Annotated in this window: 51 protein-coding genes (1 of these 51 only partly in view); 21 read left to right on the top strand and 30 right to left on the bottom strand. The window is 66.8% G+C overall.

Annotated elements, in window-relative coordinates; translation table 11 throughout:
• Positions 1–165: 165 nt before the first annotated feature.
• Both ABLE91_RS07290 and ABLE91_RS07285 read left to right on the top strand, forming a co-directional pair.
• Positions 166–2727: a glycosyltransferase gene (locus ABLE91_RS07290; RefSeq protein WP_348929936.1), complete on the top strand. Its 2562-nt coding sequence runs from the start codon at positions 166–168 to the stop codon at positions 2725–2727.
• 73 nt (positions 2728–2800) lie between these two features.
• Positions 2801–3775 carry a hypothetical protein gene (locus tag ABLE91_RS07285; protein ID WP_348929934.1) on the top strand — a complete coding sequence of 325 codons (975 nt, stop codon included), beginning with the start codon at positions 2801–2803 and terminating at the stop codon, positions 3773–3775.
• Between the two features lie 45 nt (positions 3776–3820).
• On the opposite strand, the gene ABLE91_RS07280 is transcribed toward ABLE91_RS07285, so the two are convergent.
• The 3 genes from ABLE91_RS07280 to ABLE91_RS07270 all read right to left on the bottom strand — a co-directional run bounded on the left by ABLE91_RS07280 (position 3821) and on the right by ABLE91_RS07270 (position 9266).
• Positions 3821–7015 (bottom strand): efflux RND transporter permease subunit, encoded by a 3195-nt coding sequence (locus ABLE91_RS07280; RefSeq protein ID WP_348929933.1) that lies wholly within the window; start codon positions 7013–7015, stop codon positions 3821–3823.
• 119 nt (positions 7016–7134) lie between these two features.
• Positions 7135–8409 carry an efflux RND transporter periplasmic adaptor subunit gene (locus tag ABLE91_RS07275; RefSeq protein WP_348929932.1) on the bottom strand — a complete coding sequence of 425 codons (1275 nt, stop codon included), beginning with the start codon at positions 8407–8409 and terminating at the stop codon, positions 7135–7137.
• 17 nt (positions 8410–8426) lie between these two features.
• On the bottom strand, positions 8427–9266 hold the full coding sequence (locus ABLE91_RS07270) for an alpha/beta hydrolase fold domain-containing protein (protein WP_348929930.1): 840 nt from the start codon (positions 9264–9266) through the stop codon (positions 8427–8429).
• Positions 9267–9420: 154 nt separating this feature from the next.
• Here ABLE91_RS07270 and ABLE91_RS07265 point away from each other — a divergent pair, with 154 nt between their 5' ends.
• Together ABLE91_RS07265 and ABLE91_RS07260 are read left to right on the top strand one after the other, a co-directional pair.
• Positions 9421–10359 (top strand): LysR family transcriptional regulator, encoded by a 939-nt coding sequence (locus tag ABLE91_RS07265; protein ID WP_348929929.1) that lies wholly within the window; start codon positions 9421–9423, stop codon positions 10357–10359.
• 164 nt (positions 10360–10523) lie between these two features.
• The gene (locus tag ABLE91_RS07260) at positions 10524–11717 is read left to right on the top strand and encodes a patatin-like phospholipase family protein (protein WP_348929928.1); all 1194 of its coding nucleotides are present in this window, start codon (positions 10524–10526) and stop codon (positions 11715–11717) included.
• Between the two features lie 91 nt (positions 11718–11808).
• On the opposite strand, the gene ABLE91_RS07255 is transcribed toward ABLE91_RS07260, so the two are convergent.
• Entirely contained in the window at positions 11809–12078 is a 270-nt protein-coding gene (locus ABLE91_RS07255) for a BQ00720 family protein (RefSeq protein ID WP_348929927.1), read from the bottom strand.
• A 49-nt stretch (positions 12079–12127) separates the two neighbouring features.
• Positions 12128–12556, bottom strand: a complete 429-nt coding sequence (locus ABLE91_RS07250) for an Hsp20 family protein (protein ID WP_348929926.1) — start codon at positions 12554–12556, stop codon at positions 12128–12130.
• Between the two features lie 101 nt (positions 12557–12657).
• On the opposite strand from ABLE91_RS07250, the gene ABLE91_RS07245 reads away from it, so the two are divergent.
• Complete coding sequence (locus ABLE91_RS07245) at positions 12658–12855, top strand: hypothetical protein (RefSeq protein WP_348929924.1); 198 nt, start codon at positions 12658–12660, stop codon at positions 12853–12855.
• Positions 12856–12886: 31 nt separating this feature from the next.
• Here the strand turns inward: ABLE91_RS07245 and ABLE91_RS07240 are convergent, their stop codons facing one another.
• From ABLE91_RS07240 to ABLE91_RS07210, 7 genes are all read right to left on the bottom strand, one after another.
• On the bottom strand, positions 12887–14539 hold the full coding sequence (locus ABLE91_RS07240) for an FMN-binding glutamate synthase family protein (protein ID WP_348929922.1): 1653 nt from the start codon (positions 14537–14539) through the stop codon (positions 12887–12889).
• Between the two features lie 118 nt (positions 14540–14657).
• Positions 14658–15587 carry a sugar phosphate isomerase/epimerase family protein gene (locus ABLE91_RS07235; protein WP_348929920.1) on the bottom strand — a complete coding sequence of 310 codons (930 nt, stop codon included), beginning with the start codon at positions 15585–15587 and terminating at the stop codon, positions 14658–14660.
• Between the two features lie 247 nt (positions 15588–15834).
• Positions 15835–16227, bottom strand: coding sequence for a response regulator (locus ABLE91_RS07230; RefSeq protein WP_348929918.1), 393 nt, complete (start codon positions 16225–16227; stop codon positions 15835–15837).
• Complete coding sequence (locus tag ABLE91_RS07225; protein ID WP_348929916.1) at positions 16224–18785, bottom strand: ATP-binding protein; 2562 nt, start codon at positions 18783–18785, stop codon at positions 16224–16226. Before ABLE91_RS07225 ends, ABLE91_RS07230 begins: the two co-directional genes overlap by 4 nt.
• A gap of 72 nt (positions 18786–18857) precedes the next feature.
• Positions 18858–19625, bottom strand: a complete 768-nt coding sequence (locus ABLE91_RS07220) for a glutamine amidotransferase (protein WP_348929915.1) — start codon at positions 19623–19625, stop codon at positions 18858–18860.
• Entirely contained in the window at positions 19606–20088 is a 483-nt protein-coding gene (locus tag ABLE91_RS07215; protein WP_348929913.1) for a tellurite resistance TerB family protein, read from the bottom strand. The genes ABLE91_RS07220 and ABLE91_RS07215 overlap by 20 nt, the downstream gene beginning before the upstream one ends.
• A 124-nt stretch (positions 20089–20212) precedes the next feature.
• Entirely contained in the window at positions 20213–20482 is a 270-nt protein-coding gene (locus ABLE91_RS07210; RefSeq protein ID WP_348929911.1) for a hypothetical protein, read from the bottom strand.
• Positions 20483–20798: 316 nt separating this feature from the next.
• Here ABLE91_RS07210 and ABLE91_RS07205 point away from each other — a divergent pair, with 316 nt between their 5' ends.
• The 3 genes from ABLE91_RS07205 (at position 20799) to ABLE91_RS07195 (ending at position 25205) form a co-directional block, all read left to right on the top strand.
• Positions 20799–21347 carry a PRC-barrel domain-containing protein gene (locus tag ABLE91_RS07205; protein WP_348929909.1) on the top strand — a complete coding sequence of 183 codons (549 nt, stop codon included), beginning with the start codon at positions 20799–20801 and terminating at the stop codon, positions 21345–21347.
• A 188-nt stretch (positions 21348–21535) separates the two neighbouring features.
• Positions 21536–24343, top strand: coding sequence for a response regulator (locus ABLE91_RS07200; RefSeq protein WP_348929908.1), 2808 nt, complete (start codon positions 21536–21538; stop codon positions 24341–24343).
• Positions 24344–24524: 181 nt separating this feature from the next.
• Positions 24525–25205 (top strand): cysteine hydrolase family protein, encoded by a 681-nt coding sequence (locus ABLE91_RS07195; protein ID WP_348929906.1) that lies wholly within the window; start codon positions 24525–24527, stop codon positions 25203–25205.
• Between the two features lie 130 nt (positions 25206–25335).
• Here the strand turns inward: ABLE91_RS07195 and ABLE91_RS07190 are convergent, their stop codons facing one another.
• The 3 genes from ABLE91_RS07190 to ABLE91_RS07180 form a co-directional block, all read right to left on the bottom strand.
• Complete coding sequence (locus ABLE91_RS07190) at positions 25336–25671, bottom strand: hypothetical protein (RefSeq protein WP_348929904.1); 336 nt, start codon at positions 25669–25671, stop codon at positions 25336–25338.
• 13 nt (positions 25672–25684) lie between these two features.
• A complete protein-coding gene (locus ABLE91_RS07185; protein WP_348929902.1) occupies positions 25685–25993 on the bottom strand; it encodes a hypothetical protein in 309 nt (102 codons plus the stop codon).
• A 111-nt stretch (positions 25994–26104) separates the two neighbouring features.
• Complete coding sequence (locus ABLE91_RS07180; RefSeq protein WP_348929900.1) at positions 26105–26878, bottom strand: response regulator; 774 nt, start codon at positions 26876–26878, stop codon at positions 26105–26107.
• Positions 26879–27162: 284 nt separating this feature from the next.
• Between ABLE91_RS07180 and ABLE91_RS07175 the strand changes: the two genes are divergently transcribed.
• The 3 genes from ABLE91_RS07175 (at position 27163) to ABLE91_RS07165 (ending at position 30070) form a co-directional block, all read left to right on the top strand.
• A complete protein-coding gene (locus tag ABLE91_RS07175; RefSeq protein ID WP_348929898.1) occupies positions 27163–28890 on the top strand; it encodes a sensor histidine kinase in 1728 nt (575 codons plus the stop codon).
• A gap of 111 nt (positions 28891–29001) precedes the next feature.
• On the top strand, positions 29002–29268 hold the full coding sequence (locus tag ABLE91_RS07170) for a con-10 family general stress protein (RefSeq protein WP_348929896.1): 267 nt from the start codon (positions 29002–29004) through the stop codon (positions 29266–29268).
• Between the two features lie 217 nt (positions 29269–29485).
• Positions 29486–30070 (top strand): sigma-70 family RNA polymerase sigma factor, encoded by a 585-nt coding sequence (locus ABLE91_RS07165; protein ID WP_348929894.1) that lies wholly within the window; start codon positions 29486–29488, stop codon positions 30068–30070.
• A gap of 200 nt (positions 30071–30270) precedes the next feature.
• On the opposite strand, the gene ABLE91_RS07160 is transcribed toward ABLE91_RS07165, so the two are convergent.
• Together ABLE91_RS07160 and ABLE91_RS07155 are read right to left on the bottom strand one after the other, a co-directional pair.
• On the bottom strand, positions 30271–30540 hold the full coding sequence (locus ABLE91_RS07160) for a NepR family anti-sigma factor (RefSeq protein WP_348929892.1): 270 nt from the start codon (positions 30538–30540) through the stop codon (positions 30271–30273).
• Positions 30541–30685: 145 nt separating this feature from the next.
• Positions 30686–30982 (bottom strand): hypothetical protein, encoded by a 297-nt coding sequence (locus tag ABLE91_RS07155; RefSeq protein WP_348929890.1) that lies wholly within the window; start codon positions 30980–30982, stop codon positions 30686–30688.
• 404 nt (positions 30983–31386) lie between these two features.
• Between ABLE91_RS07155 and ABLE91_RS07150 the strand changes: the two genes are divergently transcribed.
• Together ABLE91_RS07150 and ABLE91_RS07145 are read left to right on the top strand one after the other, a co-directional pair.
• Positions 31387–31566 (top strand): DUF1328 domain-containing protein, encoded by a 180-nt coding sequence (locus tag ABLE91_RS07150; protein WP_348929889.1) that lies wholly within the window; start codon positions 31387–31389, stop codon positions 31564–31566.
• Positions 31567–31693: 127 nt separating this feature from the next.
• Positions 31694–32746 carry a transglutaminase family protein gene (locus ABLE91_RS07145; RefSeq protein WP_348929888.1) on the top strand — a complete coding sequence of 351 codons (1053 nt, stop codon included), beginning with the start codon at positions 31694–31696 and terminating at the stop codon, positions 32744–32746.
• Positions 32747–32936: 190 nt separating this feature from the next.
• Here ABLE91_RS07145 and ABLE91_RS07140 read toward each other — a convergent pair whose 3' ends face one another.
• Together ABLE91_RS07140 and ABLE91_RS07135 are read right to left on the bottom strand one after the other, a co-directional pair.
• Positions 32937–33206, bottom strand: a complete 270-nt coding sequence (locus tag ABLE91_RS07140) for a YMGG-like glycine zipper-containing protein (RefSeq protein WP_348929887.1) — start codon at positions 33204–33206, stop codon at positions 32937–32939.
• Between the two features lie 62 nt (positions 33207–33268).
• A complete protein-coding gene (locus ABLE91_RS07135) occupies positions 33269–33709 on the bottom strand; it encodes a hypothetical protein (RefSeq protein WP_348929886.1) in 441 nt (146 codons plus the stop codon).
• A gap of 291 nt (positions 33710–34000) precedes the next feature.
• Between ABLE91_RS07135 and otsB the strand changes: the two genes are divergently transcribed.
• Entirely contained in the window at positions 34001–34762 is a 762-nt protein-coding gene (gene otsB, locus ABLE91_RS07130; protein ID WP_348929884.1) for a trehalose-phosphatase, read from the top strand.
• Positions 34763–34764: 2 nt separating this feature from the next.
• A complete protein-coding gene (gene otsA / locus ABLE91_RS07125; RefSeq protein WP_348929883.1) occupies positions 34765–36255 on the top strand; it encodes an alpha,alpha-trehalose-phosphate synthase (UDP-forming) in 1491 nt (496 codons plus the stop codon).
• On the opposite strand, the gene ABLE91_RS07120 is transcribed toward otsA, so the two are convergent.
• From ABLE91_RS07120 to ABLE91_RS07095, 6 genes are all read right to left on the bottom strand, one after another.
• Positions 36246–36692: an RrF2 family transcriptional regulator gene (locus tag ABLE91_RS07120; RefSeq protein ID WP_348929881.1), complete on the bottom strand. Its 447-nt coding sequence runs from the start codon at positions 36690–36692 to the stop codon at positions 36246–36248. The two genes, otsA and ABLE91_RS07120, sit on opposite strands and share 10 nt — an antisense overlap.
• Before the next feature lie 69 nt (positions 36693–36761).
• A complete protein-coding gene (locus ABLE91_RS07115) occupies positions 36762–37937 on the bottom strand; it encodes an amidase (protein WP_348929879.1) in 1176 nt (391 codons plus the stop codon).
• 173 nt (positions 37938–38110) lie between these two features.
• Entirely contained in the window at positions 38111–39343 is a 1233-nt protein-coding gene (locus ABLE91_RS07110; protein ID WP_348929877.1) for an amidohydrolase family protein, read from the bottom strand.
• A 20-nt stretch (positions 39344–39363) separates the two neighbouring features.
• Complete coding sequence (locus ABLE91_RS07105) at positions 39364–41814, bottom strand: branched-chain amino acid ABC transporter ATP-binding protein/permease (protein WP_348929876.1); 2451 nt, start codon at positions 41812–41814, stop codon at positions 39364–39366.
• A 1-nt stretch (position 41815) separates the two neighbouring features.
• Positions 41816–42688: a branched-chain amino acid ABC transporter permease gene (locus ABLE91_RS07100; RefSeq protein WP_510181914.1), complete on the bottom strand. Its 873-nt coding sequence runs from the start codon at positions 42686–42688 to the stop codon at positions 41816–41818.
• 174 nt (positions 42689–42862) lie between these two features.
• Complete coding sequence (locus tag ABLE91_RS07095; protein ID WP_348929874.1) at positions 42863–44053, bottom strand: ABC transporter substrate-binding protein; 1191 nt, start codon at positions 44051–44053, stop codon at positions 42863–42865.
• A gap of 396 nt (positions 44054–44449) precedes the next feature.
• Between ABLE91_RS07095 and ABLE91_RS07090 the strand changes: the two genes are divergently transcribed.
• Both ABLE91_RS07090 and ABLE91_RS07085 read left to right on the top strand, forming a co-directional pair.
• Positions 44450–45148: a GntR family transcriptional regulator gene (locus tag ABLE91_RS07090; RefSeq protein ID WP_348929872.1), complete on the top strand. Its 699-nt coding sequence runs from the start codon at positions 44450–44452 to the stop codon at positions 45146–45148.
• A gap of 49 nt (positions 45149–45197) precedes the next feature.
• A complete protein-coding gene (locus ABLE91_RS07085; RefSeq protein ID WP_348929871.1) occupies positions 45198–45530 on the top strand; it encodes an antibiotic biosynthesis monooxygenase family protein in 333 nt (110 codons plus the stop codon).
• Positions 45531–45718: 188 nt separating this feature from the next.
• Here ABLE91_RS07085 and ABLE91_RS07080 read toward each other — a convergent pair whose 3' ends face one another.
• The 4 genes from ABLE91_RS07080 to ABLE91_RS07065 all read right to left on the bottom strand — a co-directional run bounded on the left by ABLE91_RS07080 (position 45719) and on the right by ABLE91_RS07065 (position 51310).
• Entirely contained in the window at positions 45719–47467 is a 1749-nt protein-coding gene (locus tag ABLE91_RS07080) for a methyl-accepting chemotaxis protein (protein WP_348929869.1), read from the bottom strand.
• A 90-nt stretch (positions 47468–47557) separates the two neighbouring features.
• The gene (locus ABLE91_RS07075) at positions 47558–49036 is read right to left on the bottom strand and encodes a mannitol dehydrogenase family protein (protein WP_348929867.1); all 1479 of its coding nucleotides are present in this window, start codon (positions 49034–49036) and stop codon (positions 47558–47560) included.
• Between the two features lie 14 nt (positions 49037–49050).
• Positions 49051–50487 carry a glucuronate isomerase gene (uxaC, locus tag ABLE91_RS07070; RefSeq protein WP_348929865.1) on the bottom strand — a complete coding sequence of 479 codons (1437 nt, stop codon included), beginning with the start codon at positions 50485–50487 and terminating at the stop codon, positions 49051–49053.
• 4 nt (positions 50488–50491) lie between these two features.
• On the bottom strand, positions 50492–51310 hold the full coding sequence (locus tag ABLE91_RS07065) for a GntR family transcriptional regulator (RefSeq protein WP_348929863.1): 819 nt from the start codon (positions 51308–51310) through the stop codon (positions 50492–50494).
• Positions 51311–51434: 124 nt separating this feature from the next.
• On the opposite strand from ABLE91_RS07065, the gene ABLE91_RS07060 reads away from it, so the two are divergent.
• Positions 51435–52970, top strand: coding sequence for a D-arabinonate dehydratase (locus tag ABLE91_RS07060; protein ID WP_348929862.1), 1536 nt, complete (start codon positions 51435–51437; stop codon positions 52968–52970).
• 347 nt (positions 52971–53317) lie between these two features.
• On the opposite strand, the gene ABLE91_RS07055 is transcribed toward ABLE91_RS07060, so the two are convergent.
• Positions 53318–53989, bottom strand: coding sequence for a GntR family transcriptional regulator (locus ABLE91_RS07055; RefSeq protein WP_348929860.1), 672 nt, complete (start codon positions 53987–53989; stop codon positions 53318–53320).
• 172 nt (positions 53990–54161) lie between these two features.
• On the opposite strand from ABLE91_RS07055, the gene ABLE91_RS07050 reads away from it, so the two are divergent.
• The 3 genes in view from ABLE91_RS07050 to ABLE91_RS07040 are tightly spaced (at most 59 nt apart) and all read left to right on the top strand, a layout consistent with a single transcriptional unit that may run on beyond the window.
• On the top strand, positions 54162–55142 hold the full coding sequence (locus tag ABLE91_RS07050; protein WP_348929858.1) for a TRAP transporter substrate-binding protein: 981 nt from the start codon (positions 54162–54164) through the stop codon (positions 55140–55142).
• Between the two features lie 59 nt (positions 55143–55201).
• On the top strand, positions 55202–55765 hold the full coding sequence (locus ABLE91_RS07045) for a TRAP transporter small permease (RefSeq protein WP_348929856.1): 564 nt from the start codon (positions 55202–55204) through the stop codon (positions 55763–55765).
• Between the two features lie 17 nt (positions 55766–55782).
• Positions 55783–56534, top strand: the 5' portion of a protein-coding gene (locus ABLE91_RS07040) for a TRAP transporter large permease (protein ID WP_348929852.1). The gene runs 529 nt beyond the window's last position; 752 of the gene's 1281 nt are visible here — the first part of the coding sequence; the start codon lies at positions 55783–55785; its stop codon lies beyond the right edge, outside the window.

Here is a 56534-nt window from a genome sequence, read left to right as displayed (position 1 = left end):
GCTCCCGGCTTTAACCCCCTTGCAAGATCATGAAGAATGCCCGCTTCGGCGGGCATTCTTTTGTGCTATGCGACACATAAGGGCGGCGTTCAGCGAAAATTCCACCAGGGCGTGTAAGCGCACGGAATGGCAAGCGTCGACGCGGGATTGAGCAGCGAAAGTCCGATGGTCCGCAAACAGATGCAGAGCTCGGGGGAAGATGTCGACGTGCAGCGCAGCGAGGACGCCGACCTGCAACGGCGGATTGATGCGCTGGAGCAGGAGCTAGAGGCGTTGAAAGCCGAGGCCGTCGAGCTTCGCCGCAAGGCGATGCCCGATGGGTCGGCGCAGCGAAGCAAGCTGGAACTTGATTCCCTGTTCCGTCGCCTCGATGCCGTATCAGCCGAAGCGGCCATGGAGCGCGCGCGGCGCAGGCAGCTGGGACGCCTGGGCGAGTTGCGCCTGTTGTCGGCGCGGCGCGGCTTGCGCGGGCTTCTGGGAAAAGTCATGCGCAGCGTGAGCAAGGACGAGCTGGCGGCGCGATGCCGCCTGCTTGCGCATGCCGGCCTGTTCGACCGCCGCTTCTACCGGAAGGAGTATGCTGGTTCGGTCGGCGGCAAGGTCGAGCCGGTGGTGGATTATCTGCTGCGTGGCGGATATGAGGGCCGCCGGCCCAATGCCCTGTTCGATTCCGCCTATTATCTCGACCAGAACGACGACGTGCGGCGAAACGGGGACAATCCGCTCCTGCACTACATCATGATGGGAGAGGCGGAGGGGCGTCAGCCGAATCCCTCCTTCGACCCGATCGAATACCGGGACCGTCATCCGGACCTGCCGGCCTGGGTTTCCCCGCTTGGAGATCATCTGCGCCGCCGTTCAGGCCAGTCGCACGGACCGTTGAAGGGCGTCCTGAGCCGTTTGCTCTGGCAATGGCGTGCCGACCGGCTGCGCCGGTGGCGCGCGCGCTATCAGCGCGCCGTCATCCGCAAGGCGCACGGACAAGTGGGTATCGCCTTCCAGCCAGACGTCGGTATAAAAGGCCGCTCGGCGCCCCGTGCCGGAAGGTACGAGCTTCGCAGCCCGGGGGTGGGCTACACCTATGTGCCGCCATGCCCGCCCGCCGACCTGGACGAGCAAGTGGCAGCCATGGGGGCAAAGCCACGCTTCTCCATCATTGTTCCCCTCTACAACACGCCGGCCGACCTCCTCGATCGCCTCACCGCCTCGGTGGAGGGGCAATGGTATCCCCATTGGGAATTGATCCTGGTGGACGATTGCAGCCCGCGCTCTGAGGTCCGGGAGGCGGTGAAGGCGCTCCGGAATCCGAAGATCGTCTCCATCTTTCTTGACGAAAATCGCGGCATATCGGGCGCGACCAATGCGGGCATCGCGCGCGCCACAGGCGATTTTCTCGTCTTCCTCGACCACGATGACGAGCTGACGGAGGACTGCCTCTTCGAGCTGGCGTCGTGCATCGAGCGGGATGATCCGGACTTTATCTACAGCGACGAGGACAAGATCACTGCGGACGGGGGTTTCGCCGATCCGTTCTTCAAGCCGGACTGGTCGCCTGACACGCTGATGAGCATGATGTACACATGCCACGTCTCATGCGTGCGGCGATCCCTCGCCGAGGAGGTCGGTCCGCTCCAGTCGAAGTATGACGGGTCGCAGGACTGGGACTTCATCCTGCGCGTTACCGAGCAAGCGAAGAAGATCGCCCACATCCCAAAGATCCTCTACCACTGGCGGATCATTCCAGGCTCCGCCGCTGCGGAGTTCGATGCCAAGCCGCAGGCGCTCGTCGCGGCGGAAGCATTGCGGCTGGAGGCACTTAAGCGCCGCGGCGTCGACGGCACGGTGGAGAGCGTGGCGGGGGTGGCCGCCTATTCTCGCGTGCGCTATTTCGTTCGGGGGGAGCCCCTCGTCTCGCTGATCATTCCGTCCAAGAACAATGAGACCGTGCTCGGCACATGCATCGCCTCGGTGGAGCAACTGACCGGGTACCGGAATTTCGAGATCGTCGTCGTCGACAATGGGTCCAGTAAGCCTGAGACCCTTGCCTATTTGGAGACGCTTGCGGCCAAGGATCACGCGCGGGTGGTTCGGCACGATATGCCGTTCAATTTCTCCGAACTCTGCAATGTGGGCGCGCGGGCGTCGCGCGGCGACATCCTGCTGTTCCTGAACGACGACACAGAGGTGATCTCGCCGGAGTGGCTGGAGCGCATGGCCGGCTTCGCTCAGCTCGGCCATGTGGGCGCAGTCGGTGCAAAGCTGCTCTATCCGGACAGCCGGCGTGTGCAGCATGCGGGCGTGGTCTGCATCGCTTCCGGCCCCAGCCATGCCTTCCTTGGGGCGGACGGGCAAGAGCCCTGCTATTTCAGCCGCAACCTCATGGACTGCAACTGGATCGCGGTCACCGGCGCATGCCTCATGGTCGAGCGGCGGAAGTTCGAGCAGATCGGCGGCTTCGATGAGACCTTCCCTGTCGCCTACAACGACGTGGACCTTTGCTTCCGGCTGCTGGAAGCCGGGTACTTCAACGTGGTGTGCCCGGCGGCGGAATTGCTGCACTACGAATCCTTCAGCCGCGGCATAGACCATATCGACAAGGCGAAGATGGAGCGTTTGCGAGCGGACAAGCACCGCCTCGATATGGCGCACCCCCAGTTCTTCATGAGGGATCCCTTCTTCAACCCCAACCTGCATCCCAACGATGTCAACTTTACTGTCCCGTCCTGAGATGAACGCCTTGCAGATATCAGAACCTTCCGCGGCGTTCAGAACTGTCGGCCATGACCAATCGGGGCCGGCGGTGGCGGCTTTTCTCAGGTGGGTGGGCACACAGGCGCAGGCGGATAAGATCGACCTCGTCCTGTTCGTATCGGCCGGAGAGAGCCTTCCCACCCGCGCGGCCACTGCGCTCAACCTTTCCGGTTTTCCGCGCGTCGGTACCCTCCAGGTCTCCCGCAGTATCCTCCTGCTGGCGGCGACGAACTATCGGAACTTCGACGAGCAGATGGAGGCATTGACGTCCGGCTTCGTCGGCCTGCGGCTGCATGATTTCCTTCAGCGCCTCGACGTCCCGCCGCCCGCCGGCCATGTGCTTGAGGATCTTGGTTTCGGCGAGAAGATCATCCTGACCGCTGCGCAGGCGCAACCGCTCCGGCGCTTCCTCCTGGCCTATCGCTGGGAAATCCTGAAAAGCGCCGCGCGCGCCCGTCGGGGGCTGTTTCTGCAGTTGCAGCAACTGCGCGTCGCGCCGGGCACGCGGCTGGCGGTGGTCGATATGGGCTTCGACAGCAAGATCCCCAGCGCCCTCTCAACGGCGCTTGAGGGCATGTTCGATGTGGATTTGTGCTTCTATAACCTCTTTTCGCCAGTAGGCGCGTCGCCCAAGCATGAAGTGGTGCCGGTGCGGGCCATGCTGGGGCAGAGTACCGGGCCGGAGATGGCGGCCAACCGCGCGCTGGTGGAAATGCTGATCAACCCCGCGGGCGGAGAGCTGGTCGGCTATGAGGATCGCGGAGCCGGCATGGCTGCCGTGCTCTTCTCTCCCCCTGCGCCGAACCGGCAGCAGGTCGCGCATCTGATCGACGGGGCGGAGGCATTCTGCCGGCAGGCGCAAGGCAGGGCCGGCGGCGCAGACCCGGTGGCGGCGTTCCAGCCCTTCATGGATTTCGTGAAGAACACGAACGATCCGGTGCGGCAGGCCATCGCCGCCGTTTTGGCATCGGACGCCGCGCCTGAGGCGCCGCACGTCCGCAGACGGGTCGTTCCCCTCTCGTAGAACTTAAGCCCGGGCAGGCCGCCGGTCCGCCCGGGCAATGTCACCTCAATGCGCGTCAGCGGGAGCCGGGTGCGTCGTCGGCGCGGTGTGTTCGCCGTGCTGCGTCAGCGGCTTGTTGCCCGAGAGTCGGCGCAGCAGCACGTAGAAGACCGGCGTCAGGAAGATGCCGAAGAAGGTTACGCCGATCATGCCGGCGAACACCGCGACACCCATGGCGTGGCGCATCTCCGCGCCGGCGCCGATGGAGGTCACCAGGGGCACCACGCCCATGATGAAGGCGAGCGAAGTCATCAGGATCGGCCGCAGCCGCAGCCGGCTCGCCTCCAGCGCCGCCTCGTAAGGGGTGCGCCCGGTGAATTCCAATTCGCGGGCGAACTCCACAATGAGGATGGCGTTCTTGGCCGAGAGGCCCACCAGCACCACGAGGCCGATCTGGGTGAAGACGTTGTTGTCTCCATTCGAGAGCCACACGCCGGTCATGGCGGCGAGCAGGCCCATGGGCACGATCATGATGATGGAGAGCGGCAGCACCAGGCTCTCATACTGGGCAGCCAGCACCAGGAAGACCAGGAAGATGGCGAGCGGGAACACCCACACCGCCGAATTGCCGGCCAGGATGTCCTGGTAGGTCAGTTCGGTCCATTCGAAGCCGATGCCCTTGGGCAGGGTCTCGGCCGCGATGCGCTCCACCGCCTTCTGCGCCTCGCCGGAGGAATAGCCGGGCGCCGCCCCGCCATTCACATCCGCCGTGAGGAAGCCGTTATAGCGCATGGCGCGTTCCGGCCCGGCGACGGACTTCACCTTCAGCAGGGCGGACAGCGGCACCATCTCGCCGGTCTTGGAGCGCACCTTCAAGGAGCCCACGTCCTCGGCGCGGGCGCGGAACGGGGCGTCGGCCTGGACGCGCACCGTGTAGGTGCGGCCGAACTTGTTGAAGTCGTTCACATAGACCGAGCCGAGATAGATCTGCATGGTGTCGAACACGTCGGTCACCGCGACGCCTAACTGGCGCGCCTTGGTGCGGTCGATGTCGGCATAGAGCTGGGGTACGTTCACCTGATAGGACGAGAACAGGCCGGCCAGTTCCGGTGCCTGCCCCGCCTTGGCGAGGAAGGCGCGGGTGGCCTCGTTCAGCGCCTCGTAGCCGAAGCCGGCGCGGTCCTCGATCTGCAGCTTGAAGCCGCCGATGGTGCCGAGGCCCTGGACCGGGGGCGGCGGGAACATGGCCACCATGGCCTCCTCGATCACGCCGAACTTCTGGTTGAGCTGCATGGCGATGGCGCCGCCGGCGAGGTCCGGCCGGGTGCGCTCCTCGAACGGCTTCAATGTCACGAAGACGATGCCGGAGTTGGAGGAATTGGTGAAGCCGTTGATGGAGAGGCCGGGGAAGGCGATGGCACTCTCGATGCCCTCCTGCTTCATGGCGATGTCGCTCATGCGGCGGATCACCTCCTCGGTGCGGTCGAGGGTGGCGCCATCGGGCAGCTGGGCAAAGCCCACCAGATACTGCTTGTCTTGCGCTGGCACGAAGCCGGGAGGCACGGTGCGGAACAGCACGCCGGTGACGGCCAGAAGGCCCACATAGAGGATCACCATGATGGCCTTGCGGCCGACGGCGAACTTCACGCCCGCCCCATAGGCCGCCGCGCCCCGCCCGAAGGCGGCGTTGAAGCCGCGGAACAGCCAGCCGAGCGAAAAGTCCATGATGCGGGTGAGCCGGTCCTTCGGCGCGTCGTGGCCCTTCAGGAGGAGGGCGGCGAGCGCTGGCGAGAGGGTCAGCGAGTTGATGGCCGAGATCACCGTCGAGATGGCGATGGTGAGGGCGAACTGCTTATAGAACTGGCCGGTGAGGCCGGAGATGAAGGCCAGCGGCACGAACACCGCCACCAGAACGAGGGCGATGGCGATGATGGGGCCGGACACCTCCTGCATGGCCTTGTAAGTGGCCGCGCGGGCGGAAAGCCCCTCCTCGATATTGCGCTCCACATTCTCCACCACGACGATGGCATCATCCACCACGATGCCGATGGCGAGCACGAGGCCGAACAGGGTCAGCGCGTTGATGGAGAAGCCGAGCACGTACATCACCGCGAAAGTGCCGACGATGGAGACGGGCACGGCGAGCAGCGGGATGATGGAGGCGCGCCAGGTCTGGAGGAACAGGATGACCACTAGCACCACCAGCAGGACGGCTTCCAGCAGGGTATGGATCACCGCATCGATGGAGGCGCGCACGAACTGGGTGGTGTCGTAGACGATCTCGTAGTCCACGCCCTCGGGCATGTTCTCCTTGATCTCGCTCATCACCTTGCGGACCTCGTCGGCGATGCGGATGGCGTTGGAGCCGGGCGCCTGGAACACGGGCACCGCGACCGCCGACTTGTTGTTGAGCAGCGAGCGCAGGGCATAGTCGGCAGCGCCGAGCTCGATGCGCGCCACGTCCTTCAGGCGCACCACTTCGCCATTGGCGCCGGTCTTCACCACGATGTCGGCGAACTCCTCCTCGTTCTGGAGGCGGCCCTGCGCGTTGACGGAGAGCTGGAGGTCGATGCCGGGCATGGAGGGCGAGGCGCCCACCACGCCAGCGGCGGCCTGGACGTTCTGGGCGCGGATCTCGTTCACCACGTCCGCGGCGGAGAGGCCGTGCTCGGCCACCTTTTGCGGGTCGAGCCAGACCCGCATGGAATAGTCGCCCGAGCCGAACAGCTGCACGTCGCCCACGCCGTTGATGCGCGCCAGCCGGTCCTTCACGTTGAGGACCGCATAATTGCGCAGATAGGTCATGTCGTAGCGGTCATTGGGCGAGAGCAGATGCACCACCAGCATCAGGTCCGGCGAGGACTTGATGGTGGTGATGCCGAGCTGGCGGGTGGCCTCAGGCAGGCGGGGCTCGGCCTGGGAGACGCGGTTCTGCACCAGCTGCTGGGCCTTGTCCGGGTCCATGCCGAGGCGGAAGGTGACGGTCAGCGTCATCAGGCCGTCGGTGGTGGCCTGGCTGGACATGTAGAGCATGCCCTCGACGCCGTTGATCTGCTCCTCGATGGGCGTCGCCACGGTCTCGGCGATCACCTTGGGGTTGGCGCCGGGATACTGCGCGCGCACCACCACCTGGGGCGGCACCACTTCGGGATATTCCGAGATGGGCATGACGCGCAGCGCGATGAGGCCGGCAAGGAAGATCAGGGTCGATAGGACGCCCGCGAAGATGGGGCGGTCGATGAAGAACTTGGAGATGTTCATGGCATCCTCCCCTCGCGGGGCGTGGTGAAATCAAACGCCGATCGTCCGCGCGGCACGGGCCGCCGGTTCACGAGGCGCAATGAAGGAAGGCCGCCTCCCGAGGGGAGGCGGCCGGAATGTCAGCGCTGGGCGACGTCGCCCTTGTCGGCGGCGGCGGTGCGGGTGGTCAGGTCCATGGCCACAGTCTGGGGGGCGACGGTTACGCCCGGCTTGATGCGGTGCAGGCCGTTCACGACGATCCGCTCGCCCGCCTTCAGGCCGGAGGTGACGATGCGCAGGCCGTTCACCGAGGCGCCCAAGGTCACCTCGCGATAGGCCGCCTTGTTGTCGTCGCCCACCACCATGACGAACTTCTTGTCCTGGTCGGTGCCCACCGCCCGCTCGGTCACAAGGAGGGCGGTGCCGGCGCCGGGCCGGCCCATGCGCAGGCGCACGAACTGGCCGGGGATGAGGCGCCCGTCCACATTGTCGAACACGGCGCGCACGCGGACCGTGCCGGTGCGCGGGTCCACCTGGTTGTCGATGAGCTGGAGGTGGCCCTGATAGGTCTTGCCCTCCGACATGTCCTCGTCGATGGCGGTGGTCATCTGCACCGGGATCTTCTCCACGGGGAACGTCTTGCCGGGGCTGATGGCAAGGCTGCGCAGCGCCCGCGTGACCACCTGCTCGTCGGCATTGAACGCGGCATACACCGGGTCCACCGAGACCAGGGTGGTGAGCGGCACCGAGCCGGGGCCGGCGGTGATGAGGTTGCCCACCGTGATCTCGCGCTTGCCGACGCGGCCGGAGACCGGGGCGCGAACCTCGGTATAAGAGAGGTTCAGCTGGGCGGTCTGGAGGGACGCCTGCGCGGCCTTCAGGTTCGCGATGGCTTCCTTGCTGGCATTCACCCGCTCGTCGAGATCACGCTGGGAGACGGTGCGGCTGTCGAACAGCCGCTGGCCGCGTTCCAGGTCCGCCTTGGAGAGCGCGACGCGCGCTTCGGCGGCGGCCACCTGGGCCTCGTTGCGGTCCACCTCGGCCTGGAAGGGCGCGGGGTCGACGGTGATGAGGAGTTCGCCTTCCTTGACGAGGTCGCCCTCGCGGAAATGCACCTTCTGGATGGCCCCGGAGACGCGCGCGCGCACCTCCACCCGCTCGACCGCTTCAAGGCGGCCGGAGAATTCATCGAAGATGGGCGCGTCGCGCTGCTCCACCGTGGCGACCGAGACCGGCACGGCGGCAGGAGCGGCAGCCTGGGCCGCGGGATCGGCCGCGCGTGCCTCCATGAGAGGCAGCACGAACGGGGTCGCCAGCCCCGCCCCCACGATGAGGGCGGCGATGGCCGGCACCAGCAGCCGGCGGCGCTTGGAAGGGGTGCGGTCGGAATTGGAAGAAGAAGTCTCGGCGGTCATGGCGGTCGTCCTTGCGATCAGATGTGTGCTTGCGTCGCCGGGCGCTTGGCGGGCCCGGTTCGGGTTTGGTCGAAAAAGGTCTGGATCACGGGGCTGAGGGCGGCGATGCAGTCGCGCTCCTGGCTCTCGCAATAGTCGATGGAACAGGGCCAGCCGGTGGGGGCGGGCACCACGTGCTCGTGTGCGGCGACACCGGCCGCGCGCAGGCGGCGGGCGTAGGACAAAGCCTCGTCACGCAGCGGATCGTCATCGGAGGTGATGATGAGTGCCGGGGCGAGACCCGCGAGGCGGGTCGCCGTCGAGGGCGAAGCATAAGGGTGGCTCGCCTTGTCGGCGGAGCCGAGATAGGCGTGCCAGCCTTCCGCCCATTTGCAGCCGGCAGGGCCCGCATCCGCCATCCGCAGCGAGCGGGTGGCGAGGCAGGGGTCCAGCATGGGGGAGATGAGGATCTGGCCGGCGAGCGGCGGGGCCTGTTGGTCACGCGCCATCATGGCGAGGGCGGCGGCAAGGTTGCCACCCGCTTCCGCGCCGGCCACATAGATCTTGGAAGATTTGGCGGCGAGACGCGCGCGGGCTTCGAAGCTCCACAGCAGCGCCTCGTAGACAGCCTTGAGGGGATAGGGGAAGGGATAGCCCTCGCCGAACGGATAGTCGGCGGAGACCACCACCGCGCCGGCTTCGACCAACATGCCGGCAACCTCGGCCCCGCTTTCCAGCGAGCCGCCGGTGAAGGCGCCGCCATGAAGCTGAAGCACGATGGGCGCCGCGCGGGAGGCGCTCTTCGCGCCATAGACCCGCACCGGCATTCCGCCGGCCTGCGCCCCTTGCACCCGCTCTTCGGTCCAAACCGTGGTCATTTCGCACCTGCTTGCCTTGGCCGTCAGACACGCGGCCTTGTGCAGTGCGGTGAACCTAGTCCTGGCTTGGTCGCGAATAAATAATCGAAACGTGACTTCATTGTTTCTGTATGGAAATAATGGGCGGTCAGAACGGGCGGGAAAGGGGCCGGAAATGGACCAGCTTGCTGCGATGCGGGCGTTCGTTCGGGTGGTGGAGGCCGGCACCTTCACCCGCGCGGCCGACCTGCTGGAAATCCCCAAGCCTACGCTCACCAAGCAGGTGCAGGCGCTGGAGGCGCATCTGCGCACCAAGCTGCTCAACCGCACCACGCGCCGGGTGACGGTGACGCCGGACGGCGCCGCTTACTACGAGCGGGCGTTGGCGCTGCTCAACGACCTCGAAGAGCTGGACGGCTCCATGACGCTCTCGCAGGCGAGCCCGCGCGGGCGCCTGCGTGTCGACATCAGCACCTCGCTCGCCTCGCTGATCCTCATCCCTGCGCTTCCCGACTTCTTCGCCCGCTACCCCGACATCCAGCTCGACCTCGGCGTGACCGACCGCTCGGTGGACCTCGTGGGAGAAAGCGTGGATTGCGTGGTGCGCGGCGGGGATCTGGTCGATCCCTCCCTCGTGGCGCGGCGCATCGGCGATATCCACATGATCACCTGCGCCTCGCCGGCCTATCTCAAGCGCTATGGCGAGCCGGTGCATCCGCGCGACCTGGAGGAGGATTTCCCGACGGTGCGCTATTTCAACGCCCGCACGGGCAGATTTCTGCCTCTGGAATTCATCCGCGACGGCGAAACCCTGGAGTCCGCCGGGCGCTACATGATCGCGGTGAACGAGGGCAATGCCTATGTGCAGGCGGGGCTCTCCGGCCTTGGCGTGCTTCAGGCACCGACCTTCATGGTGCAGGAGCATATCGGCGCGGGCGATCTGGTGCCGGTCCTGACCTCCTGGACCACCGATCCCTTCCCGGTCTTCGTGGTGTTCCCGCCCAACCGGCATCTGTCCAACCGCCTGCGCGTGTTCGTCGATTGGGTGGCGGACCTGTTCGCGGACAATGACCTCATCCAGCGGCGCTCCCGGCTGGCGGCGCGCGGCGGCTGACGTTTCCCAGCAGGCCCCGGAGCCGGGGATATCCTCCCCTAAGCTGAAACTGGACGTTGCAATGATGGTGTCAGGATAGAGAGCTACATCTCCCGCGACGGACGCAGGCGTTGGCGGGAACCATGGCGCGCATTCTATTATTCGTATTTGCAGCAATTGGTTTCGTGACGGTCCTGTTAGGGACGGCCACCTTCGTGATGCTGCCGGAGCCCGCCAAGGCGCCGAGCCACCCGATCGAGCGCCCATTCGGAAGCCACGTGCTGAAGACCGCGGTGGAATGGAGCGAGGATCCTCCGGCGGAGCTTATCGCGGCGAGCAAGCTGGAGGTTCCGGGCGATCGTCCGCTTCGGGTGCTGATGATCTCCATGGGCGGCGAATATGCCGCCTATGGGGCCGGCATGCTGACGGCGTCAGGAGAGCAGCCGGGCTGGCTCGATTTCGACATCGTCACCGGGGTGTCCGCCGGCGGCCTGCTCGCCACTTTCGCCTTCGCGCACGCTTTGGAGCCCGAGGCGATGAAGCGGCGCCTCGGGGCGTTCGCTGCGGCAGTGGAAGAGGCCGATTCCGTCCTGCCCTTCATCGAGGCCTGGCGCGTCGTGCTGGGGCGCGGCACCACGGTGGCCAACAATCTGCAGGCCGTGGCTGGTGCCATGATCGATGACGCTCTGGTGGAGAAGATCGCGCAGCAGCAGCGCGCCGGGCGCCGCCTCTTCGTCTCCTCCACCGACCTGACAACGGGCGAAGCCATCGTCTGGGATATCGGGCTGATCGCCGCCAGCGACCTTGAAGACCGCGTCGCCCGTGTGCGGTCCGCCCTGCTGGCCTCCATGACGGTGCCGGTCCTGTTTGCGCCGCGCTCCATCGGCGCGCGCAGCGTGTCGACCTGGCATGTGGATGGCGGCGTGATGCACCCGTTCTTCGTGTCCGGCATCGTTAGGGCCATGCGCTCCGGCCAGAGGGATATGGAGCTGGACTTCCTCCTGAACGGAAAGCTGCGGGACCCGATCGAGGTGGCCGATATCAGCCCGCGGCCGGACAAGGTCACCGCGCGTGCCCTCAAGCTGCTCCAGCACGTGCACTGGCGAAGCACGCTGCAGGTTCTGCTGCTGGAGACGGCCATGCGCGGCCTGACCGTCCGCGTGGCGGCCATTCCAAGCGAAGTCGCCCTTCCCGAGCATGCGGTCGACTTCGCCGCGCCCGTCATGATCGGCTTGTTCGAGGATGGCCTGCAGCGATCACGGCAGGTTCTTGCGGGGCCGGGAGGTGACGATGCGCTCTGGCAGCGGCTGACGCCGAAATCCATTGGCGCCGAGCGTATGCTCCCCGAAACACTCCAACTGCCCGCGACGAAACCTTAGGAAACGAAGCCGGGGCTCGGCGAGCACCCTCTGACAGGCGGCTCGCTCGGCCTCGGATCTCCCGCTCCTTTTCAAGAGGAGCGGGACGCAGTCAATGCACGCTCACGGTCACGAGCTCGTGCTCGCTGGCATTGGCGAGGGCGGCCTCGCGGCTGTCGGTGAGCATGATGGGCGTCCCGTCCGCCGCATGAAGGGTGAACAGCGTCAGCCCTGGCGCAATCTCAGGCGCCTGCGGGAATAGCCGCCGCACGTCCTCGGAGCGGATGGTGCGCACATAGGCGATCTGTCCGCCGCCGAGCCCGGCAAGGGCCTCAGGCGTGATGGAGGGGGTGTGGGTTTCGGCTTGGATCTTCTCAATCATGGTCAAGTCCTCTCTGTCCTAACTCGGCGCTTCGCCAAAAGGATCCCGTCTAGGGGCGGGATACGATGTCGATGCGTCGGGCCTGCCGCGTGGGCTCGGGCCGCGCGAGATCGATGGACAGAAGCCCATTGCGAAGTTCCGCGCCGAGCACGTTCATGCCTTCGGCAAGGACGAACGTGCGCTGGAACTGTCGGGCGGCGATCCCCCTGTGCAGGAAGGTGCGCTCGCCATTCTCCTCGGCCTGGCGGCCGCGGATGGTCAGCTCCCTCTCTTCCACGGTGATGTCGAGCTGCTGCTCGGTGAAGCCGGCCACCGCCAGGGTGATGCGCAAGCGCAGGGGCTCGTCCCCCTCCGGCTCGATCCGCTCCACATTGTAGGGCGGATAACCTTCGGCAGCCTTGGTCACCCGGTCGAGTGCCCGCTCGACCTCGTCGAAGCCCAGGAGAAAGGGGTTCGACAGCGAAGAGATACGCGACATGAGCCAAAGTCCTCATCAAGCGACTTTGTGGGTCTGGAGGAGCCTTTCCGGCCTCTCCGCCGGGGCCCATTCCGGCGCCCCGTGCACCGTGGGATATGGGTGTGGGTACCCTCCACTGCAAGGTGGCAACGCTCCCGTTTGAGCTGGATGGCCAGGAGGGGCCCCAGCCGGTGCGCCGCCGCGGTGCGCTGGATGCGGCGCGGACGCCGGGCCCCATGATCGAGGAGCATCCTGGCGCGCGCGAGCGCGACGAGGAAGCCCCGCTCATGCCGGCCATGGAGGAGCGGAAGCCGCATTAAGGCTTCGCCCTCTCCACCGTTCCGAAAGGTCTCACGCCGCCCGGCGCGGCCCCACCGCGCTGCGGGGCGCGAAGCTGTCGGGGTCGGCCGCCGCCCATTCGGCGGCATAGGGCGTGCTGTCGGGCGCATCGAGGAACACGCCCGCCGCGAGGAAGGGATAGAGCCGGTCCAGCGGCTTCGCTTCCACCGGGGTCAGCCGGTGCCAGATGTGGTGGGGCTCAAGATCGCTCGGATGGGCAAGGCCCGCGGCCGCCACGAGGTCCGCCAAGGCGGACACCGTATGGCGCTGATAGCTGGCCACGCGCTCCGCCTTCTCCTCCACCACGAGGCCGCGCTGGAGGTGCGGATCATTGGTGGTGACGCCGGTGGGGCACTGGCCGGTGTGGCAGCGCATGGACATGACGCAGCCGAGCGAGAACATGAAGGCGCGGGCCGCGTTGCACCAGTCGGCGCCGATGGCCATGTTCGCCGCCATGCTGAAACCGGACGTCACCTTGCCGCTGGCGGCGAGGTTCATCTTGTCCCGCAGGCCTGCGCCCACCAGCGCGTTGCGCATCAGCACGAGGCCCTCGCGCAGCGGCATGCCCATATGGTCCGCCAGTTCCTCGGGCGCGGCGCCCGTTCCGCCCTCGGCCCCGTCCACCACCACGAAATCGGGACGGATGCCGGTCAGGAGCATCGCCTTCGCGATGGCGAAGGTCTCGCTGGGATGGCCGACGCACAGCTTGATGCCCACCGGCTTGCCGCCGGACAGTTCACGCAGCCGTGCCACGAATTCCATCATCTGCGCCGGCGTCGCGAAAGCAGGATGGCGGGAGGGCGAGATGCAGTCCTCGCCCAGCTCGATGCCACGGATTTCCGCAATTTCCTTGGTCACCTTGGCGGCGGGCAGCACACCGCCATGGCCGGGCTTGGCGCCCTGACTGAGCTTGATCTCCACCATCTTCACCTGGGGATCGGTGGCCTTCTCGGCGAAGCGCTCGGGAGAGAAGGAGCCGTCACGGTTGCGGCAGCCGAAATAGCCCGAGCCCAGCTCCCAGACGATGTCGCCGCCATGGATGCGGTGGTAGGGCGAGAGCCCGCCCTCTCCCGTGTCGTGATAGAAGCCGCCCTGCTTGGCGCCGAGGTTCAGCGCCTCGATGGCGTTGCGGCCCAGCGAGCCGAAGCTCATGGCGGAGATGTTGAGCACGGCCGCGTCGTAGGGCTTCGTGCACTGGTCGCCGCCGACCCGCACGCGGAACGGCTCCTCCGCCACCGGCATGGGGGCCAGCGAATGGGTCATCCATTCATACTCGCCCGCATTAGTGTCGAGCTCGGTGCCGAAGGGCTGGCGGTCCTCCTGGCCCTTGGCGCGCGCATAGACAAGGCTGCGGGCCTGCCGGGTATAGGGGCTGCCTTCCAGGTCGCCTTCGACGATGTACTGGCGCAGATAGGGCCGCAGCGCCTCGAACACCCAGCGCACCGAGGCGATGATGGGATAGTTGCGCAGCAGGGAATGCTGCTTCTGGGCAATGTCGAACACGCCCACCCAGGCGAGCGGGAAAAGGACGCAGAAGACGAATAGCCATGCCCGGCTGCCCATGAAGGAGAGGACCAGCGAGAGAAGGCAGAGAGCCACCACCACCGCGAACACGCTGTAGCGGCGTATGAGCATCTGGGTGCTGGGTTCGACGGCGTACGGCATAGGCTCCCCCCTCGCGCCCCTTTAGAGGGACGATGGGAGCAACCTAGAGCGGCTTCAATCTGGAGGGAAGCGGCGCCGGCTCACGAGGTGCCGGCGACAGGCTTCATCGCCCCCACTCTCACGCCACCCGCGACAATTCCTTCGCCACCACCTGCCCGGAGAGGGCACGCAGCCGGGCCACCTGGTCCGGCAGCTCGGTCCAATAGCGGGGGTGAAGCTCCAGGTTCAGGATGGCGCCGGGCTCCACGTTCAAGGTGCCGGCCAGCTCGTCCCAGGGGATGCTGCCCCAGCCGAGCGGCAGGTGAAGGTCGCCTTCGCCGAGGCCGAGCTGCTCGGCCTGATCCAGGGTCCAGCTCTCCAGCGGGCGGCCGAAGGAGTCATGCACATGGACGTGGCGGGCATAGGGGGCAAGCGCCGCGATCTCCGCCAGGGGATCGATCTTCGCGTCGGCGCAGCGCAGATAAGCGTGGCTGACATCGAGGGTCGCCCGCACGCAGGGATGGGCGATGGCGTCGATCTCGCCGGCAAGCCGCGATGGCGTCGCCGTCTCGCGCATGGCGTTGAAGCGGAAGACATTCTCGACGCACAGGGTGATGCCGGCCCGTCCGGCCGCATCGCCGGCCTGCTGGAGCGCGTCGCGCTGGCGGGAATAGGCGACGGCGAACGTCTCGTCGGAATCCCGCACGCAGCCCGTATGGATGACGAGATGGGCTGCTTCCAGCGCGCCCGCGACCTTGATCGAAGCATCGAGCAAAGCGACATGGGCGGGCAGGCGCGAGGGCATCTCCATGAGGTTGATGGCCAGGGGCCCGTGCACCGTATAGCCGAAGGGCCGGCCGCGGGTGAGGCGCACAAGGCGGTCGAGCCGGTCCTGGAGCACGCGCCCGTTGGCGATCAGTGTCCAGGCGAAGATGGGCAGCTCGACGAAGTCCACGTTGAGCGCTTCGGCCTCGTCCAGCTTCGCGGCGAGGTCGTTGAAATCCGGATCGCTGGTGCGCAAGGAATAGCCAATGCCGCGTACGGATTTGGCAAGTGCGGTCTGGTCCATGGTGACCTCCCCCTTCGATCTCGAAATCAGGATCGTTCCAGGCGAGTGTGGGCGTTCCACCTGAAACTTGTGTGTCGATCCAAGTCTTTGAAAGACAGAGATTTAGGCCCGGAAGCCTAATTTTTGTGCGCAGGATGTCGCGCCGGCTTCGGACGGAACCATAGGGCCTGAAGGGGGCGATGACACGCTTTTTTTGCGGTGCACCTAAGGTAATACCGCGATGCGGCTATCGCTTCGGCGAGGCTTACTATACGGAAGGCGAGGGGGCGGCCCCCTGGCAGAGGGCTTTCACGTCGCTCGCCAATGTCATGGGATCGAAGGGTTTTGCGATCACGCCCACCGCTCCGAGCCCCTTGAACAGGGAGATTTCGTGCGCCTGGGTGCGGGCTGTGACAAAGGCGATGGGCACGGGTGGCTCGAGCCCGAGCGCGCGCAGCGCCGAGAAGGTGGTGCGCCCGTCCATGACAGGCATCATGACGTCGAGAAGGATCAGGTCGAGCCCGCCCTGGCGCGCCCGTTCCACGGCGGCGGTGCCGGAGGCCGCCGTCTCCACCTCGAAATCTGGATCGAGGGAGAGGGAGAGGGAGACGATCTCGCGGATGTCCGCTTCGTCGTCCACATAGAGCACGCGCAGGCTCATCCGGAAGCTCCGGTTACAGGTTCTGGCAGGGCGCCCTGTTCCGGCGCAGCGGCAAGGTCGGCGAGGCCCGAAAGGCCGATCCCGCTATCGCGGATCGCCTGCTCCAGGAACTGGGCCACAGCCGCGTCCCGATCAGCGGGGGAACAGCCAACAAGGGGCGGCAGGGCGCCGGGGGGCTGCTGGAAGATGCGGATCAGTTCTTCCCGGGGCAGGCCCGGGTCCCCCACGTCCACCACGAGGAAGGCGCAGGTGCGCATGGTCAGAACGGCGCGCACATCCTCAAGGCTGGTGGCGGTGATCACCTCGGCGATGCCGCGCACGGCCTGTGCGAAGGCGCGCCGCGTCTCGCCTGCAATGGACAGATGGATCAGCGTCGGCTCGTCGCTGATGACCGGCGCCCGGGTGAGCAATTGCTCCAGGCGTAGCCGGTCCGGCGGCATGTCCAGCCAGTCGGCGATGGGCAGTGCAGCGCTGCGCCCCTCTTCGGTCGCCGTCACCAGTGCGAGCGGGGTCGGGTAGATGCGCTCTGCGCGGCGCAGGGAGCGGATCAGCGAGAGGCCGTCGCGATCCCGCAGAACGGGGGCGATTAGGATCGCGCGGCAGGCGCGGATGGCCGCGCGCCCCTCGCATTCGGCGGCGGTCTCCGCGCGCTCCGCGACGACACCCAGGGCGACCAGATCCTTCAGGGTCGTGAGGGCCCGCTCGGGGTCGCTTTCTACCAGCAGCACCGGTGCGTCCTCCGGCTTGCTCTCCGCCGGCGTCCCGGCGAGGCGGGCGGGCAGGTCCACATGGAAGGTGGTTCCCACCCCCTCCTCGGTCTCGAACGAGATGCGCCCGGCATGGCGGTCGACGATCTCCTTGACGATGGAGAGGCCGAGCCCGGTGCCGCCGCGCTGGCGGGTATCGGTGTTGTCGGCCTGGGCAAAGCGCGTGAAGACGTTGCCGCGGAAAGCGGGCGGGATGCCCGTGCCGTGGTCCTCCACCGAGACGCGCACCATCTCCTGGCGCCGCACCACGGTGAGCGAGACGATGCCGTCGGGGGGCGAGAACTTCACCGCATTGGAGATGAGGTTGGTGAGCACCTGGATCAGCCGGTCGTGGTCCCCCACGACCGTCGTGTCCGCCTTCTGGGCCTGAAGCGTGAGGCGCGCGCCGTGCTGGTCGGCGAAGGCGGCGTTCTGCTCGATGGCCTGGCGCGCCACTTCCTCCATGGACACCGGCTCGCGCGCGAACGTGATGGAGGCGGACTGCATCTTCTCGATGTCGAGGATGTCGTTGATGAGCCGCACCAGCCGGCGGCTGTTCTGGTGGGCGATGGCCACCAGCCTCTTGGCAGGGCCCGGCAGCGGGCCCGCAGCCCCGCCGTCGAGCAGGCCGAGCGAGCCGGCGATGGAGGTGAGCGGCGTGCGCAGCTCGTGGCTGACGGTGGAGACGAACTCGTTCTTGATCACTTCGGCGCGCTTGCGCTCGGTGATGTCGTGGAGGATCGCCACCAGCCGGTTGCCGTCGCTGGCGCGCATCTGGCCCACGGCCACGTCGACAGGCAGGGTCGAGCCGTCCTTGCGCCGCCCGGCGAGTTCCTGGGCGTGGCCGCCCTCGGCCGCATAGGCTTCGAGCTGCCGAAGGAAGCCCTTCTCGCCGCCCTCGCCATCCAGCGAGAACAGAAGCGCGATGGGCGCGCCCACCAGCTCCTCGGGCGACCAGCCGAACAGGCGGGTGGTGGCGGGATTGGCGGTCTCGATCAGGCCCTGCTCGTTGACGGTGACGATGGCGTCCATGGCGCTCGCGAGGATCGCGCGGTGCCGGGCGAGGGTGTCCGCCAGCACGATCTCGGCGCGCTTGCGGCCCATGAGGTGGGCGATCATGACCAGGGTGGAGCCCACGACCACGGCGATGGCGGCGGACAGGAGCAGCAGGAGGGTCTGCTTGGTGCGCTGGCTGGCGAGGCGCACCTGGTAGGTCTGCTGCTCGGTGGCCGCCACCTCCGCGGCCGAGATGCTGTTCACCACCGTGCGGATGCGGTCCATCAGGGCCTTGCCGCGCCGCGCCTCCATCACATTGGCAGCCGCGAGGGCGCCTGCGGCGTTGCGGGTTTCCGCCATGTCGCGCAGCAGGCGCATTTCCTGTTCCGCGAAGCGGGCGAACTCGGCGAGCGCCACCTGGTGCTCCGGCCGGTCCCAAGCGAGCTTCCTCAGCGCCTGGATATCCTGGCCGATGGTGTCGCGCGTGTGTTCCAGGGGTTCCAGGAACTCGTCGCGCCCCGTCACCACATAGCCCAGCGTGCCGCTTTCCGCGCTCAGCAAGTCCTCGAAGATGCGCTGGAGATGGTCGCGGATGAGCGCCGAATAGAGCAACTCCTCCCGCAGCCGGTTCGAGGAGGCGAATTCCCGGAAGCTGGCAAAGCCCACCGCGAGCACGATAGCCGCGGAGATGCCGGCGCCGAGCACGCCGATGGCCATGATCCGGCGGATACCGCGCCTGCGTCCACGACGCTCACGCAGGGCCAGCGCTCCGCTTTCCGACATAAGCCCGCCCTCGCTGCCCGCGTCCGCCGGCATTTTTCGCATTGTGCTATGGTCGCGCCCAGGCGCCAAGCTGCAGCGCAGCGAAAGCGATGCGGACCTGCATGTTCAGCCCGTGCCGTCGGCGTGCGTGAGGCCGACCCAGGCGTCGAGAAACATATCGAGCCACAGGCAGACGGCGGGATCGTAGCGCGACCAGCCCTCCAGATGCGCCTCCGCCGGCTGCGCGCCGGGATGGGCGAGGCGCTCGGCGCCACGCACGGTCCACCGGCACATCATGTCCTGGGTGACTTCCGGATGGAACTGGAGCGCATAGGCGTTGCGGCCATAGCGGAAAGCCTGGTTGGGAAAGACGTCCCCCTCCGCGAGCAGCTCCGCGCCCCGCGGCAGGTCGAAGCCCTCGGCGTGCCAGTGATAGACATGGCTCGGCCAGGGCAGCAGGCGTTCGCCCAGGGGCGTCGGGCGGAGCGGGTAATAGCCCCTCTCGCAGAGGCCGTCGACGTGGCGGTCGACCCGCGCGCCCAGTTGGGCCGCCATGAGCTGCGCGCCGAGGCAGATGCCCAGCAGAGGCGCGTCCTCTTTCATCACCCGGCCGACGAAGTCGATCTCCTGCCGGATGTAAGGGTGCGTGTCGTTCGCGCTCTGGGGGCCGCCGAACACCACGACGCCCCTGTAGGATGAGAGGTCGTCGGGCAGGGGATCGCCGATGGCGGGCCGGCGCGGGTCGAGACGGAAGCCGCGCTCTTCCAGGCGATGGCCGATGCGGCCCGGAACGGAATGGGCCTGGTGCATGATGACAAGGATGCGGCCTGCCTCCGGCGTCTCGCCTTCGGTAGAGAACTCGGCCGGCGGTTCCTCAGCTGTCTCGCGATCCACTGTCCCCTTCCGCCTCCTCACGCACCTCGCGGCGAATGCGCACCCGGTCGCGCGAGCCCACGTTCAGGAGCTCGGCCGCGCGCCACACCAGATTGTCCTCGAATTCCGTCAGTCCGCCGTCGGCATAGGCGACCTCGAACATCATCTCCACCACGCGCCGGCGTCCTTCGTCGTCCACGGCGCGGTTGAGGATGCTGGTGAAGGCGTAGAGGTCCACGGCCTCGGCGTCGCGGGTGATGGCAAGTTCCACCAGCGCATCCGTGTCGGTCGCGCTCAGCTCGAAGCGGTCGGCGAGGATCTGCTTGACCACCGCGCGTTCCGACTCCGTGACGGCGCCATCGATGGACATGACGTGCACCAGCAGCACGGCGGCAGCCAGGCGATAGTCATTCTCCTCGAACGCGCTTGCGTCGCGGTGTCCGCCGGTGATTTCGGCGATGAAGTCAGAGAGCACGCGGAACATTGGACCCCCTATCGCGTGGTCCATGCTGTGGTGCCACATAAACGAAGCGCGCCACAAGGCGCAGTCGGGATCAGCCCCGCCACGCCGTTAACTTCTTCGGCATGTGTGACTTTCGTGCTGCGGTTCACTGCCCCGGGGGCCGTGGCGCGGGCATGCGGCTGTTCCAGTCGTTCTGGATCCGCGTGGTCGAATCGCCCTCGCCCGGACGCGGCGTGCGCATGGGCGGGGAGGCGAGGTTCTGGCGCGGTGCGGGCGGCGACATGTTCTGGCCCGGCACGCCCTGGGAGGGCTGGAACTGGGGAACCGGGACATATCGCGTGGTCTGCGCCTCGGCGGCGCCAGCCGCAAACAGCACGGCCAGCGCCGCCGCGACGCCGGCTTTCACCATGATCATCGTCTCACCTCCATCGCGGGCGGAGCCTGGGCCCCGCGCCAAGTCCATACACCATCACATAAGAGCCGGAACATGGAGCGCCACGGGCGGTTCCTACACGAAGGCGTGCGGCCTGACGCAGCAGGCGCATGGTGCGCCGCAATAACGGTTAAATAATACAAGCGTTCATTTTGCCAGCTTTGCTGTATTTATCAACAACAATAAGCTGTGATTCAGGAAGAGGGGGAACGAAATCTGAATGATCAGCGTTGTCGTCACTGTATTCATGTGCAGAAGGCGCGCGACGCGGCGCGCTGAAAAGCCAAAGGAGTCAACAATGCGAAACAAGATACTGACCATTGCCGCCCTGTCGACTCTGGCCGCGGCGCCGGCCTTTGCGCAGTCCACGGCCCCGAGCCCCTCGACGGACATGACCCCGCCGGCCGCCTCGAGCCCGAGTTCCGACACCAAGCCCGCCGGGGCGATGGGATCTTCCAGCGCGGCTGCGACCGGCGCCTTCATTGACGCCCAGCAGCGGGAGCAGTGGCTTGCCACCGACCTGATCGGCGCCAAGGTACGCGGCGCTGCGGACGAGAATCTCGGCGCCGTGAACGACGTCCTGCTCGATCGCAACGGCAACATCATCGGCGCCGTGATCGGCGTCGGCGGGTTCCTGGGCATCGGCGAGAAGGATGTGGCCGTGCCCTTCGACAATCTCGAACTGGTGCGCAGCTCGGACGGCGACAAGCTGATCCTGCGCAAGTCCAAGGACGAGCTGAAGAACGCGCCCGAGTTCAAGGAATACACCCCGCCGGCCCCCACCGCCGCCCCGGCACCGGGTGGCTCGGCCACCAGCCCCATGACGTCTCCTCCCGCCGCGCGGTGAGGCGGTCATCTGACCTGACGGCCTGACCTAACAGGGCCATCCGAAGCGGGCGGAGATGAAAATCTCCGCCCGCTCTGCGTGCGCGCTGCTCCGCCCGAAGGGTTGTCTCATCCCCCTCATGCGGGCATGTTGGCGTGGCCTGCTTTAATCTCAGGTCCGCCGGACAGACTGCCCAGAGGTGTTTGCGCGTGGCGATTCTGGTTCAGTTGCTGGCCCGGCAGAGGTCGCTCGCGTGGCGTCTTGCCATGGCCGCGATCATCATCGGCGCGGTGTTCGCGCTCCGATTTGTCCTGGCGCTGTCGCTGCGCGAAATTGCGCCCTTCGCGTTCCAGCTTCCGGCCATCCTGCTCGTGTCGCTGCTGGGCGGTATCACGGTCGGTGTGTTCGGCTTGTGCCTCGCCTTGGTGGCGAACGCCATGCTCATCCCCCCGGAGGCGTGGCAGGACGGGGTGGAGCTTTCCGCGCCCTTCATCACGCTCGGCTCCTTCTTCGTCAACGGACTGGTGCTCTGCCTGATTGCTGCGGCGCTGCGCCGGGCGGTGCAGGAGCTTCAGGCGACGCGCGATTCCCTCACCGTTACCGCGCAGAACCAGCAAGCAACCCTTGCGACGCTGGAGGCGCTGCTCGCCCATGCGCCGGTGGGCTTCGCCTTCTTTGACCGCGCCTACGCCTTCGTGCGGGTGAACGACCAGGTTGCCAAGAACAATGGCGCGCCCGTTTCGGCCCATATCGGGCACACGGTCGCGGATTTCGCCCCCGAGTATGCCGAGGTGGTCAATCGCCACATCGATCGCATCTTCGAGAGCGGCGAAGTGATCATGGGCATCGAGCTGGAAGGGGCGGCGCCCGCCAATCCCGGCGTCTGGCGCTATTGGCTGACCGGCTTCTTCCCGGTGCGCGACGTGGATGGCCGGGTGATCCTCGCTGGCATGGCCGCCATCGAGATCACCGAGCGCAAGCTGGCGGAACGGGCGCTGGCGGAGAGCGTCACGCGCTTCCGCAACCTCGCGGAAGCGTTGCCGCAGATGGTGTGGACCGCCGACGCGGCGGGCCAGGGCGATTATTACAACAACCGCTGGAGCGAATATACCGGCAGGCCGTTCGACGAGGCGGCGCTGGAGTGGAACGCCTACCTCCATCCCGACGACCGCGCCGATGCGCTCAAGGGCTGGCGCGAGGCCATGGGCCAGGCCCAGCCCTTCACGCGCGAATGTCGGTTCAGGGCGGCGGACGGCACCTTCAAATGGTTCCTGTGCCGGGCCATGCCCGTGCTCGGCGCAAGCGGCGCGGTGGAGCGCTGGTTCGGCAGCTGCACGGACATCTCCGACATCGTCAGCGCCCGCGAGGCTCTCGCCCAATCCCGCGAGGCGCTGGAGTTGCTGATTGCGCAGCGCACTGCCGAGCTGGTGGACACCAATGCCCGCCTGAAAGCGGAGGTGAAGGAGCGCATCAAGGCCGAGGAGCAGCTAAGGCAGGCGCAGAAGATGGAGGCCGTGGGCCAGCTCACCGGCGGGGTGGCGCACGACTTCAACAACCTTCTCACCGTCATCATCGGCAATCTAGAGGCGGCGGAGCGGCGCATTCCCGCCACCGATACCGAGATCCGGACCTTCCTCGATTATTCCCGCCAAGGCGCGCTCCGGGCCGCGATCCTGACCTCCCGGCTCCTCGCCTTTTCCCGCCGCCAGCCGCTCGATCCCAAGCCCACCGATGTCAACCGCCTCGTCACCGGCATGTCGGAGCTGCTGCGCCGGACCCTGGGCGAGCGGGTGTTGGTGGAGACGGTGCTGGCCGGCGGCCTGTGGCCGGCGGAGATCGACCCCAATCAGCTCGAGAACGCCATCCTCAACCTGGCGGTAAACGCACGGGACGCGGTGCCCCAGGGCGGCAAGCTCACCATCGAGACCGCCAACGCGCATCTCGATGAGGCTTATGCCGCCACTCATGAAGAGGTGATGGTGGGGCAGTATGTGGTGATCTGTGTCAGCGACACTGGAACCGGCATGACCCAGGAGGTGCTGGAGCGGGCGTTCGAGCCCTTCTTCACCACCAAGGGGCCGAGCGAAGGCACCGGGCTCGGCCTCAGCCAAGTCTATGGCTTCGTGAAGCAATCCGGCGGGCACGTGAAGATATACAGTGAGGTCGGCCAAGGCACGACGGTCAAGATCTATCTGCCGCGCCTGAAATCGCAGCGGGCGCTCGAAGCGCCGGCGGCGGACCCCGCTCCTCCGCCGCGCGTCGCCGTCAACACCATCATCCTGGTGGTGGAGGATGACGACGCGGTGCGGCGCTTCAGCGTGTCGGCGCTCGCGGAGCTGGGATACCGGGTGGTGGAGGCGGCGACCGGGGAAGAGGCGCTAAGCCTGCTGGAGACCGGCGTGAGGCCGCATCTGCTGTTCACCGACGTCAATCTTGGCGGTGGCATCAACGGACGCGAGCTTGCGGAGCGCGCCGCCACGCTCATGACGAATTTGCGGGTCCTTTTCACGACGGCCTATGCCAGGAACGCCATTGTCCATCACGGGCGGCTGGATCAAGGTGTCAAGCTGCTCACGAAGCCGTTCAACCTCAGTGAGCTTGCGGGAAAGGTCAGGGAAGTGCTGGAACAACCCGAACCGCGCGGCCTCCTCCTTCTGGTGGAGGACGAGCCCTTCGTTGCCATGGTGGCGCGCCAGATTCTGGAAGACGAAGGCTTCGAGGTGAACGTCGCCGGAAACGCCGCGGCGGGCCTGTCCTATGCCGAGGCCAAAGGGCCCGCGCTGATGGCCGCAGTGGTCGATCTTGGCCTGCCGGACATGCGCGGGGATGAACTTGTGGGGCGGTTGCGTGCCTTGCGTGAGGATCTGCCGATCCTGGTCGCATCGGGCTACGGCACCGCAGAACTCCAGACCCTGTTCGCGCAGGACACCCGCATCGCCCTGGTGGGCAAGCCGTATGACAGCGCCACCTTGCGGCAGGCGCTGGGTACGCTCGGCTTCGATTTAGGGGAAATGTGAGCGGCGGCCGCGTCGAAAGCCGGGGAGGGGGGAAGGGGGGCACTTCCGTCGCGTCCGCCACTCCCCCAAACAACACCGCGCCACGCGGCAGGTTCCCCACCGTCCGAATTTTTCTTCGAGGCCGATTTTCTTTATGAGCTAGAGGCCAAGTTGGCGCGACACAAGCATCAGGAAGCCTTGCGTGCATAAGGTAAAGCTAGAGGACGACATTGTTCAGATTGCTTTGCAAAGGCGTGGTCGCCTCCGCTTGTTCGAGGCCATCGATCCGAAGCGGACAGCCCATCTGGTGATCGACATGCAAGCCGGCTTTATGACGCCGGGAGCACCAGCAGAGATAGCGCCCGCCGCCGCAATCATTCCCAACATTAACCGGATCAGTGCTGCCTGCCGAAAGGCGGGCGCGCTGAACGTATTCGTCCAGAACTCCATCAGCGAGGAAAGCAAGAAGAGCTGGTCCAACTGGTTCGGTGCCTTCTGGACCCCGGAGAAGCGCGAAGGCATGTACGCCACTTTTATGGTCGGGCAACCTGGCCACGCGCTGCACTCGGACCTTGAAGTCGAGCCGGGAGACATGCGCATCAACAAGTTCAGGTTCGGCACGTTTGTCGATGGCTCGTCCGACCTCCACGAGCGGCTGCGCGCCCGCGGCATCGACACCATCATCGTTACCGGCTGTGCCACAAACATCTGCTGTGAATCGACCGCGCGCGACGCAATGATGCTTAATTACAAGGTCCTATTCGTCTCCGACGGGACCGCAACCCACACCGATTTCGAGCACAATAATACACTCAACAACATGATGCTCACGTTCGCCGACGTGGTTTCGACCAGCGACGTGACAGCATTGTTGGAGACGTAGAAAGGGGCGCTTTACGACCGCGGGGGCATGAATGATCCACCGCCGTCGAGCGCTATCTAACTTGCTGAATAGAGGCAAATTTTCCGCCTACGTGGAATCGCTTCGCGTTTCCACGTAGGCGGATTTGACCCTAGCGGCGCCGGCCGGTCAGGAAGGACTGGAGGAAGCCCGCCGCCGCGGCGGCCGCAATGGTCGCCAACGGGTGGTTTCCGATGATCCGGTAGATGGAGGCGGATGCCGCGCCGAAGGCCATGCTCCCCAGCGGCGCCGCTTCGCTCGGGCGGCGATGGGTGGCGATGGCGGCGATGATGCCGGCGATGAGGAAGCCCGCCAAGCCCGTGAGAAGTCCCGCTGCCCAGGGCGCGAGCCCCAGGAGCAGCGCCTCATAGAGGCCCACGCCGAGGAACGCCGTGCCCACGCACAGGAAGGCGGCGGCGATGAACAGGAAGACGGCGCGCAGGACCACGGGCGACCCCTTTTTAGCGGCGCAGCAGGATCTGGCCGAGCAGCACGCCGATGCCGGCGGCAATGGCACATGCGGTCAGCGGCTGGGCCTGGATGCTTTCACGCAAGGTCTCATACTGCGCCTCGGCCCATTCGGTCACCTCGCCAATGGCTGCCTCCGCCTCGCCCTGGGCGCCATCCACACCATGGCGTGCGGTTCGGCTGAGGGTGTCGATCAGCTGGGCAAGGTCCGCCTTCACGGCGGCGAGGTCGGCTTTCAGCTCCGCGATGTGGGGATCGCTTGCAAAGTCCGAGCCGGGGTTCAGGTTCGGCGTGTCCGCCATGTGCTCTCTCCGATATTCGCGAAGCATGCGTGGCCGGGGCTGGCCACGCATGGGGAAAAACGCGTCGCTGGAAAGGGTGGTTCCTGACGCGGACGTGGCCGTGCCGGCGCCTCAGGCAATCCGGGCTGTGGGTTCCGTTTGGCCGCGGACCTCGTGGAAGAACAGGGCCTGCGCGATCGTGGCCTTAACGTTCTCGCTCAGGAACGGCTTGGTGATGAGGTAAGTGGGCTCCGGGCGCTCGCCGGTGAGCAGGCGGTCCGGGAAGGCGGTGATGAAGATCACCGGCACGTCGAAGCTCTGGAGGATGTCGGTCACCGCATCGATGCCGGATGAGCCGTCGGCGAGCTGGATATCGGCGAGCACGAGACCGAAATTGCCCTGGTGCGCCAGCTCCAGCGCCTTGGAGTGGGTTGGTGCCACGCCCACCACCTCATGACCAAGCTCGGTGACGAGGGTCTTCAGGTCCAGCGCGATCACCCACTCGTCCTCGATGATGAGGACACGGGTGGCGAGCTGCGCATCGATCTCCGCCTGCGCCGCCACCACCTGGCTCTCCACCTCGTCGAGGGAGATCGAGAGGATGGAACTGGCTTCCGCAAAGGAGAAGCCTTCCATGGCGGTCAGAAGAAGGGCCACGCGAGAGGAGGAATCGAGAAGCTGAAGGCGCTGGTCCGCGCGGCTCGCCCCGCCCCCGCTTGCGTTCGGGCGGCGCGACCATGCGGCGTGGAACGCCTTGTAGAGCGCAACGCGCGGCGACAATTCGGTGGCGACGGCGATGGAACCGTCGAGGATGGATTGGAGGGTCTCCTGCACCAGCCCATCGCCGGCTTTCTGGCTGCCGAGCAGGGCGCGCGCATAGCGCCTCAGGAGGGGAAGCTGTTTCATGAGCTGTTGCTGTGGCATGCGCCTCTCACCTCGGACAAAGTCGGCTGTAACTCGGCTGCACGCGAAAAGTTCCCGCGGCGGGAACTTGTCTCGATTTGCGGCATTATAGCGTGCGTCGGCCGGCAATACACTGTGAGATGCGCCTTTCCGGCCGCCGCGCCAATTCCCTGGGAGCGGCGCTCCCTTTCATCCTGCCTGAAGGCATTTTATTGGGTGGAGTGTGGCCAGGCTTCAGGTGGCCGCGATGGCCCTGACCTCGGTGCGCGTGAAATGTGGAGTAGTGCATGCGGTGGGTGAGAGGCGAGGCGGCACGGGCGCGCCATCGCGAGCGCGCCGCCATCTTCGCGTCGGCGGTCGGCCATCCGAGGCACCTTCTCGACAGCGTGCGGCGCGGCCTCATCCTCGTCATCCTCATCGCCATCACCCCCATCGCCTCCGCCTCCATGCTCCAGGGCGTGCTCCAGCTGCGGCGCGCCACGGAAGAGGCGCAGCACCGGCTGCTCCAGGGCGCCATTGCGGGCGCCGGCAGCCAGCAGAACGTCTTCGCCTCGGCCGAGAACGTGCTTCAGGCGCTGAAGAACGTGCAGGATGTGCGCAGCGGCGGCTCGGACTGCTCCGCCACGCTCTATGGGGCGACGCTGAGCCTGCCGTTCGCCTCCAACATCGCCTATATCGATCCGGACGGCGTGGTGAAATGCTCCGCCCTGGCCCAGCCCGGCATGGATGTGGCCCAGCGCCCCTGGTGGATCGCCGCGCGCAAGGCCAAGGCGTTCACCCTCAGCGACCGCATGCTCAGCACCGTCACGCGGGCCGAGATCATCGCCGGCACGCTGCCTTTGTTCGGCAGCTCCGGTGAGTTCGAGGGTGCGCTCTCCATCGCCATCGATGCCGGCTGGCTGGACAATCTCCTGAAGCGCGAGACCCCGCTGAGCCAGGGGGTGGCGGTGGTGCTCGACCCCACCGGGGAGCAGCTGGTCTCGAACGCGCCCGCCATCAGCAAGCGGCTGTTCGCGCAGAAGGACATGGCCAAATCCATGGGCCAGCTCGGCGAGACGCGCGATGAGGCGGGCCGCTCCTGGAGTTTCGCGGTGGCGCCCCTCGACCGCCACGATCTCCTTGTGGCGTTCGCCCAGCCGAGCGACCAGCTGTTCCAGTGGACGACGCTGCACGTGGCGGTGAGCTTCATCCTGCCGGTCTTCATGGTGATCTTCACCATCGTCGCCATCTGGCTCGCGACCGACCGCATGGTGCTGCAATGGCTGTTGTACCTGCGGCGCGTCACGGCCGTGTATGCGCAGGGCCATTACGGCTTCCGCCCCTCGCGCATGGACCAGGCGCCGAGCGAGTTCCGGGTGCTGGGCAACGCCATCGAGGACATGGCGCTGGCGATCCGCGAGCGCGACGGCAAGCTCCGCGAGGGCCTGGCGGAGAAGACCGCCTTGGTGCGCGAGATCCACCACCGCATCAAGAACAGCCTCCAGGTGGTGGTGAGCCTCCTCAGCCTCTACGGCTCCGGCGTGCGTGGGGACGATGACCGCCGGCGCTTCGAGCAATTGCGGATGCGCGTGAACACCCTCGCCGTGGTCCACCGCATCCTCTACGAGGCCAATGAGGGCTCGGAGGTGCGCTCGCGCGAACTGCTGCGGGAGATGGGCGCGCTCCTGGAAGTGGCGGTGGAGCGCAACGTGCTCATCACGGTGGACGCGGAGGATGTGGCTTTGCCCACCGATCTCGCCGTCCCGCTCGCTTTACTGCTGACCGAGATCGTGATGATCCTCGCCGACACCGAGGCCCGCCAGCCGGTGCGCACGGCGCTGCGCGGTGTGGAGGAGGGCGGCTTGCTCATCCTGCGCATCGACGTGTCCGAACCCATTGGCGATGCGCTCGAAGAGCCACGCGCGCCCCTGGCCCACGGCTTCGCCCGCCAGCTCGGCGCCACCATATCCACCACCGCGACCTCCACCGGATCGCACGTGGACGTGCGATTCCCGTCTCGCATAAAGAGGCGCTGAGCCTCGCCCCTTCTGTGTTGCCGTCTCTTTTGATCGGAACCTGTGCGGTCGGCTGCCGTTTTGCTCCCGACAGCGATTGCAGCTCGTTCCAACTTCCAAAGGAGCACGGGGATGGCACAAGGAAAGGCCAAAGGCACCTCGAACCGCGGTTTTGCTGCGATGGACGCTGAGAAGCAGCGTGCAATCGCCCGCAAAGGCGGGGAAAGCGTTCCGCCAGAGAAGCGCAGCTTTTCGCAGGACCGGGCTCTGGCCTCGGCGGCGGGCCGAAAGGGTGGCCAGAGCGTTGCCGACGAAGACCGCAGTTTCTCCCGCGACCGTTCTCTTGCCTCCCAGGCCGGCCAGAAGGGCGGCCAGGCTTCGCATTCCGGCCGGTCTTGAACAGCTAGCGAGCGGTGAGCCTTATGTTTCCATCATTTCCCGAGCTGGGCGGGGAACCCATCCCTGTGCGCGGCGTTACGGTCCATATGGAAGGGTCTACACGCAGCCCTGATACGCGTCCGCGGTGTAAGTCGGCCTGTGCAGGCATGCCGTGAAAAAGTCGGAACCAGTTTCACGGGTTGCCGGAGGGGAGGCTCGGGTGTTTCATCCAGGGGAAATGGACAACAAAAGTCCCATAAACGGGCCCAAGACGACGTCCGCAAAAGATGCGGCGGACCTTCGTGCTCAGGTTCTGGAACTTTTGCCTGCGTTGCGCGCCTTCGGGCGCTCCCTTACGCGCAACCGCACCGAGGCGGACGACCTCGTGCAGGAAACGCTGCTCAAGGCACTCTCGAACATCGACAAGTTCGATCCGGGCACCAATCTGCGGGCCTGGCTGTTCACCATCCTGCGCAACACCTACTACACCGAGATCCGCAAGCGCCGGCGCGAGAGCGACGGCATCTCCACCCTCTCCCAGCAGGATTCCAACATGGGTCCCGGCCAGGAATGGGCGGTGACGCTGCGCAGCCTCAAGGAAGCCCTCGAACTGCTGCCGGCCGACCAGCGCGAAGCGCTCGTGCTGGTGGGGGCGGCCGGGCTGTCCTATGAGGAGGCGGCCGACGTGTGCGGCTGCGCGCTCGGCACGATCAAGAGCCGTGTGAACCGCGCCCGCGCCAAGCTGCTGGTGCTGATGGGGGCCGAGGAAACGGCCGATGTGGTGGAAGGCGACCCTCTCGCCTTGTCCGCCGCCCGCAGCTGATCCCGCCTCGGGTCCTCGTTCAGCGAGGGCCCGATCTCGGACACTCTCCTTAGAAATTCGCCTCGAAGCCACAGCAACACCACGGCCATAGCCGCGCTACGCGGCTATGGCCGTGGTGTTGCTGTGCTGAAGATTCCGGCCACGCATAAAGAAAGTCCGCGCCGGTTGGCGCGGACTTTCGACACCCGATGATTAGGTTTCTATTCGCTTCGGCCTTGAAGCGTCTGCTCGGCGGCATCGCCTTCGGGCCCTTGCCCGTTTGCGTCACGCCGCGTCGTCGCATCGCCCGAGGACTTTTCAAACGCACCTTGAAGCTGCAAGGCGAGCTTCATCAGCTCGTCCGGCACGTCTTCGCTGGTGTAGTCATCGAACAGCTGCCGCAGTTCCTTGCCCAGAAGATCCTGGCGCGCGGAAATGTCCCGTCGATGAGGGGCTCGCATTGCGCCTCCCTCTTTCTGGTCTTGCGTCATGGGGCGGTCCGGCCGCTGCTGTCGCATGGATGATCTTCGAGTTCCGGCATGAGGCTAGAAGGGGTCGACCCAGGTCTTCCCCTCAACCCCATGCTCTTGAGGGTTGAACGGTATCGTTGTGATGACGTTCCAACAAGCCCGACCGTCAATCGCGGTAAAGACGTGAAACGGGAGTGTCGATGTTCTCGTCCTTGTCCCATTTCTCGCCCTTCTTCGCGCCAGACGCGCTGTCATGCGGGTCGGGCCCATCCATGGCAGCTTCCACCTCACGCAGATGTCTGCGTTCGGCGTCGGCCTCATGCTGGCGCCCGCGCTTGTAGTCGCGATGCGCCACGCCGGGCTCGAATTCCGGCTGGTCATAACCGTGCGGCGAGGACATCTGCTGCCAGTCCTGGGCCTTCGTCCCGCCGGTTCGGCTATCGGTGTCTCGATGCGTGGGCATTTTCCCTCCGCGTCCTCCGAAGCTTAGTCGTCGGAAAACGTCTTGCATGAACGTTTGTTCCAGCGCCTTGAAGGGGAATCAAAAAATACTCCTTCCGAGGACAATCGGACACAAATCCCGCCTCCGGAGGGGGGCGTTCGCCCATCCGACGCGCGTCTGCATGCCTATGTGGGACGTCGGCGCATTGGGGCCGCACCCGCGATCAGCGTTTTGGTCCGGTCTTTGATCCCGCGGCGGGGGCTTAAGCCTTATTCGCCGCGGAACCGGAAGCTCCATCGCCAAGTTCTAGAGCAGGCGCCTTCTTCGGCTCCCGCCCGCTGCAAAACAGTCAAGGCAGAGACAGAAGAAGGAAACACCAATGATGCGCCGCAGAAACTGCGGGCTGGCAAGCAGAGGAGATACAGATGCTGGGTTGGGCCGTCACTTTCCTTGTGGTCGCGCTGATCGCGGCTGTTCTGGGCTTCGGCGGCATCGCCGGCACCGCTATTGAGATCGCGAAGATCATTTTCTTCGTGGCGATCATTCTGTTCCTGATCTCTGCGGTGATCGGCCTGATGCGGGGACGTGGTCCCACCGTGCCATGATGAACGGTGGAGGGCCCGGGTTCGTCAGGAGTCCGGAGCCCTCCCCGGTGCGCCGCTGGACATCGGCAAATGGCGTTGGCCTGCGGACAGGCCGACGCCTATGTTGCGTCCGAACAGGATGCCTGCCATGCGCCGACTGACCGTCGAACATAAGACCCATTACACATATTCCGAGCCGGTCACTTTCGGGCAGCACCGGCTCATGCTGCGGCCCCGCGACAGTCACGGCCTGCGCCTGCACGAGGCTCGCCTGACCCTCTCGCCCACGGGCGACGTGAAATACATCTACGACGTCTTCGGTAATTCCATCGCGCTGGTGGATTTCCACGGGCCGGGCAGCGAACTCGTGATCGAGAGCGTGCTGGAGCTGGACAGCTATTCCGCTCCCGCCCTGGAAATTCTGCTGGACCCGGCGGCGGCGAACTATCCGTTCGTCTATTCCGGCGATGACCGCTTCGATGCCTCGCAGATGCTCACCCCCCATTATGAGGACAATGGGGAGGTGAAAGCCTGGGTCGCGACCTTCGTCACTCCGGGCGAGACGATGGGCACGCTGGATCTCCTCCACGCCATCAACGCCGCCATCAAGGCCGACTTCACCTACAATGCCCGCCACGAGGAAGGCACCCAGACGCCGGCCAAGACGCTGGAGCTGAAGTCCGGCACCTGCCGCGACTTCGCGCTTCTCTTCATCGAGGCTGTGCGAGAGCTGGGCTTCGCGGCGCGCTTCGTGACCGGCTATCTCTATACGCCCCATCTCGACCTGAGCCTGGATCTCTCCGAGGAGATCCGGGGCGCCGGCTCGACCCATGCCTGGGCGGAGGTCTATCTGCCCGGTGCCGGATGGATCGATTTCGACCCCACCAACGCGCTCATCGGTACGGACCATCTGGTGCGGGTGGCGGTGGTGCGCGATCCGCGCCAGGCGTCACCCATCGTTGGCAGCTTCTCCGGCTCTGCCACCGCCTTCCTCTCCATGGATGTGGAGGTGTTCGTCTCCACCCGCACGCCCGTGGCGCTGGATTCCCGTTCCAGGGGCGGCCCTGCGGAGGTGAAGACGGATGCTTCCGAAATCCCGCAGGAGGCGCCCGCCATGGTCGAAGCTCAGGCCGCCGGTGGCGATGGAGCCGACGGCGCCCGGCCCAGCGCCCGCCGGGCCGAACCCGACCCGGTGGGCTGAGCGGGCAAAAAAAAGCGGACCAGCCGAAGCTGATCCGCCCTGATAGTGCACCTGGAGGCGTCGATGACAGTGACCGACACCGTTTCAACGTCAGCCTGACAGCTTTGTTCCCGAAAGATCGTCGGCTCCAGGCCAAACGAAACAGGGCGCCCGAAGGCGCCCCGAAACGTTCACCCGACTGTGCCGCTGCTCAGGGGCAGGCGACGCGATAGGAATTGCCGTAGGCGTCGCGCGCCCAGCAGGCCTTCGGGGTGGTGGCCGCGCCGACGATGGCGCCCGTGGCGCCGCCGAGCACACCGCCCACCACAGCACCGCCGGTCGTGCCGGTGGCAAGGCCACCGATCAGCGCGCCCGTGCCCGCGCCCAGCAGACCACCGCCGACGGCGCGGTCAGATTCGGAATACTGGCTGCATCCGCCCAGGGCCAGTGCCGCTGCCATAACGATGATTGCCGCCCTCATTTTGCTCTCCATCATCCCATTTCGCCGGCGTCGCCGGATCGTCCGACCGATTAACGCAATGCTCACGCCCGCGGTCGGCGGACAATTCCGCCGGGCGAAGCCCCTCTGTGGCGGGGCGTCTGCGCCGCCAAGCTAAGCACACATGCCGCCACCAAGCCTACCCCCAGCGCAGCGACCAGAACCGCCGCAGGATGGCGCGTCACCACTTCCTGCGTGCGCGCGGCCGCACCGTCAAGCTCCCGCATCATCTGCCGGCGGCCTTTGAGCGCGGCCGACAGCCCGGATGAGGCCAGCGCACCCGCCTGGGCGCCCAGCTCTTCCGCATGGCTGGTCAGGCTTTCCGCGGCGTCATGGGCAAAACGCCGCGCGCGGCGGCGCGGGCCGCGCGACTGCTCTTCAGCGGCATCCGCCAGCGCCTCCCCGAGCAGCGCGATCTCGGTGCGCAGGTTTTCGATGCGATGGGCGATATCGCTGGTGGCGGTGCGCGATCCGTATCCGAACATAGCGATGTCTCTCGTTTTGATGGATGGGGGAACGCATGCAGACGGTGAAGGTTCCGGTAAGGTTTCCGCTGCGGCGCAAAAGACATCAACGCCCAGCTTCCGCTCCTTTCCGTATCATGGCTTTTTTTTGATCTGTTGGAGGAACCTCGGGCCAATATGAGGAGTTTCAGAGACGAACATTTTTGCACTGCACATCTCATTTGAGGAGGCTTGTGCCCGCTCATGTCCATTACGGTGCCGCCCCAGGTACGAGAATTCGGCTCCTTATGGAGGGGCGCTTCGGCAGGCCTCATGGATGTCTCCTTGGCCGATCTGGCGTCGCAGCTGGCGCCCGTGGATACCGCTTTCTTCTTCGATGTGGACGGCACGCTGATCGATATCGCCCCCCATCCGGACGCGGTGGAGGTCCCTTCGTATCTCATCGATGATCTAGAGCGGCTCCTGGCTGCTGCAAGTGGCGCCCTTGCCCTTGTGAGCGGTCGGGAGGCGGCGAATATCGATGCCCTGTTCCAGCCGCTCCAGCTCGCGGTCTCCGGGGTCCATGGTGCCCAGATGCGGCTCACCCCTCGCGGTGAGCTCATCGAGGTGAGCCATCCGCTCGACGGGACACTGCGCCACGCACTCTCCGCCCTCGCGTCCCGCTTCGATGGCGTGCTGGTGGAGGACAAGGGCGCAAGCGTCGCACTCCACTACCGCAACAGCCCTTCGCTCGCGCCGGAGCTGGAGGCGGAGATCGCGCGCATCATCGCCGTGGATTCCCGCAATCTCACGGTGTTGCCGGGCCGGATGGTGTTCGAGGTCAAGCGCCGCGGCCATGACAAGGGCGCTGCGGTGCGGGTTTTCATGGCGGAGCCGCCCTTTGCCGGGCGTACGCCGGTCTTCCTCGGTGACGACGTCACCGACGAGGCGGGCTTCGCCGCCGTCCGCGAGATGGGCGGCATTGCCATTTCTGTCGGCCGGCGCCTGCCCGGCGCCGACTTCACATTGTCCAACGCACAGGACGTGCGCGCCCTTATCAAGCGCCTCGCCCAATTCGCCGAACGGAGGGATTGACCGTGTCGCGCCTCATCGTTGTGTCCAACAGGGTGGCGGTTCCCCAGGCGAGCGGCAAGGCCGCTGCCGGCGGGCTCGCCGTGGCGGTCAATGCAGCGCTGAAGGAACGCTCGGGCGTCTGGTTCGGCTGGAGTGGCCGCATCACGGAGGAGCCTTCGGAGCGGCCGGCGGTCACCACCCGCAACCGCATCAAATATGCCGTGATCGACCTCAAGGAGGGCGACTACCAGGAATATTACAACGGCTTCGCCAACCGCGTGCTGTGGCCGATCCTGCACTACCGGGTCGATCTGGCGGAATTCCAGCGGGCGGACCTGTCCGGCTATATCCGCGTGAACCGGATCTTCGCGGAGCACGTGTCCAAGATCATCCAGCCGGACGACACCATCTGGGTGCACGACTACCACATGATGCCCCTCGCGAAGTATTTGCGCGAGCGCGGCCATGCCAACCGCATCGGCTTCTTCCTGCACATCCCCATGCCACCGCCGGAACTGATCCAGACGCTGCCGCGGCACGGGGAGATTCTCGGCTCGCTCGCCCATTACGATCTGGTCGGCTTCCAGACCGAGAGCGACCGCGACAATTTCGGCCGCTACCTCGTCACCCGCGGCGGGCAGGCGACCACCGAACAGGGCGTCTACGAGATCGCCGGACGGCGCACGCACATCGAGGCCTTCCCGGTGGGCATCGAGACCGAGGCGTTCGCCCGCCGCGCCCGTCATGCGGCGCGCACGGATTATGTGAAGAGCTTCCGCCGCAGCGTCGGCGACCGCAAGCTGATCATCGGCGTGGACCGGCTGGATTACTCCAAGGGTATCCCGCACCGCCTGGAAGCTTACGAGACGCTCCTGCGCACGGCGCCCGAATGGCACGACAAGGTGACGTTCGCGCAGATCACGCCCAAGAGCCGGACGGAAGTGCCCGAATATATCGAGATGGACCGCTTCCTCTCCCACAAGGCGGGGCAGATCAACGGCATGTACGGCGATGTGGCGTGGACGCCGCTGCGCTATGTGAACCGCACCTATTCCCGCTCGGCCCTGGCCGGCTTCTACCGCGCGGCGAACGTCGCGATGGTGACGCCGCTGCGGGACGGCATGAACCTCGTGGCCAAGGAGTTCGTGGCGGCGCAGGACCCGGAAGATCCCGGCGTGCTGGTGCTGTCCCAGTTCGCCGGCGCCGCGGCCGAGCTTTCAGGCGGGGCGCTGATGGTCAATCCCCACGAGATCGAGGGCATGGCCGCCGCGCTGAAACGCGCCCTGGAAATGCCGCTGGAGGAACGCCGCGAGCGCTATGAGCGCATGATGGCCGTGCTGATGCGCAACGATATCGTCCAGTGGGCCGGAAACTTCCTGGATGCTCTTGCGCCGATGACCCCGACCAAGTCGCCCCAGAGCATTCCCATGCCGCGTCCCATCCTGCAGGGCGTCGGCTACGGCGCCGGCTGGCACGGGGTGCACGGCGCGGCGCTGCGGATGCCTCAGATGTAGTCCACGAAGGTCTTCATCTGGTCTTCCGAGAGGTCCCGCATCTCGGCCAGCGTGTAGGTGTCGAGCACCGTGCCCATGGCGTCGCGGATGCGCACCATCAGCCGCCGCACCTCGCAATGGGCCACGTCGCAGTCCTCGCACGGCACATAGGCGTTGCGGCTGGCGCAGGGAAACGGCGCGAGCGGACCGTCCAGCGCCCGTATCATCTCCCCGACGATGATCTCTTCCGCCGGCTTGCCCAGGCGGTAGCCGCCGAACTTGCCTTTCTTGGAGGCAAGGAAGCCGGCATTGCGCAGATCGTTGAGGATGACGTCCAGGAATTTCTTCGGGATGTTGTTGGCTTCGGCGATCTCGGCGACCTGGATCGACCCGCCGGGCGGCAGGCGCGCGAGGTGAACCGCTGCCTTCAGCCCGTATTTCCCTTTTTTCGTCAGCATGGAAAACCTCGAACGCGGCGGCTTATGGGGCGCCTGCCGCGCCGGGTCAACTCGTTGTCTACATGAATTCTAGCCGAGGAGCACCTTCGCAAGCGAAAGCAGCACCTCGTCCTTGCCGCGCGGGGCGATGAAGGACAGCCCGACGGGGCAGCCCTCCAGGGTGCCCATGGGCAGGGAAATCTGCGGCAGGCCGGAATGACCGGCGGGGCAGAGCAGCTCCAGCGCCCGCGCCCGGAAGGCTTCGAGCTGGTCGCCGGGCGTGTCGCGCAGCGGCGCGATTCCGGGCGCCGTGGGCAGTATGAGGATGGCGTCGTCGGCCAGCAGCGTGTCCAGGCGGGTGCGGGCCTCTTCGCGCACCACCTTCGCGGCCGCAACCTCGGCGGCATCGAGATGGGCTGCCGCGGCGAACCGCTCACGCACGCCGGGGCCGAAATTCGGCTTCACTTTCTCGATCCAGGCGCCGTGTGCCGCATGGGCCTCCTCGGACTGGATGAGACGGAAGGCGTTGCGCCAGGCGGGGAGGGCGCCGTTGGCGGCGCTCACCTCTTCCGACGCGCCGACGCGCTTCGTCACGATCTTCAGGGCGGGCGCGAGCGCGGCCTCCACGGCGGGGCCGGCGGCGTCGAACAAATCGCGGGCGAGGAGGACCCTCTTCGGCGCGCCGACCTCCTTCAGCCCGCCGAACAGGACGGCGCCCACGTCGGCGAACAGCTTGGGATCGCGGGCGAACCAGCCCACCACGTCATAGGAGGGCGCCAGCGGCACCGCGCCGTCGATGGCGATACGGCCATGGGTCGGCCGGATGCCGATGATGCCGCAATAGCTCGCCGGCAGGCGCACCGAGCCGCCCGTGTCCGAGCCGATGGCGAAATCCACGAGGCCGCCCGCGGTGGCCGCCGCAGAGCCCGAGGAGGAGCCGCCGGGAATGCGCCCAGGGGCGGCGGGGTTGGTGGGCGTGCCGTAATGGTGGTTCTCGCCGTTGAGGCTCCAGGCCAGCTCGTCCGTATGGGTCTTGCCCATGAGGTGGGCGCCGGCGCCCAGCAGCTTGTCCACCACCGAAGCGCTCTTCTCAGGCACGGGATGGCTCGCCAGCCAGTCCGGGCTTCCGGCCGCTGTGGGCACGCCAGCCACGTCAAAGAAATCCTTCACCGCGAAGGTGTGGCCGGAAAGCGGGCCCTCGCTTGTGGGCGCGCGCTCGAACAGGCCGTGGGCGACGAAGGCGTTCAGGGTGTCGGTGAGGGGCATGGGGCAGGGCTTCCACGTAACGCGAAGATCTTCGGGGCCGTCATGCCCGGGCTTGACCCGGGCATCCACGTCTCTCCGTTAGCACGACTTTACCCGGCTTGCGCAACGGCGGGCCGTGGATGGCCGGATCAGGTCCGGCCATGACGCATGTCTGGTTTCATCCAGCGCCGGCGTCACGCCGGCGCATGCAGTGTGGGCGCGGGGCGCGTCACCGTCCGCTTGCCGCCCTTCATGGCGAACAGAGGCGGCGCCAGCTCGGCCACCGCCTGCGCGCGGCTCTCGCAGTCCAGGACCACGAGGTCCGCCGGCTTGCCCACCTCGATGCCGTAGTCCTTGAGATTCATGAGCTTGGCGGAAGACGCGCTCACCATGTCGAGGCAGTCGGCCATGCCGGAGGGCGTGCCCACCTGGGCGACGTTGGCATAGAGGTTGGCAATGCGCACGGTGGAGCAATCGCCGAACGGGGTGAAGGGGTTCAGCACATTGTTGGTGGAGAGGGAGGTGGTGACCCCGATCTCCTTCAATTTATGCGCCAGCGCCACGCCGCGCGGGACGTTGTGGTCGTACTCGCGGCCGATCAGGAACAGATCGGTGGAGGGCAGGGCCGTCACCGCGACGCCCGCTTCCGCGAGCCTTTTGCCCAGCTCCATCAGCCGCGCCTCGGGCACGGCGGAGAGCTTGGTGACATGGCCGATGGCGACGCGCCCGCTCCAGCCGGTCTCCTCCGCGAGGCGGCACACTTCCAAGAGATCGAGGTGAGAGGGGTCGAGGCCGAAATCCAGGTGGAAGTCGATGTCCACGTCGAAGCGCTTGGCCAAAGCGAAGATGCGGGCGATCTGGCCGTGGCTGTCCTTGTCCATATAGGGCGCGCCGCCCACCACGTCGGCGCCCAGCTCCAGCGCCGCCACCATCACGTCTTCGCAGCCGGGATCGTCGATGAGACCTTCCTGCGGGAAGACGCAGAGCTTGAGGTCGATGGCCCAGCTACACGCCTGCTTCAGCTTCAGCAGCGCCTTGACCGAGGTGAGGCCGATGCGGGGGTCCACCTCCACATGGGTGCGCATGCGCTGCGTGCCCTGGAGGATGGCCTTTTCCAACGTGCGGGTGGCGCGGGCATGGACGTCCTCCTCGGTGAACGTCTTCTTGGCCGCCGCCACCGCCGCGATGGCCTCGTCCAGCGTGCCCTTCTCGCACGTGCAGCGGCCCAGCAGGCAGGATTTGTCGAGATGGATGTGGGTCTCGCAGAAGCCCGGCACGGCGAGCCGGCCGGCGAGGTCCTCGGACGGCCCGTCCGCCTCCAGCTTCACCTCGATGGCAGCGAAGCGGCCGTCGCGAATGCCGATATCGACAAGGCCGTCTTCGCGCCCGGCAATGCGGGCATTGCGGAAGATGTGGTCGAGGCTCATGGGAAAAACTCCTTGGAACGCTATTGGGCGGCGGGGCGGGCGCCGAGATAGGCGGCTTCAAGCGCCGCATCGCCTGTCAGCTCTTCGGCCGTGCCGGCCTTCACCACGCGGCCGGATTCGAGCACGTAGCCGCGATCCGCCACCGTGAGGGCGAGGGCCGCCATCTGGTCCACGAGGAGGATGGTGACGCCCTCTTCGCGCAGTTCGGCGAGCACGTCGAACACCTCGTTGATGATGGCCGGCGCGAGGCCCAGAGAGGGCTCGTCCAGCAGCAGGATGTCCGGCTTCGCCATGAGGCCGCGTGCCAGCGCCAGCATTTGCTGCTCGCCGCCGGAGAGGAGGCCGGCGCGGCTTGTGATGCGCTCTTTGAGGCGCGGGAAGCGGGCGAGCTGGGTTTGCAGCTCCGCTTCCAGCGTCGCGGCGTCGGGAGTGTCCGCGCGGGAGGAGGCGCCCAGAAGGATGTTGTCCTTCACCGACAGCTCGGGAAACACCTGCCGGCCCTCCGGCACCAGCGCGAGGCCCATGCGGGCGATGCGGTGGGCGGGCAAAGCGGAGACGCGGGCATCCTTCAGCACGATGTCGCCGGAGACCGGGCGCAAAAGCCCGCTTACCGCCTTCATGGCGGTGGATTTGCCGGCGCCGTTGGCCCCCAGCAGCGCCACCAGCTCGCCGGGACGCACTTCCAGGTCCACCTCTTCCAGCACGGGGGCGGCGCCATAGCCGGCGGAGAGGCGCAGCGCGGAGAGGACGGCGTCGCGCGGCCCGTCCCAGGGCGCGGCGCGGCGGCGGGCGCGGGTCTGGGTGCCGCCGAGATAGGCGGCGATCACCTTCGGGTCCTCGCGCACCTGCGCGCAGGTGCCCTCCGCGATGGGACGGCCGGCATCCAGCACCACCACGTGGTCGGAGATGCCCATGACCATGGCCATGTCGTGCTCCACCAGGATCACCGCGATGCCGGCCTCCGCGATGCGGCGGAGCAGGATGCCGAGCGCATCCTTATCGGCGCGCATGAGGCCGGCGGCGGGCTCGTCCAGCAGCAGCACGCGGGGGCGGGTGGCGAGGGCACGGGCGATCTCCACCAGCCGCCGGTCCACATGGGGCAGGTCATCGGCGCGGGCGGCGAGGGGACCGGCATAGCCGACGAAGGCGAGGAGGGCCTCGGCGGTTGCGGCATCGACGCCGGGGATGCGCACATTGTCCAGCACGGAGAGCGTGCCGAAGAGCTGCGTCGTCTGGTAGGTGCGGGCGATGCCGGCGCGGGCGACCTTGAAGGCCGGCGCGCCTGCCAGATCCGCGCCCGCGCCGAGGCGGATGGAACCGGCGGCGGGCTTGTAGAAGCCGCCGATCATGTTGAGCACGGTGGTCTTGCCCGCGCCGTTGGGGCCGATCACCGACGTGACGGCGCCGGGCTGCGCGATGAAGGAGACGTCGGACGCCGCCTTCACGCCGCCGAAGGAGATGCCGAGACCCTTCACCTCCAGCGGCGCGGCATCGTCGGGCTTCAGGAGGGCCGAAATATCGGCGCCTCCCCCCTTGGCCGGGCGCGGGTCGATGCGATTCAGCCGGCGGAAGAGGCCGACAATGCCCTCCGGCGCGATCCACAGCACGGCCAGCAGCATGGCGCCGAAGATCAGGAGGCGATACTCGGCGAAATCCGAGAGCATCTCCGGCAGGCCCACCACCACCAGGGCGCCGAGCACCGGACCCAGCACTGTACCCGCCCCGCCCACCACCACGGCGAACAGGAACAGGATGGATTGCGAGAAGGGAAACGAGCCGGGGCTGATGAACATCAGCAGGGGTGCGAACACCGCCCCCGCCATGCCGGCCAGCGCCGCCGAGAGCGCGAAGGCCAAGGTTTTCAGGCCCACCGGGTTCAGCCCCACCGACTGCGCCGCCACCTCGCTGTCGCGCACCGCCCGCATGGCGCGGCCGAGCGCGCTTTGGGAGAGCCCCCAGAAGCCCAGCAGAGAGAGGGTGGCAAGGAGGAGGGAGAGGAGGGCCATCTCCTTCTCGGCGAACAGGATGGGGCCGAGGGAGGGGGGCAGGATGCCCATGAGGCCATTGGCGCCGCCGGTCACCTCGCGCCATTCGATGAGGGCGTGCTCGACGATGAAGGCGAAGGCGATGGTGACCATGGCGAGATAGGGCCCGCTGACCCGGAGCGCCGGCAGCGCGAGCAGCGCGCCGATGGCCCCCGCCACCAGCACCGCCACGGGAAGGGCGGCGAAGAAGTCCCAGCCCTTCAGGATGAGGATGCCGGAGACATAGGCGCCGATGGCGTAGAAGCCCACATGGCCGAGCGAGACCTGGCCCGCGAGCCCCAGCAGGATGTTGAGGCCCACGCCGACGATCACCGTGAGCGCGACGAGGGCGATGACGAAGAGCGTGTAGCTCTCCGCCTGGAAGGCGAAGGCGGCGATGAGCGCCGCGCCGGCGAGGATGGAGAGGGGAAGGAGAAAGCGGGTCATCTCACACCTTCTTCACGGCGGCGCGGCCGAACAGGCCGTTGGGCATGAAGGCCAACGCCGCGATGACGGCGGAGAAGACCAGGATCTGCGTATAGGACGAGCCGAGGAAGCTGGTGATGAGCGCTTCCGCGAGCCCATAGAGGAAGCCCGCCACCATGATGCCGGAAGCGGAGCCGATACCCCCCAGGATCGCCACGGCGAACGCCTTGATGCCGAACATCAGCCCCATGTCCGAGGAGACCGAGAGCAGCGGCGCGATGAGCATGCCGGCCACCGCCGCGAGCACGGCGGAGGCGGCGAAAGACAAAGCGATGGCGCGCTTCACGTCGATGCCCATGAGGCGCGCGGCGGCGGGGTTCTGCACCACCGCGAGTAGGCGCTTCCCGGCACGGGTGTGGCGCAGCAGGATGTGCAGGCCGAGCGCGACGGCGATGCCCACCACCGGGATGACGAGCTGGAGCGGATAGACGCCGGCGCCGAACAGGCTCACGGGCTTTGCCGCCAGGACGGAGGGCAAGGAGCGCGGCTCCTTGCCGAAGGTGAACATCACCGCATTGTCGAGGATGATGCCGCCGGCCACCGTCGCCATGAGCCAGGCGTTCGATCCCCGCTCCGCGAACGGGCGCACGAGGAAGCGCTCCACGAGGAGGCCGAACAGCGCGCACAGCAGGAGCGCACCGAGGACCGCGAGGGGCAGAGGCAGCGCGAAGGTGACCCAGAGCGTGTAGCAGAGCACGGCCCCCAGCATCACCGAGGAGCCCTGCGAGAAGTTCACCGTGTTCGAGACCGCGAAGGTGACGTGGTAGCCGAGCGCGATCAGGCCGTACATGGCGCCGAGGGACAGGCCCGAGACGATGGCGGAGATGATCAGCATGGGTTTCCCGGGCTCTTGTTGGTCTTTTGGATTCCCTCTCCCGCTTGCGGGGGAGGGTTAGGGAGGGGGCACACGCGCTTTCCGCTTACGCCCCGCTCCTCGCTTCGCTCGGCCCCCTCCCCAGTCCTCCCCCGCAAGCGGGAGAGGGGGCAGAGTGGCGCGAGAGAAGAGGCCTCAATTCACCGGCACGATCTCGGCACCCTTGAAGCGGGTGAAGATGTAGTCGTCCTTGCCCAGCGCATCCTGATTCTCAGGCGAGAAGGGCTTGGTGTAGGTCTTGATCAGCCCCTCATAGGTGCCGATCTCGTAGAACGCCTTGCGCAGCGCGGGGCCGTCCGTGGTGCCGGCCTTGGTGATGGCAAGCGCCAGAAGGTGCATGGCGTCATAGGCATTGGCGATGCCCACGGCGGGCGTCACGTCTGCGAGCGTGGTGATCTGCGGATACTTGGTCTTCAGCGCCGCCAGCACCGTCTCGCCCTTCTTGGAGAGCTTGCCGGAGAAGGAATAGGTCTGGACCATCTGCACCTTCTCCGCGCTCGGCCCGCCGAGCTCAGTGAAGCGCCCGCCGGCCGGGCCCCAGTGGGACACCACGGGCACGTTCCAGCCCATGCGGTCCAGGGATTTGACCACCTGCGCCGCCGGCTGCACGTTCGCCACCAGGAAGATGGTGTCCGCGCCCGCCTCCTTCAGCCGGGTGAGCTGGGGCACCATGTCGGCATCGTTATTGTCGAACTTCTCGGCGCCCGCCACGGTGAGCTTGCGCGCCTCGGACGCCGCCTTCAGGCCCTTCTCGTTGGATTCGCCCCAGGGGTTGTTGATGAGCATCAGCCCGGGCTTGGTGGTCTTGTAGGTCTTGATGGCGTAGTCGAGCATGGCCTCGTCCACCAGCTCGTCCACCGCCGAGACGCGGAACACGTAATTCTCCGCGGCGCCGTTGCGGGTGATGCCGGTGCCTGCCGCCCACACGGCGATGAAGGGCACCTTGGACTGGTTGGCGAAGGGGGCGATGGCCAGCGACACCGGGGTGTCGATGCCGCCGAAGAAGGCCGCCACCTTCTCCTTCTGCACCAGCTCGCGGGCTGCCACGACGCCCTTCGCCGGGTTGCTCTCGTCGTCGCGGCGGACCAGCTCGATCTTCTTGCCCAGCACGCCGCCGGCGCCGTTGATCTCGTCGATGGCCACTTCGAGGCCGCGGGTGATGGCCTCGCCGGATTTCGCCGACTGGCCGGAGAGGGCGGCCACGAGGCCGACCTTGATGGTCTCCTGCGCGAGCGCCGGAGCGCCCAATAGGATTGCCGCGCCGACGCCGAGGACGGCGGCGCGCCGTGAAAGACTGAAATGGGACTTAAGGACGGACTTGGCCATGTGCATCACTCCTCCTCCCGGAAACCAGGTCCTTCCTTTCGCAAGCCGCGTGCCAGATGGTGCGGGGCGGCGAGGGGCCTGTTGATTCCCTGTTTTTGGGCGCGGTTCGCGCCAGGTGCTTCGCGGCGTTCGCTCCGCCGGGAAGCACATCGCCCAAGCATTGTGCATTTTGTGCGCAATGGATAGTCAAAATCGTATACATTCTTGGGCGGTCGCACCGGAAGCGATCAAGGCATTCCGGGTCTTTCCGTTCGTCGACCGCACGGAAACCCCTGTTGCGACACCGAATGCAGCGATGTGATTGTTCGCAAATAGAACAAGAAATCGTATACGATTTTATGCCGCCTTGAGCCTCGCCCCGTGTCATGCCATTGAGAAAGGCGAACGGAGCGCAGGATGAAGCAGCGGGGCGAACGAGTCGACGCGATCTATGCGGGCTTGCGTCTCGCCATCCTGGAGCAGGTGCTCCAGCCCGGCACCAAGCTTCCCGAGGACGCCATCGGCGAGCAGTTCGGCGCGAGCCGCACCGTGGTGCGCCGGGCGCTGGAGCTGCTGGCGAGCGAGGAACTGGTGGACATCCGCCCGAACCGGGGCGCCGTGGTCGCGAAGCCCTCGCTGGAGGAGGCGCGCGATCTCTTCAGCGTGCGGCAGGATGTGGAGCAGCTTGTCATTCGCCGGCTGTGCGGCAACCTCACGCCCGCCCAGGTGAAGCGCCTGGAGGCGCAGATCGAGGCGGAGGAGCGTGCCCATCACGAAGGGCGGCCGGAATATATCCGCCACGCCGCCGAGTTCCATCTGGTGCTGGCGGAGATGACCGGCTCCCCGCTGCTCGCCCGCTACATGCGCCAGCTTGTGGGCCGCAGCGCGCTGATCCTCGGCCTTTATGGGCGCCCGCGCTGGACGGACTGTTCGGTGCAGGAGCACCGCGATCTCGTCACCTGCCTCGTGGAGGGGAATTCCGAGCGGCTGGAGCATCTGATGCACGACCATCTGGAGGCCGTGCTCTCCCGCGCCATCGACACCGCCACGCGCGACAAGGACCGCGGCATCCGCGACCTCCTCGCGCCCTATGTGGACGCGGCCCGCTCGGCGTGAACCTTCCTTTGCGTTAGGCGTTCTTCCCTCGGCTTTGAGGGAAACGCTCATGGTTTCGGACAAGACCCCCCGGATTGCCCGCATCTGGCGCGGGCGCACCACGCGCGAGCGCGCGGACGAATACGAGCCCTATCTCTATGAGGTGGGCATCCGGCCCTTGATGGAGAAGGCGCTCGGCGTTCAGAACTTCCGGGAGGACCGGGAGCATGAGAGCGAATTCATGACCATCTCCTATTGGGAGAGCATCGAGGCCATGAGCGCATTCGCGGGCAAGGACCCGACGAAGATCCACCATCTGCCGCGCGACGAAGAGTTCCTGATCGAGCTGCCGGAGGGCGTGCAGATCCTGCGCATCTTGGTGGCGCACGGGCGGACGGGGTGAGGCGGTCCCCTGGCTGCTCATCTCGGCCGGCGAGCTAGGCCGTATCGACATTCAAGAACGCCATAGCTCCCTCCCCCCTTGCAGGGGAGGGTTGGGGGGGTGATACAGCTTCGGCCTGGAACAATACCCCGGCATTGCTCTGGCGGAGAGGATTTCACCCCCCTCCCCCTCCCGAATATCGCTCCGGCCTAGAGCTTGTACGCGCTCCGGAACCCGCCCCAATGGCGTCCCGCCACGTGGATCGGCGCGTCCACCTCGCGCATGAACATCACCTTATCGCCGAGGTCGCGGGCATAGACTTGGATCAGATGGGGCTCGAGGTTGCGGGCGGCCAGCAGCCCCGCGCGGTCGTCGAAGATGCGCTTGTTCCGGCAATTGGCTGTGTTCCAGGCCCGCTCGCCGGGCCGCTGCGGATGGGCATATTGGGCATTGTGGACCGGCAGATAGCCGTTCACATCCACCGCCGCGGCGAACATGAGCTGCGGGTCCTCCTTGACGATGGCCTCCTGGATGGCAGGTAGCCGTTGCTCCAGCTTGGCCAGCGCGCGGGTCTCAAACTGGACCGGGTCGCTGTCCGGGATCGGCCTGTAGGCCCTGTCGAAGAGGTCGGCCATCGAGAAAGCGCCTTCCTTCAGGCCGGCCTCCAGGCTTTGCGCAATGGCCGCCGCGCCCCGGACGGCGCGCTCGATCACCGCTTCGTAGGTTTTGGCGATGCTGTCGATGCGCGCCTTCAGGGCCGGCGCGCCGGCCTCCTGGAACGCCAGATGATAGCCAAGCTGGCTGATGGCCACGATGCGGCATCGCAGAGGGGCAAGGCCGCTCAGTTCGAGCGTGCAGGCCTCGCCCACGCGCAGCTTTGCGTCGCTAAGCTTGACGAGGGCGCCCCCGAGCGAGAGGTCGGAGGTCTTCGCGGCGACGGAGGACGTGGCGCCGTTCAGCCGGCCTGAAATCTCCACCGGCCAGCGGGGATGGCGCCGGCGGTTGCCCATGGGCGTCTGGCGCAGCACCGTGAGGAGCTGGCGGGACATTTCATCCGTGCCGGATCCGAGGGCTGTACCGCTGGCTTCGATGGTGACTTGCGTCGCCTCCGCAGTGACGGTCGCGTCCTGGATGGCGCGCGCCCCGTGATCGACGGCATCGGCGAAGGCCATGGCCTCGGTGGCGGAGCGGCCAATCTCGGCGATGGTGCGGGTCTGGCCGGCCACGGCCTCCGCCACGGCGAAGGCGACGGGCTTGATTTCGTCCACGGCTCCGATGACGCTGTTGACTGCGTCCGTGCTGGCATCGGACACCCGCATCAGGCGGTCGATCTTGTCGGAAATCTCGCCGGTCGCCTGCCGCGTCTGGGCGGCCAGCGTCTTCACCTCGCTGGCGACGACCGCAAAGCCCGCCCCGACGGTGCCGGCCCGCGCCGCCTCGATGGAGGCGTTGAGGGCCAGCATGTTGGTCTGGTTCGCGATCTGGGAAATCAGGGAGACGACGGCGCGGATCTCGGTGATGGCGGTGCGCAGTTCGCCGATGGCCGCGTTCGCCTCCGAGGCGGCCGATCCGGCGCGATGGGCCAATTGGTCCGAGGTCTTGGCCTGCCGGTCGATCTCCTCATTGGTTTGCGCGAATGCGGTCAGCGCTTCGGAGAGATGACGGGCGCTGCCGCGGGCCTGATCGGTCTGCTGGGTGAGCTGGTCGCAATTGCGTCGGATGGTTGCGATGTCCCGTACGCCGGCGGCACAGGCGCTTGCCATTTCGCCGGCAGTCTTCGCGGTGCGCGCTTGGGCCCCGCGAATGTCGGCCTCGATGAGATCGACCACTTCGTCGTCAATGACGCGCTCACGCTCGCCTGAAAGCGGCGCGGCCGAAATGGTGTCCAGGGGAGCCTGCTTCGTATCCACGATGGCAGGGCCGCCCCCGTGTCTGGGGTCGAACAGCTTCCTCCACATCCGCGGCTTCTTTCGTCAGCGGTTTTCCCGCCAAGGGTAACCGCTGAGACTTGTGTGAAGGTTGCATCTTTCGGGGTCAACGACCCATGGTTAGGAGGCGCCCACCGCCCGCGCCACCGTCGTCGCCGCCCCTTCGCGCAGGAGGAGGTCGAGATTCCGCTTCACGGGTTCGGTGAAGCGCTCCTCGCGCGGGAGGTCGTCGCCGAACACTTCCCGCACGCCCAGCAAGGCATCCGCGAGCCGGTGGGCATCGCGCCCCGCCTCATCTGCGAGCGCCCGCAGGCGGGCGGCGAGGGGGTCGCGAACATCGATGGGGGCGGCCTTCTCGTCGGTGCCGGTCACATAGCGCATCCAGCCCGCCACGCCCAAGGCGATGAAGTCGATGGGCGCGCCGGCCGCTAAGCGCTCGCGCGCCGGGGCGAGGAGCCGCTGGGGCAGCTTCTGGGTGCCGTCCATGGCGATCTGCCAGGTGCGGTGGCGCAGGGCCGGGTTGCTGAAGCGGTCCCGCAGGGCGCGCTTATAGGCGCCGATATCCGTGCCCGGCGGCACATGGACGGTGGAGGTCACCTCATCGTCCTGGAGGCGCTCCACGAGGCGCGCGAAGGGCGCCGCGCCCATGGTGTCGGCGATGGTCTCATAGCCCGCGAGATAGCCGAGATAAGCGAGGGTGGAATGGCTGCCATTGAGCAGCCGCAGCTTCATGTGCTCGAAGGGGGCGACATCCGCCACCATCTCCGCGCCCGCTTCCTCGAAGGGCGGGCGGCCAGAGGGGAACTTGTCCTCGATCACCCACTGGCTGAAGGGCTCGGCCATCACCGGCCACGCATCCTCCATGCCGAGCCGCGCCGAGACGGTGGCGCGGTCTGCGTCCGTGGTGGAGGGGGCGATGCGGTCCACCATGGTGGAGGGGAAGGCGACTTCCGAGGCGATGAAGCGGCCGAGCGCCGGGTCGCGCAGCTCGGCGAAGCGGCGGGTGACTTTCTCCACCGTCACGCCGTTGGAGGGGAGGTTGTCGCAGCACAGCACGGTGAAGGGCGCGATGCCGGCCTCCCGCCGCAGCCGCAGCGCCTCGGCGAGGAAGCCGGGCACACTGCGCGGGGTCCCGGGGGAGGCGAGGTCCGCCACGATGTCCGGGTGGCTCTCGTCCAGCTCGCCCGAGGCCGGGTCGTGGCAATAGCCCTTCTCGGTGACGGTGAGGGTGACGATGCGCACGGCCGGATCCACCATGGCCCCGAGAAGCGCCCTGGGGTCGCGCGGCGCCACCAGGAGGCGGCGCAGCGAGCCGATGACCCTGAGATCATCCCCCGCGCCCGAGCGCACGCAGAGCGTATAGAGGCCGTCCTGCGGGTCGAGCGCATCGGAGGTGTCGGGCGAGCGCAGGCTGGCGCCGCAGATCGCCCAGTCCATATGGCCGCGCGCCATCAGCGCATCCACATAGACCGCCTGATGGACCCGGTGGAAGGCGCCGACGCCGAGATGCACGATGCCAACCTTGGCAGCGGCGATGTCATAGGCCGGCCGGCGCACGTCGGCAGGCAGGCGCTCAAGGGTCGCGGCGGAGAGCCTCACGTCATTTCTCCCGGTCACAGCTTGTAGGCGGTCTTGGCCAGCTTGTAGGCGAGGTCGTGGGCGACCTCGTGGGCCTCGTCCTCGCCCAGGCGGTGCTGGGAAACGAGGGTGGCGAGGAAGGCGCAGTCCACCCGCCGCGACACGTCATGCCGCGCCGGGATGGAGGGGAAGGCGCGGGTGTCGTCGTTGAAGCCCACCGTATTGTAGAAGCCGGCGGTCTCGGTGGTCAGCTCGCGGAAGCGGCGCATGCCCTCCGGGCTGTCGAAGAACCACCAGGCCGGGCCGAGCCGCAGCGCGGGATAATGGCCCGCCAGCGGGGCCAGCTCGCGGGAATAGGAGGTCTCGTCCAGCGTGAACAGGATGATGGTGAGGTCGCGCTCATTGCCGAAGCGGTCGAGCAGGGGCTTCAAGGCGTGGACATATTCGGTGGCGCTGGGAACATCCGCGCCCATGTCACGGCCGTGGCGGGCAAAGATGCCGCCATTATGGTTGCGCACCGCGCCGGGATGGATCTGCATGACCAGCCCGTCATCCAGCGACATGCGGGCCATCTCGGTGAGCATCTGGGCGCGGAACAGCTCGGCATCCTGCGCGCTCGCCTCACCGCCCTTCACCCGGTCGAACAGCGCCTGCGCCTCCGTGGGGGAGAGGTCGGCGGTGCGGGCCGTGGGGTGGCCGTGGTCGGTCGAGGTGGCCCCGAAGCTCTTGAAGAAGTCCCGCCGCTTGCGGTGGGCGGCGAGATAGCCGGACCAGGAGAGGGTGTCCTCCCCCGTCAGCTCGCCGAATTTTTCAAGATTGGCGGCAAAACCCTCGAAATCCGGGTCGACGACAGGATCAGGCCGATAGGCGGTGACGACCCGGCCCGTCCAGCCGGACTCGCGGATCATCTTGTGCCATTTCAGCTCGTCCAGCGGGCTTTCCGTGGTGGCGATGGCCTCGATGTTGAAGCGCTCGAACATGGCGCGGGGGCGGAAGGCGTCGGTCTGGAGCGCCTTGGCGATGGTGTCGTAGGTGGCGTCCGCATTGCCGGCGCAGAGCAGCTCATCGATGCCGAACAGGGTCGAGAAGGCGTGGTCCAGCCACATGCGCGTGGGGGTGCCGCGGAACAGGTGATAATTGGACGCGAACAGCCGCCAGATGGCGCGCCCGTCCGTCTCCACCGGCCCGCCGTCCCGGCGCGGCACGCCGAGGTCTTCGAGGCGAATGCCCTGGCTGTAGAGCATGCGGAAAACATAGTGGTCCGGCACCACGAACAGGGTCGCGGGATCGGGGAAATGCTGGTTCTCGGCGTACCAGCGCGGGTCGGTGTGGCCGTGGGGCGAGATGAGCGGCAGGTCCTTCACCCGCTCATAGAGCCGCCGGGCGATGGCGCGCACGCTCGGCTCCGCCGGAAACAGTCGGTCCGGATTGAGGAAGGGCGCGGAGGTCGCGCGGGCGGCCAGTGCGGTCATGGCGTCACCTTGATCTTGATTTGAGCTTCTGGGGTGGGGTCTCCGGCGCGGCGTCCGCTTCGACGGCCGGCTCGGAGAAATAGTCGGGATGGGCTTGGGCGAGCGCGTCCACGCTTGGCAGCACCCGGTCGAGATGGCGCGTCATGGCCGCCTCAGCCGCGTCGGCATCGTTCTTCGCCAGCGCGTCGACGATGGCCTTGTGCTCGGCCATCACGCTGGCGCGCCGCTCGGCGGCGGGCAAGGTGAGGATGCGGCAACGGTCCACCTGGGCCTTCTCCGTGCGCACCACGCGCCAGAGATTGGGGTGGCCGGAAATCTCCGAGAGCGCCTGGTGGAAGTCCTCGTCGGCGATGTGGAAGTCGCTGATGCGCTCGCTTTCGTGCGCGGCTTTCTGGGCGGCAAGGCCGGCGCGCAGGCGGGCGATCTCCGCCTTTCCCGCCCGCAGCGCGGCCTCGCGCACGGCGGTGCGCTCCAGCGCCTGGCGGATCACCATGGCATCGCGCACGGCGGGCAGCGAGATGCGTGAGACGAAGGTGCCGTACTGGGGGAAGATGTCCACGAGGCGCTCGTCGGCGAGCTTCAGCAGCGCCTCGCGCACCGGCGTGCGGCTGACCCCGCAGGACAGCGCAATCTGCTTTTCCTGCAGCGCCGTGCCCGGCGCGATCTCCATGGCGATGATCTGCTCGCGCAGCGCCGCATGGATGCGGGCGGAGGCAGTCACACCGCGCAGGCTCTCGAGGCGCGGCGCGCTATTGGCCGCGCCGGACGCACCTGAAAACCCGCCTTTGCCGCCGACTGCCACCCGGCTTTCCTCCGCAACCATTCTTGTTATTTCGCCCACACTGATATATTAGCATATCAGAAGCGTCAATAATCGCCGGTCCAAAGGGTGGGCGAAAACGAGCAGCGCCAGGGCATTTCCCGAAATGGCGCGCGAGGGAGGCACTATGGCGAACCTTGTGGAAGCGGCGGTGCCGCGTACCCTGCGTCTGTCGCCGCGCGACAACATCGCGGTCGCCCTCGACACCATCCCCGAAGGCGCGCGCATCGCCGGCATCGCCATTCCCGCCCGCGTGCCGCGCGGCCACAAATTCGCGCTGGAGCCCATCGCCGAGGGCGCGCCGATCCTGAAGTTCGGCCAGATCATCGGTTTTGCCTCAGCGCCCATCGCGCCGGGCGCCCATGTGCACGTCCACAATGTGGTGCTGCACGATTTCGTCCGCGACTATGCGTTTGCGGCGGATGCCAGGGCCGAGGTGCTGCTGCCGCCGGAGGAGCGCGGCACGTTCGAGGGCTATCGCCGCTCCAATGGGCGCACCGGCACGCGCAACTATCTCGGCATCCTCACCTCGGTGAACTGCTCGGCGTCCGTGGCGCGGTTCGCGGCGCAGGAATTGGAGCGCTCTGGCCTGCTGGAGCAGTATCCCGGCATTGACGGCGTGGTGCCCATCATCCACGGCACCGGCTGCGGCATGGCCTCCAAGGGCGAGGGCTTTGACGTCCTCTCCCGCACGCTGTGGGGCTATGCCACCCATCCCAATTTCGCGGCGGTGGTGATGGTGGGCCTCGGCTGCGAGATGTTCCAGATCGCTCGCTTCAAGTCCGAATACGGCGTGGACGAGACCGACACCTTCCGCACCCTCACCATCCAGGAGGAGGGCGGCACGCGGCGCACGGTGGAGCACATCACGAGCAGCTTGAAGGAGATGCTGCCCGGCGCCTCCGCCTTGAGGCGCGAGACGCGGCCTTTGTCCGAGCTGGTGCTGGCGCTGCAATGCGGCGGGTCGGACGGCTATTCGGCCCTCACCGCCAATCCGGCTTTGGGCGTCGCCTCCGACATGCTGGTGCGCCACGGCGGCACGTCCATCCTCTCGGAGACGCCGGAAATCTACGGCGCCGAGCACCTCCTCACCCGCCGCGCGGCGACGCGGGAGGTGGGCGAGAAGCTGGTGGCCCGCATCAAGTGGTGGGAGGACTATACCGAGCGCAATGGCGGGGAGATGAACAACAATCCCTCGCCGGGCAACAAAGCCGGTGGGCTCACGACGATCCTCGAGAAGTCCCTGGGCGCAGCGGCCAAGGGCGGCGCTTCGAACCTCAACGCGGTCTATGAATATGCCGAGCCGGTGACGGCCCGTGGCTTCGTCTATATGGACACGCCCGGCTACGATCCCGTGGCGGCGACGGGGCAGGTGGCGGGCGGGGCGAACCTCATCTGCTTCACCACGGGCCGCGGCTCCGCCTTCGGCTGCAAGCCCACCCCCTCCATCAAGCTCGCCACCAATTCCGACATCTATGCCCGGATGACCGAGGACATGGACATCAATTGCGGCGACGTGCTCGACGGCGTGCCGCTGGAGGATAAGGGCAAGGAGATTTTCGACCTCGTGGTGCGGGTGGCTTCAGGCGAGCGGACGAAGTCGGAAGAGCTGGGCTACGGTGATGCGGAGTTCGTGCCCTGGCAGATCGGGGCGGTGATGTGATGGGGAGCGGAGGCTCCATCGCTGTGCGCGAGGGAGACCCTCTCCCGCTTGCGGGGGAGGGCAGGGAGGGGCCCGGACGTAGTCCGGAACACACGGCTTCCTGCCTCGCTCCGCTCGGCGCCCCCTCCCCAACCCTCCCCCGCAAGCGGGAGAGGGAGTTTGATGGCGCTCTTTGTCGGCTGTCTCGTGACGTCGATGCAGCAATACCGCCGTCATCCCCGGACTTGATCCGGGGATCCACGGCCTGCGGTTCGTGCGGACCTCTCAGGACAATGCCCGGCGGCGCCGCGTGGATGCCCGGGTCAGGCCCGGGCATGACGGCGTATGGGTGGAGGGAGCGCGGCGTTCTACTCGAACAAATCGGGGTGCTCCGCCTCCACCTTCGGCAACGCCTTCAATATCTCGCTCAGATGCACCCGCATGGCCTCCGCCGCCGCGTCGCCGTCGCGCGCGTCGACAGCCGCCATGATGGCGCGGTGCTGGTCCACCAGGGGCATCATGGAGCCCGCGAGGGTCAGGTGGCAGGCCCGGTCCATATGGGCCTTGATGTCGCTGATGGCCTCCCAGGCGAGGGCACAGCTCGCCCCGTCGGCCAGCGCCATGTGGAACATCTCGTCATAGCGCTGGAAGGTCTCGTGGTCGCCGCGCGCGGCCGCGTTGGACTGGAGGTCCAGCAAATCCTCGATGCGGTTGCGAGCACCGGGGTCGAAGGTGAACGCGGCGCGCCGGGCCACGGCGGTCTCGATGGCCTCGCGCACGAAGCGCGCCTCCATCATCTTCTTCACCGAGATCTTCACCACCACCGTGCCGCGCTGGGGCAGGATCTCCACGAGGCGCGTGCGGGCGAGGCCGATCAGCGCCTCGCGCACCGGCTGGCGCGACACGCCGTGGCGCTCCGCGATGTCGGCCTCGGAGAGCCGCGTGCCCGGCGGCAGCGCCATGGACACGATGGCGCGCCGAAGCTCCGCCTCAACCTTCTGCGCCGCGGACCCATGCGACGGAACTCTTATGGCGTCCAAGGGTCGCCCTCCCCTGTTGCATACAAGTCGACACTACCATACAGTGAACGGCAACGCGCACAAGTTCTGTTGCCGTAACGTTATTCTGGAACGGTTCCCCGATCCCAACAAAAACGCGGCCCGCAAGGCCGGCCCCAAACAAGCTGATGATTTTCGTTCAGGGAGAACGCTCATGCTGACCCGTCGCCGCGCGCTCGCGCTGGCTGCTGCCCTTTCCATCGCCCCCGTGGCGCCCGCTTTCGCGCAGAGTGTCACTCTGCGCTCGGCCGACATCCATCCGGATGGCTACCCCACCGTCGAGGCGGTAAAGTATTTCGGCAAGATCCTCGAAGAGCAGACCAACGGCAAATACAAAGTCCAGGTCTTCTTCTCCGGCCAGCTCGGCCAGGAGAAGGACACCATTGAGCAGACCCGTTTCGGCGTCATCGACCTGAATCGCGTCAACACCGCGCCGTTCAACAATCTCATTCCCGAGACCGCGGTGCTCGGCCTGCCGTTCCTGTTCCGCTCCGTGGATCACATGTACAAGGTGGTGGACGGCCCCCTGGGCGATGAGATCGCCAAGGCGTTCGAGCCCCACGGCATGATCGTGCTCGGCTTCTTCGATTCCGGCGCGCGCTCCTTCTACAATTCCAAGAAGCCCATCAAGACGCTCGCCGATATGAAGGGCATGAAGATCCGCGTGCAGCAGTCGGATCTGTTCATCGCCATGATCAATGCTCTCGGCGCCAACGCGACGCCGATCCCCTTCGGCGAGGTCTATTCCGGCCTCCAGACGGGCCTCGTGGACGGGGCGGAGAACAACTACCCCTCCTACGAATCCTCCAAGCAGTTCGAGGTGGCGAAATACTTCTCGCTGACCGAGCACTCCATGGCCCCCGAAGTCTTCGTCATGTCGAAGCTGGCCTGGGACAAGCTCTCGGCCGCCGACAAGCAGACCTTCAAGGAGGCCGGAAAGGCCGCGACCCTGAAGATGCGCGAGCTGTGGGCGGCGCGCGACCAGCAGTCCAAGGACACCGTGATCAAGGGCGGCGCCCAGATCAACGAGGTGGATAAGCAGCCCTTCATCGACGCCATGAAGCCGGTCTACGACAAGTTCGTCACCAGCGAGAAGATGAAGAGCCTGGTGGACCGCATCAAGGCCACCCAGTGAGGCTGGCGCGCGGCCCGGCATGAGCGCCGGGCCGCGCCCCTTCAAAGAAGATCAACGCCATGACCCAGACCACTTTCCAGAGACAGAGCGCGGGCGCACACCCGGCCTTGCTGACCCTTCGCCATGTGGTGCGCTGGCTCTCCCGCGCCGCCTTGTGGATCTCCGGCGCCGGCCTGCTGGTCATGACGGCGGTGGTCTCCTGGCAGGTCACCGGACGGTATCTGCTCAATGATTCCCCGAGCTGGACCGAGCCCTTCTCCCTGCTCCTCATGAGCTGGTTCATCCTGCTCGGCGCGGCGGTGGGCGTGAAGGAGGGCGACCATCTCGGCTTCGAGATCGGCCTGCATTATGCGAGCCCTCCACTGCGGCGGGCCATGGAGGTCTTCACCCACCTCCTCATCATCGGCTTCGGCGCCGCCATGGCCTATTACGGCTGGCTGCTCGCCATGGGCACCTGGGACGCCAAGATGGCGGGCATCGATGTGCCCCAGGGCATGGACTACCTGCCGCTGGTGGGCGGCGGCGCGCTGATGGCGCTGTTCTCGTTCGAGAAGCTGCTCACCGATCTCACCTCCGAGCGCGTGCCTGAAGTGCCGCTCGGTCCCGAACATCCCATCGATTGAAGGCCCGGAGACATCCCATGTCCATGACCGTCCTCTTCGGGGTCTTCACCTTCCTGCTCATCGTCGGCACGCCGGTGGCCTTCTGCCTCGGCGTCGCCTCGCTCGCCACCGTGCTTTATATGGGCCTGCCGCCCGTGGTGGTGTTCCAGCAGATCAATTCCAACATGAACGCCTTCGCCATGCTGGCGATTCCGTTCTTCATCTTCGCCGGCGACCTGATGATGCGCGGCGGCATCGCCGACCGGCTCATCGGCATGGCGGCAGCCATGTTCGGCCATCTGCGCGGGGGCCTTGGCCAGGTGAACGTGGTGGCGTCCTTCCTGTTCGGCGGCGTCTCCGGATCGGCGGTTGCCGATGCTTCGGCCATCGGCGGCATCATGATCCCCCAGATGGCCAAGCACGGCTACGCCAAGGACTATGCGGTGAACGTGACGGTGAATGCCGCCATCATCGCGCTGATGGTGCCGCCGTCCCACAACATGATCATCTATTCCCTGGCGGCGGGCGGCTCCATCTCCATCGCCGATCTCTTCACGGCGGGCATCATTCCCGGCCTGCTGCTGGCCGCGGCGCTGATGGTCACCGCCTATGTGGTGGCGCGCAATCGCGGCTATCCCGCCGGCGTGTTCCCCGGCTGGTACGGGGTGCTGCGGGCCATTGTCGGCGGGTTGCCGGGCATCGTGCTCATCGCCATCATCTTCGGCGGCGTGCGCTCGGGCGTGTTCACGGCGACGGAATCCTCCTGCATCGCGGTGATCTACGCGCTGCT

The organism is Aquabacter albus (assembly GCF_040049275.1).
Classification (GTDB): domain Bacteria; phylum Pseudomonadota; class Alphaproteobacteria; order Rhizobiales; family Xanthobacteraceae; genus Aquabacter.
The sequence above is the reverse complement of the archived record's forward strand: the minus strand, read 5'-3'. Positions and strand labels throughout refer to the sequence as shown.

Coding starts and splice junctions, on each gene's coding strand:
- ABLE91_RS07135 (WP_348929886.1), bottom strand. CDS start 33,709: ATGTTCGGATACGGATCGCGCACCGCCACCAGCGATATCGCCCATCGC.
- ABLE91_RS07115 (WP_348929879.1), bottom strand. CDS start 37,937: ATGCCCCTCACCGACACCCTGAACGCCTTCGTCGCCCACGGCCTGTTC.
- ABLE91_RS07160 (WP_348929892.1), bottom strand. CDS start 30,540: ATGACGCAAGACCAGAAAGAGGGAGGCGCAATGCGAGCCCCTCATCGA.
- ABLE91_RS07050 (WP_348929858.1), top strand. CDS start 54,162: ATGCTGACCCGTCGCCGCGCGCTCGCGCTGGCTGCTGCCCTTTCCATC.
- ABLE91_RS07120 (WP_348929881.1), bottom strand. CDS start 36,692: ATGCTGACGAAAAAAGGGAAATACGGGCTGAAGGCAGCGGTTCACCTC.
- ABLE91_RS07085 (WP_348929871.1), top strand. CDS start 45,198: ATGGTTTCGGACAAGACCCCCCGGATTGCCCGCATCTGGCGCGGGCGC.
- ABLE91_RS07185 (WP_348929902.1), bottom strand. CDS start 25,993: ATGGCGGACACGCCGAACCTGAACCCCGGCTCGGACTTTGCAAGCGAT.
- ABLE91_RS07150 (WP_348929889.1), top strand. CDS start 31,387: ATGCTGGGTTGGGCCGTCACTTTCCTTGTGGTCGCGCTGATCGCGGCT.
- ABLE91_RS07170 (WP_348929896.1), top strand. CDS start 29,002: ATGGCACAAGGAAAGGCCAAAGGCACCTCGAACCGCGGTTTTGCTGCG.
- ABLE91_RS07280 (WP_348929933.1), bottom strand. CDS start 7,015: ATGAACATCTCCAAGTTCTTCATCGACCGCCCCATCTTCGCGGGCGTC.
- ABLE91_RS07275 (WP_348929932.1), bottom strand. CDS start 8,409: ATGACCGCCGAGACTTCTTCTTCCAATTCCGACCGCACCCCTTCCAAG.
- ABLE91_RS07045 (WP_348929856.1), top strand. CDS start 55,202: ATGACCCAGACCACTTTCCAGAGACAGAGCGCGGGCGCACACCCGGCC.
- ABLE91_RS07205 (WP_348929909.1), top strand. CDS start 20,799: ATGCGAAACAAGATACTGACCATTGCCGCCCTGTCGACTCTGGCCGCG.
- ABLE91_RS07255 (WP_348929927.1), bottom strand. CDS start 12,078: ATGATTGAGAAGATCCAAGCCGAAACCCACACCCCCTCCATCACGCCT.
- ABLE91_RS07290 (WP_348929936.1), top strand. CDS start 166: ATGGTCCGCAAACAGATGCAGAGCTCGGGGGAAGATGTCGACGTGCAG.
- ABLE91_RS07095 (WP_348929874.1), bottom strand. CDS start 44,053: ATGGCCAAGTCCGTCCTTAAGTCCCATTTCAGTCTTTCACGGCGCGCC.
- ABLE91_RS07140 (WP_348929887.1), bottom strand. CDS start 33,206: ATGAGGGCGGCAATCATCGTTATGGCAGCGGCACTGGCCCTGGGCGGA.
- ABLE91_RS07270 (WP_348929930.1), bottom strand. CDS start 9,266: ATGACCACGGTTTGGACCGAAGAGCGGGTGCAAGGGGCGCAGGCCGGC.
- ABLE91_RS07180 (WP_348929900.1), bottom strand. CDS start 26,878: ATGAAACAGCTTCCCCTCCTGAGGCGCTATGCGCGCGCCCTGCTCGGC.
- ABLE91_RS07165 (WP_348929894.1), top strand. CDS start 29,486: ATGGACAACAAAAGTCCCATAAACGGGCCCAAGACGACGTCCGCAAAA.
- otsB (WP_348929884.1), top strand. CDS start 34,001: ATGGATGTCTCCTTGGCCGATCTGGCGTCGCAGCTGGCGCCCGTGGAT.
- ABLE91_RS07240 (WP_348929922.1), bottom strand. CDS start 14,539: ATGCCGTACGCCGTCGAACCCAGCACCCAGATGCTCATACGCCGCTAC.
- ABLE91_RS07080 (WP_348929869.1), bottom strand. CDS start 47,467: ATGTGGAGGAAGCTGTTCGACCCCAGACACGGGGGCGGCCCTGCCATC.
- ABLE91_RS07250 (WP_348929926.1), bottom strand. CDS start 12,556: ATGTCGCGTATCTCTTCGCTGTCGAACCCCTTTCTCCTGGGCTTCGAC.
- ABLE91_RS07210 (WP_348929911.1), bottom strand. CDS start 20,482: ATGATCATGGTGAAAGCCGGCGTCGCGGCGGCGCTGGCCGTGCTGTTT.
- ABLE91_RS07225 (WP_348929916.1), bottom strand. CDS start 18,785: ATGCCGGCGGACGCGGGCAGCGAGGGCGGGCTTATGTCGGAAAGCGGA.
- ABLE91_RS07110 (WP_348929877.1), bottom strand. CDS start 39,343: ATGAGCCTCGACCACATCTTCCGCAATGCCCGCATTGCCGGGCGCGAA.
- ABLE91_RS07230 (WP_348929918.1), bottom strand. CDS start 16,227: ATGAGCCTGCGCGTGCTCTATGTGGACGACGAAGCGGACATCCGCGAG.
- ABLE91_RS07155 (WP_348929890.1), bottom strand. CDS start 30,982: ATGCCCACGCATCGAGACACCGATAGCCGAACCGGCGGGACGAAGGCC.
- uxaC (WP_348929865.1), bottom strand. CDS start 50,487: ATGACCGCACTGGCCGCCCGCGCGACCTCCGCGCCCTTCCTCAATCCG.
- ABLE91_RS07060 (WP_348929862.1), top strand. CDS start 51,435: ATGGCGAACCTTGTGGAAGCGGCGGTGCCGCGTACCCTGCGTCTGTCG.
- ABLE91_RS07090 (WP_348929872.1), top strand. CDS start 44,450: ATGAAGCAGCGGGGCGAACGAGTCGACGCGATCTATGCGGGCTTGCGT.
- ABLE91_RS07265 (WP_348929929.1), top strand. CDS start 9,421: ATGGACCAGCTTGCTGCGATGCGGGCGTTCGTTCGGGTGGTGGAGGCC.
- ABLE91_RS07145 (WP_348929888.1), top strand. CDS start 31,694: ATGCGCCGACTGACCGTCGAACATAAGACCCATTACACATATTCCGAG.
- ABLE91_RS07215 (WP_348929913.1), bottom strand. CDS start 20,088: ATGTTCCGCGTGCTCTCTGACTTCATCGCCGAAATCACCGGCGGACAC.
- ABLE91_RS07235 (WP_348929920.1), bottom strand. CDS start 15,587: ATGGACCAGACCGCACTTGCCAAATCCGTACGCGGCATTGGCTATTCC.
- ABLE91_RS07065 (WP_348929863.1), bottom strand. CDS start 51,310: ATGGTTGCGGAGGAAAGCCGGGTGGCAGTCGGCGGCAAAGGCGGGTTT.
- ABLE91_RS07105 (WP_348929876.1), bottom strand. CDS start 41,814: ATGACCCGCTTTCTCCTTCCCCTCTCCATCCTCGCCGGCGCGGCGCTC.
- ABLE91_RS07100 (WP_510181914.1), bottom strand. CDS start 42,688: ATGCTGATCATCTCCGCCATCGTCTCGGGCCTGTCCCTCGGCGCCATG.
- ABLE91_RS07175 (WP_348929898.1), top strand. CDS start 27,163: ATGCGGTGGGTGAGAGGCGAGGCGGCACGGGCGCGCCATCGCGAGCGC.